Source organism: Streptomyces sp. HmicA12, assembly GCF_000373565.1.
Taxonomy (GTDB): Bacteria; Actinomycetota; Actinomycetes; order Streptomycetales; family Streptomycetaceae; genus Streptomyces.
The window spans coordinates 230,687-287,502 of record NZ_KB891842.1 but is presented as its reverse complement, the minus strand read 5'-3'; the positions used below and the strand labels follow the sequence as shown (position 1 = coordinate 287,502).

Annotated in this window: 49 protein-coding genes, 1 pseudogene and 1 riboswitch (2 of these 51 running past the window's edge); of the genes and pseudogenes, 13 read left to right on the top strand and 37 right to left on the bottom strand. The window is 70.9% G+C overall.

Annotated features, from left to right (window positions below; translation table 11 throughout):
* On the bottom strand, positions 1-108 hold the 5' end (the start) of the coding sequence (locus B072_RS0134200) for a hypothetical protein (RefSeq protein ID WP_234018979.1). 240 nt of this gene lie to the left of the window's left edge; only the first 108 of its 348 coding nucleotides appear in the window; it begins with the start codon at positions 106-108; the stop codon falls past the left edge of the window.
* 71 nt (positions 109-179) lie between these two features.
* The gene (locus B072_RS0134195) at positions 180-1,739 is read right to left on the bottom strand and encodes an APC family permease (RefSeq protein WP_018534484.1); all 1,560 of its coding nucleotides are present in this window, start codon (positions 1,737-1,739) and stop codon (positions 180-182) included.
* A 224-nt stretch (positions 1,740-1,963) separates the two neighbouring features.
* Here B072_RS0134195 and B072_RS0134190 point away from each other — a divergent pair, with 224 nt between their 5' ends.
* A complete protein-coding gene (locus tag B072_RS0134190; RefSeq protein WP_043245256.1) occupies positions 1,964-2,587 on the top strand; it encodes a TetR/AcrR family transcriptional regulator in 624 nt (207 codons plus the stop codon).
* An 83-nt stretch (positions 2,588-2,670) separates the two neighbouring features.
* On the opposite strand, the gene B072_RS0134185 is transcribed toward B072_RS0134190, so the two are convergent.
* The 3 genes from B072_RS0134185 to B072_RS0134175 all read right to left on the bottom strand — a co-directional run bounded on the left by B072_RS0134185 (position 2,671) and on the right by B072_RS0134175 (position 5,331).
* A complete protein-coding gene (locus tag B072_RS0134185) occupies positions 2,671-3,429 on the bottom strand; it encodes an SIMPL domain-containing protein (RefSeq protein ID WP_018534482.1) in 759 nt (252 codons plus the stop codon).
* A gap of 154 nt (positions 3,430-3,583) precedes the next feature.
* Entirely contained in the window at positions 3,584-4,348 is a 765-nt protein-coding gene (locus B072_RS0134180) for a GDSL-type esterase/lipase family protein (RefSeq protein WP_018534481.1), read from the bottom strand.
* Between the two features lie 194 nt (positions 4,349-4,542).
* On the bottom strand, positions 4,543-5,331 hold the full coding sequence (locus tag B072_RS0134175; RefSeq protein WP_018534480.1) for a M23 family metallopeptidase: 789 nt from the start codon (positions 5,329-5,331) through the stop codon (positions 4,543-4,545).
* 5 nt (positions 5,332-5,336) lie between these two features.
* Positions 5,337-5,502, bottom strand: a riboswitch (cyclic di-AMP (ydaO/yuaA leader).
* Positions 5,503-5,886: 384 nt separating this feature from the next.
* On the opposite strand from B072_RS0134175, the gene B072_RS0134170 reads away from it, so the two are divergent.
* Positions 5,887-6,684 carry a tyrosine-protein phosphatase gene (locus tag B072_RS0134170; protein WP_018534479.1) on the top strand — a complete coding sequence of 266 codons (798 nt, stop codon included), beginning with the start codon at positions 5,887-5,889 and terminating at the stop codon, positions 6,682-6,684.
* 191 nt (positions 6,685-6,875) lie between these two features.
* Here B072_RS0134170 and B072_RS48860 read toward each other — a convergent pair whose 3' ends face one another.
* The 19 genes from B072_RS48860 to B072_RS0134075 all read right to left on the bottom strand — a co-directional run bounded on the left by B072_RS48860 (position 6,876) and on the right by B072_RS0134075 (position 28,084).
* The gene (locus B072_RS48860; protein WP_018534478.1) at positions 6,876-7,022 is read right to left on the bottom strand and encodes a DUF6126 family protein; all 147 of its coding nucleotides are present in this window, start codon (positions 7,020-7,022) and stop codon (positions 6,876-6,878) included.
* 1 nt (position 7,023) lies between these two features.
* The gene (locus tag B072_RS0134160) at positions 7,024-7,659 is read right to left on the bottom strand and encodes a helix-turn-helix domain-containing protein (protein WP_018534477.1); all 636 of its coding nucleotides are present in this window, start codon (positions 7,657-7,659) and stop codon (positions 7,024-7,026) included.
* 87 nt (positions 7,660-7,746) lie between these two features.
* On the bottom strand, positions 7,747-9,132 hold the full coding sequence (locus B072_RS0134155) for an aspartate aminotransferase family protein (RefSeq protein ID WP_018534476.1): 1,386 nt from the start codon (positions 9,130-9,132) through the stop codon (positions 7,747-7,749).
* Positions 9,129-11,018 (bottom strand): 1-deoxy-D-xylulose-5-phosphate synthase, encoded by a 1,890-nt coding sequence (gene dxs / locus B072_RS0134150; RefSeq protein ID WP_018534475.1) that lies wholly within the window; start codon positions 11,016-11,018, stop codon positions 9,129-9,131. Before dxs ends, B072_RS0134155 begins: the two co-directional genes overlap by 4 nt.
* Positions 11,019-11,090: 72 nt before the next feature.
* Positions 11,091-12,257, bottom strand: coding sequence for a flavodoxin-dependent (E)-4-hydroxy-3-methylbut-2-enyl-diphosphate synthase (gene ispG, locus B072_RS0134145; RefSeq protein WP_043245329.1), 1,167 nt, complete (start codon positions 12,255-12,257; stop codon positions 11,091-11,093).
* A 7-nt stretch (positions 12,258-12,264) separates the two neighbouring features.
* Complete coding sequence (gene hpnH / locus B072_RS0134140) at positions 12,265-13,287, bottom strand: adenosyl-hopene transferase HpnH (RefSeq protein WP_026246584.1); 1,023 nt, start codon at positions 13,285-13,287, stop codon at positions 12,265-12,267.
* 6 nt (positions 13,288-13,293) lie between these two features.
* Positions 13,294-13,962 (bottom strand): hypothetical protein, encoded by a 669-nt coding sequence (locus tag B072_RS0134135; RefSeq protein WP_018534472.1) that lies wholly within the window; start codon positions 13,960-13,962, stop codon positions 13,294-13,296.
* Positions 13,962-15,953: a squalene--hopene cyclase gene (gene shc, locus B072_RS0134130; protein WP_018534471.1), complete on the bottom strand. Its 1,992-nt coding sequence runs from the start codon at positions 15,951-15,953 to the stop codon at positions 13,962-13,964. Before shc ends, B072_RS0134135 begins: the two co-directional genes overlap by 1 nt.
* A 103-nt stretch (positions 15,954-16,056) precedes the next feature.
* Positions 16,057-17,115 carry a polyprenyl synthetase family protein gene (locus B072_RS0134125; RefSeq protein ID WP_018534470.1) on the bottom strand — a complete coding sequence of 353 codons (1,059 nt, stop codon included), beginning with the start codon at positions 17,113-17,115 and terminating at the stop codon, positions 16,057-16,059.
* A gap of 71 nt (positions 17,116-17,186) precedes the next feature.
* On the bottom strand, positions 17,187-18,614 hold the full coding sequence (gene hpnE, locus B072_RS0134120) for a hydroxysqualene dehydroxylase HpnE (protein ID WP_018534469.1): 1,428 nt from the start codon (positions 18,612-18,614) through the stop codon (positions 17,187-17,189).
* 166 nt (positions 18,615-18,780) lie between these two features.
* Positions 18,781-19,743 (bottom strand): presqualene diphosphate synthase HpnD, encoded by a 963-nt coding sequence (hpnD, locus tag B072_RS0134115; RefSeq protein ID WP_018534468.1) that lies wholly within the window; start codon positions 19,741-19,743, stop codon positions 18,781-18,783.
* The gene (gene hpnC, locus B072_RS0134110; protein ID WP_051127347.1) at positions 19,740-20,642 is read right to left on the bottom strand and encodes a squalene synthase HpnC; all 903 of its coding nucleotides are present in this window, start codon (positions 20,640-20,642) and stop codon (positions 19,740-19,742) included. Before hpnC ends, hpnD begins: the two co-directional genes overlap by 4 nt.
* 424 nt (positions 20,643-21,066) lie before the next feature.
* Entirely contained in the window at positions 21,067-21,852 is a 786-nt protein-coding gene (locus tag B072_RS0134105) for an ABC transporter ATP-binding protein (RefSeq protein WP_018534466.1), read from the bottom strand.
* The gene (locus B072_RS0134100; protein ID WP_026246581.1) at positions 21,845-22,774 is read right to left on the bottom strand and encodes an ABC transporter permease; all 930 of its coding nucleotides are present in this window, start codon (positions 22,772-22,774) and stop codon (positions 21,845-21,847) included. Before B072_RS0134100 ends, B072_RS0134105 begins: the two co-directional genes overlap by 8 nt.
* Before the next feature lie 95 nt (positions 22,775-22,869).
* Positions 22,870-23,715 (bottom strand): glycosyltransferase family 2 protein, encoded by an 846-nt coding sequence (locus B072_RS0134095; RefSeq protein WP_043245327.1) that lies wholly within the window; start codon positions 23,713-23,715, stop codon positions 22,870-22,872.
* Positions 23,716-23,759: 44 nt separating this feature from the next.
* Positions 23,760-24,539, bottom strand: a complete 780-nt coding sequence (locus B072_RS0134090) for a CDP-alcohol phosphatidyltransferase family protein (RefSeq protein ID WP_199791121.1) — start codon at positions 24,537-24,539, stop codon at positions 23,760-23,762.
* Positions 24,517-25,584: an iron-containing alcohol dehydrogenase family protein gene (locus B072_RS0134085; protein WP_018534462.1), complete on the bottom strand. Its 1,068-nt coding sequence runs from the start codon at positions 25,582-25,584 to the stop codon at positions 24,517-24,519. Before B072_RS0134085 ends, B072_RS0134090 begins: the two co-directional genes overlap by 23 nt.
* Positions 25,572-26,324, bottom strand: coding sequence for a sugar phosphate nucleotidyltransferase (locus B072_RS0134080; RefSeq protein WP_018534461.1), 753 nt, complete (start codon positions 26,322-26,324; stop codon positions 25,572-25,574). The genes B072_RS0134085 and B072_RS0134080 overlap by 13 nt, the downstream gene beginning before the upstream one ends.
* Positions 26,321-28,084: a DUF5941 domain-containing protein gene (locus tag B072_RS0134075; RefSeq protein ID WP_026246579.1), complete on the bottom strand. Its 1,764-nt coding sequence runs from the start codon at positions 28,082-28,084 to the stop codon at positions 26,321-26,323. Before B072_RS0134075 ends, B072_RS0134080 begins: the two co-directional genes overlap by 4 nt.
* 259 nt (positions 28,085-28,343) lie before the next feature.
* Here B072_RS0134075 and galE point away from each other — a divergent pair, with 259 nt between their 5' ends.
* The 4 genes from galE to idi all read left to right on the top strand — a co-directional run bounded on the left by galE (position 28,344) and on the right by idi (position 32,617).
* A complete protein-coding gene (galE, locus tag B072_RS0134070) occupies positions 28,344-29,327 on the top strand; it encodes a UDP-glucose 4-epimerase GalE (protein ID WP_018534459.1) in 984 nt (327 codons plus the stop codon).
* 166 nt (positions 29,328-29,493) lie between these two features.
* Entirely contained in the window at positions 29,494-30,429 is a 936-nt protein-coding gene (locus B072_RS0134065) for a cation diffusion facilitator family transporter (RefSeq protein ID WP_018534458.1), read from the top strand.
* Between the two features lie 202 nt (positions 30,430-30,631).
* Positions 30,632-31,888, top strand: a complete 1,257-nt coding sequence (locus B072_RS0134060; RefSeq protein WP_018534457.1) for a bifunctional class I SAM-dependent methyltransferase/N-acetyltransferase — start codon at positions 30,632-30,634, stop codon at positions 31,886-31,888.
* A gap of 135 nt (positions 31,889-32,023) precedes the next feature.
* Positions 32,024-32,617 carry an isopentenyl-diphosphate Delta-isomerase gene (gene idi, locus B072_RS0134055; protein WP_018534456.1) on the top strand — a complete coding sequence of 198 codons (594 nt, stop codon included), beginning with the start codon at positions 32,024-32,026 and terminating at the stop codon, positions 32,615-32,617.
* A gap of 3 nt (positions 32,618-32,620) precedes the next feature.
* Here the strand turns inward: idi and B072_RS0134050 are convergent, their stop codons facing one another.
* Positions 32,621-33,094, bottom strand: coding sequence for an ATP-binding protein (locus B072_RS0134050; RefSeq protein WP_051127362.1), 474 nt, complete (start codon positions 33,092-33,094; stop codon positions 32,621-32,623).
* Positions 33,095-33,342: 248 nt separating this feature from the next.
* On the opposite strand from B072_RS0134050, the gene B072_RS0134045 reads away from it, so the two are divergent.
* From B072_RS0134045 to B072_RS0134030, 4 genes are all read left to right on the top strand, one after another.
* Positions 33,343-34,137, top strand: coding sequence for an enoyl-CoA hydratase/isomerase family protein (locus B072_RS0134045; RefSeq protein ID WP_018534454.1), 795 nt, complete (start codon positions 33,343-33,345; stop codon positions 34,135-34,137).
* Positions 34,138-34,203: 66 nt separating this feature from the next.
* On the top strand, positions 34,204-35,079 hold the full coding sequence (locus B072_RS0134040; protein ID WP_026246578.1) for an SCO6745 family protein: 876 nt from the start codon (positions 34,204-34,206) through the stop codon (positions 35,077-35,079).
* Between the two features lie 83 nt (positions 35,080-35,162).
* Entirely contained in the window at positions 35,163-35,294 is a 132-nt protein-coding gene (locus B072_RS49705; RefSeq protein ID WP_018534452.1) for an LPFR motif small protein, read from the top strand.
* 88 nt (positions 35,295-35,382) lie between these two features.
* Positions 35,383-37,734 (top strand): Tex family protein, encoded by a 2,352-nt coding sequence (locus B072_RS0134030; RefSeq protein WP_026246577.1) that lies wholly within the window; start codon positions 35,383-35,385, stop codon positions 37,732-37,734.
* A 69-nt stretch (positions 37,735-37,803) separates the two neighbouring features.
* Here B072_RS0134030 and B072_RS0134025 read toward each other — a convergent pair whose 3' ends face one another.
* Both B072_RS0134025 and B072_RS0134020 read right to left on the bottom strand, forming a co-directional pair.
* On the bottom strand, positions 37,804-39,441 hold the full coding sequence (locus B072_RS0134025) for an ABC-F family ATP-binding cassette domain-containing protein (protein WP_018534450.1): 1,638 nt from the start codon (positions 39,439-39,441) through the stop codon (positions 37,804-37,806).
* 144 nt (positions 39,442-39,585) lie between these two features.
* Positions 39,586-40,620 (bottom strand): hypothetical protein, encoded by a 1,035-nt coding sequence (locus B072_RS0134020; RefSeq protein WP_018534449.1) that lies wholly within the window; start codon positions 40,618-40,620, stop codon positions 39,586-39,588.
* 66 nt (positions 40,621-40,686) lie between these two features.
* On the opposite strand from B072_RS0134020, the gene B072_RS0134015 reads away from it, so the two are divergent.
* The gene (locus B072_RS0134015) at positions 40,687-41,643 is read left to right on the top strand and encodes an FAD-dependent oxidoreductase (RefSeq protein WP_018534448.1); all 957 of its coding nucleotides are present in this window, start codon (positions 40,687-40,689) and stop codon (positions 41,641-41,643) included.
* A gap of 32 nt (positions 41,644-41,675) precedes the next feature.
* Here B072_RS0134015 and B072_RS44775 read toward each other — a convergent pair whose 3' ends face one another.
* From B072_RS44775 to B072_RS44770, 3 genes are all read right to left on the bottom strand, one after another.
* Positions 41,676-43,307: a BCCT family transporter gene (locus tag B072_RS44775; protein WP_018534447.1), complete on the bottom strand. Its 1,632-nt coding sequence runs from the start codon at positions 43,305-43,307 to the stop codon at positions 41,676-41,678.
* Positions 43,308-43,444: 137 nt separating this feature from the next.
* Positions 43,445-44,728 (bottom strand): M14 family metallopeptidase, encoded by a 1,284-nt coding sequence (locus B072_RS0134005; RefSeq protein ID WP_018534446.1) that lies wholly within the window; start codon positions 44,726-44,728, stop codon positions 43,445-43,447.
* A 3-nt stretch (positions 44,729-44,731) separates the two neighbouring features.
* Complete coding sequence (locus B072_RS44770) at positions 44,732-46,738, bottom strand: Xaa-Pro dipeptidyl-peptidase (RefSeq protein WP_051127345.1); 2,007 nt, start codon at positions 46,736-46,738, stop codon at positions 44,732-44,734.
* Between the two features lie 246 nt (positions 46,739-46,984).
* Here B072_RS44770 and B072_RS0133995 point away from each other — a divergent pair, with 246 nt between their 5' ends.
* Entirely contained in the window at positions 46,985-48,466 is a 1,482-nt protein-coding gene (locus B072_RS0133995) for a M1 family metallopeptidase (RefSeq protein ID WP_018534444.1), read from the top strand.
* 261 nt (positions 48,467-48,727) lie between these two features.
* On the opposite strand, the gene B072_RS0133990 is transcribed toward B072_RS0133995, so the two are convergent.
* From B072_RS0133990 to B072_RS0133970, 5 genes and pseudogenes are all read right to left on the bottom strand, one after another.
* On the bottom strand, positions 48,728-49,567 hold the full coding sequence (locus B072_RS0133990; RefSeq protein ID WP_018534443.1) for an oxygenase MpaB family protein: 840 nt from the start codon (positions 49,565-49,567) through the stop codon (positions 48,728-48,730).
* 203 nt (positions 49,568-49,770) lie between these two features.
* Entirely contained in the window at positions 49,771-50,049 is a 279-nt protein-coding gene (locus B072_RS0133985) for a hypothetical protein (protein ID WP_018534442.1), read from the bottom strand.
* A 54-nt stretch (positions 50,050-50,103) separates the two neighbouring features.
* A pseudogene (locus B072_RS44765) lies at positions 50,104-50,582 on the bottom strand (macro domain-containing protein).
* Between the two features lie 63 nt (positions 50,583-50,645).
* Positions 50,646-52,118 (bottom strand): amino acid permease, encoded by a 1,473-nt coding sequence (locus B072_RS0133975; protein WP_018534440.1) that lies wholly within the window; start codon positions 52,116-52,118, stop codon positions 50,646-50,648.
* Between the two features lie 201 nt (positions 52,119-52,319).
* Complete coding sequence (locus B072_RS0133970) at positions 52,320-54,134, bottom strand: AMP-dependent synthetase/ligase (protein WP_018534439.1); 1,815 nt, start codon at positions 54,132-54,134, stop codon at positions 52,320-52,322.
* Between the two features lie 146 nt (positions 54,135-54,280).
* Between B072_RS0133970 and B072_RS0133965 the strand changes: the two genes are divergently transcribed.
* Positions 54,281-55,039, top strand: coding sequence for a MerR family transcriptional regulator (locus tag B072_RS0133965; protein WP_018534438.1), 759 nt, complete (start codon positions 54,281-54,283; stop codon positions 55,037-55,039).
* On the opposite strand, the gene B072_RS0133960 is transcribed toward B072_RS0133965, so the two are convergent.
* Entirely contained in the window at positions 55,016-55,651 is a 636-nt protein-coding gene (locus B072_RS0133960; protein WP_018534437.1) for an SDR family NAD(P)-dependent oxidoreductase, read from the bottom strand. The two genes, B072_RS0133965 and B072_RS0133960, sit on opposite strands and share 24 nt — an antisense overlap.
* Before the next feature lie 88 nt (positions 55,652-55,739).
* Positions 55,740-56,816 carry the 3' end of a 3-hydroxyacyl-CoA dehydrogenase NAD-binding domain-containing protein gene (locus B072_RS0133955; RefSeq protein ID WP_018534436.1) on the bottom strand. Its footprint extends 1,101 nt past the window's final position, so the window shows 1,077 of its 2,178 coding nt (coding positions 1,102-2,178); the start codon falls outside the window, past its right edge — the gene reads right to left on this strand; it ends in the stop codon at positions 55,740-55,742.

Below are 56,816 nucleotides of genomic sequence, written 5' to 3'. Positions count from 1 at the left end.
CGCCGTCCAGGCGTCCCACTGGGACGGGTGTCCGGAGCACGTCTGCACCACCCGCGCGAGCAGCATCGCGCGCGCCTCATCCCTGTGTACGTCTTCCGTGTCAGCCACCCCTTGACGGTCGCGCGCCCCGAAACACCGGCTCAGTACCGCACACCCGCACAGGGACACGGCCGTGCATTTCACCGCCCGGACCGTCGCCGTCCCCGCGCCCCCACCGCGTAGAAGACGAGCCCGATCGCGACGAACAGCAGGAGCGGCAGCACCTGGCTGAGCGTGTACTGCAGCCGCTCGCCCGCGAACGACGCGGGCAGCGAGTCCGCCGCGTCGCCCGCCGTGCCGAACCAGCCCACGCCGAAGCCCGGCCAGATCAGCACGATCACCGTGAACGCGACGAACCCGGTGGCCAGCAGGCTCACGACCCACGCGCCGACGCGCCCTCCGGGGACGGCGTAGGGGCGCGGCTGGTCGGGGTACTTGCGGCGCAGCACGGCAAGGCTCGGGAACGTGATGACGTACGAGATGAAGGTGGTGCAGATCGTCAGGCCGAGCCCGGCGGCGAAGTACTTCTCGCCGTCGCCGCCGCTGAGGTTGAGCGCGACCACGAACAGGATCGAACCGATCACCGCCGACAGCAGATTGACCCGCACCGGCGTGCCGTGCTTCTCCGAGATGTGCCCGAGCCAGGCGGGCCCCGCCCCGTCCGCGCACGCCACGGCCTGCGCCCGGTGGGCGCCCATCGCCCAGGTGACGCCGGAGGTGAGCAGGCCGATGACGAGCCCGGCCGCGGCGACCCCGCCGAACACCGAGCCGAGTCCGGTCAGGGTGACCGTGCCGTCGGCGGCGATCGACCCTCCGTAGACCGTGAAGACGGCCTTGCAGGCGTCGATGAACCCGCCGAGGCTGCCGATCTCCTGGCTCGGCAGGACGAAGAGGATGCCGAGGATGGGGCCGCCGTACAGCAGCACCGCGGCGAGTCCGGACCGCAGGATCGACAGGGGGATGTCGCGGCGCGGGTTCGCCATCTCCTCGGCGGCCGAGCTGGGCAGTTCGAAGCCGACGTAGTTGAAGATGAGCACCGGCACGAGCGCGACGAATCCGGCGTACGTGGGGGTGAACTCCCCCGCGGGCAGCGCGTGCACCCCGTGCTGCGCCGCGTACACGATCACGGAGACGAGGAAGAAGCCGAGGAGCACGATGCGCGCGACGGCGCCCGCGATGGGCACCCACTTGCCGATGCGCACGGACTGCACGACGGCGAGCGCGCCGCCCCAGATGAAGGCGAGACCGCCGACGTACTTCCAGGCGCCCGGCAGCGGCGTGAAGAACTCCTCCCAGGTGGTCAGCGCGATGATGCACAGGCTGCCGCCCACCCAGACGGGGTTGGATATCCAGTACAGGAGCTGGTTCACCCCGGCGACGAGCCGGCCGAAGGCGAGGCGCGTCCAGACGTACGGCCCGCCCTGCACGGGGAACGCCGAGCCGAGTTCGGCGACGAGCAGCCCGTACGGCAGGAAGAACGCGAGAGCCAGGATCGCCATCCAGGTCAGCCCCTCGGGCCCCTGCGCGGCGACCGAGCCGATGGTGTCGAGGCCGACGAGCGTGCAGATGAGGAAGAAGAGCACGTCGAGCCGGCGCAGATCCTTGCGCAGCCGCGAGCGCTGCTCGCCCCACCCCTCGGAGAGGTCGGGGGCGTCCGTCGCGGGCGGCGGGGTCGGGGGGACGGATGGCGCTTGGGTCACGGGATGCTCCTGGCAGTTCGCGATGAGCGACGAGCGAAGACAGCACTGTTCCGGCGGGGACGAGCCGCTCCGCGCAGACGTGACCTATTGACTGAATGGCCAGTCAGTAGCGGAGTTACGGGACTGTAGTCGCGGGCCTCGAAGGCGTGTCAAGGGTCCTGCACGAAGCGGCACCCGGAACCGCCCTGCTGGGACCCGCCCGCGCGAACAACTAGGGTGAGCCGGTGACCAGAGTCCGGTTGAGCGTGGCCGAGCGACGCGAAGAACTGCTGCGCGCCGCCATCGAGCAGATCGAGGCGCGCGGGGTGGCCGCCGTGCGCATCGCCGACGTGGCGTCCTCGCTCGGGGTGAGCAACGCCCTGGTGCTGTACCACTTCTCGACGAAGGAGAAGCTCGTCGCGGCCGCGTTCACCTACGCCGCCGAGGACGACCTGGCCCACCTGCGCAAACTGCTGGGCCGGCGCACCACGGCACTCAAGCGGCTGCGCGCCGCGGTGCGCTGGTACGCGCCGACGGGCCAGGCCAAGGGCTGGCGGCTGTGGATCGAGGGCTGGGCCGCGTCGCTGCGCGAGCCCGCGCTGCGGGACGTCACCCGCGACCTCGACAAGCAGTGGAAGGCGGCCATCGCCGAGGTGATCGCGGAGGGCGTGGCCGCGGGCGACTTCAGCTGCCCCGACCCGGAGGCGACAGCGTTGCGCCTGACCGCTCTCCTCGACGGCCTCGCCGTCCAGATGACGACGTACGAGGGCGCGGTGTCGCGGGCCCGTACGCAGGAGTGGGTCGACGAGGCGCTCGCACGCGAACTGGGTCTGGAACGGGCCGAGTTGACGTCCCAGCAGGGACGCTAGAACAAGGGCGGAGCACGGCGAGGATCCTGGGAGACGGCGGTCGGCCACCGCGCCGCCACCCGAGCGTCCCTCTCAGCGGAACGTCACCGCAGCTCGTACACCGCCGTCACGCTCACCGAGTCATCGATCTCACCCGGCGCCACCGGCACCTTCCCGGCCGCGTCGCCGAAGGACTCCATCGACATCGCGACGGGCCGGCGACGGCCCGCCCCGGTCTCCTCCAGCGAGACCAGGCGGCCCAGCTTCCGGCCGCTCAACTCGGCGTACTGGACGGCCTTCCGGTGGGCGTCGTCGTGCGCGGCGGCGCGTGCCTCGGAGCGCAGCGCACCGAGGTCGGCGACGTCGAAGACGATCGAGTGGATGCGTGCGGCGTCCCCGGCGGCATCGGTCATGGCCTGGATGACGGCACCGGTCCGCTTCAGGTCACGGACCTTCACGGAGAACGTCTGCGCGGCCTGGTAGCCCGTGACCTTCGGGGCCTCGCCCGGCTGGTCGGCGTTCGCGTGGACGGCGGACAGGAAGAGGCTCTCCGTGCGGACGTCCTTGTCGGCGACACCCTCCTCCCGGGCGGCGGCGAGCAGCGCGTTCGCCGCCTCGCTCTGCGCGGCAAGGGCTTCCTCGGCGGTCGCCCGGGTGACCTCCACGCCCGCGGTGACGATCGCCAGGTCGGGCGCGGCGCTGGCCGTGCCCTCGCCGGTGACGGTCAGGGTCGTCGCCTGCGACGCCCGGGGAGCCGTCGCCGCGCTCGGCGTGTCGGGGGCGGCGACGGCGGGCAGCGCCGCCATTCCGACGGCGAGCAGCGCGGCGGCGACGGCCGCGCAGTGGCGGGTGCGTACGGGCATGGGACGGGTCCTTCCGGTCGGACCCGCCGGACGGCGGGCCGCCGACATCCCAGCACCCGGGCCCGGCGCGCCGGACCACGCCACTCCGCCCGGTCACCTCACCGGCGCACCGCCCGGCCCCCTACGAGTGCGGGGGATCCGTGCGCGCGGGCGTTCAAGAGGCGGACTCCAGCTGCAACTTGATCTCGTGCGGGTCGAGGAACCCCTTCGCCTGCACCCGGTCGCCGGAGGACTCGCCGCGCAGCCTGCGCCCGATCCACGGCACCAGGAACTCCCGCGCCCAGTGGATGTCGTCGCGCCGCACCTCGAACGTGCCGCGCGGCGGCAGCAGCGGCCAGGCCTGCTCCGGGTCGGCGGGCACCTCGATACCGAGGGCCTGAGCGGCGCGCAGCGCGACCCGGGTGTGCCCCTCGGCGGCGAGGTGCAGCCGGTCGCCGTCCCAGGCCCTGCGGTCCTGGATCGACCTGAGGGACCACAGGTCGAGCACCGGGCACCCGTACCGGTCGGCGATGGCCCGGATGTGCATGTTGTACGTGGCGATCTTGCCGCGCAGGTGCTTGAGCACGGCCACGTCGCGGGTGTCGAAGCCGGTGGCCAGCAGAACGGTGCCGGCGGCCCCGGCGAGCGCGGCGACGGCCTTCTCGAAGCGTTCGGCCACGTCGTCCGGGTCGGTGCCGGGCCGGATGATGTCGTTGCCGCCCGCGACGAAGGTCACCAGATCGGGGGCGAGCTCGACGGCCCGCGGGATCTGGTCCTCGACGATCTGGTCGAGGAGCTTGCCGCGCACGGCGAGGTTCGCGTACTGGAAGGTGTCCTCAGGGGCGCGGTCGTCCAGCAGGACGGCGAGCCGGTCGGCCCAGCCGACGAAGGTCCCGTCGGGGCCGGGGTCCCCGACGCCCTCGGTGAAGCTGTCCCCCACCGCGGCGTAGGACCGAATCGTGCGGCTGGCCAGTGCGTCCGTGAGTGCTCTCGATTCATGTGCCACGACCACACATCTTTCACCCATGCTCGTGACCTACGCCACCGTAACCAGGGGTTGACGAGACGTGAGATACCCAACTCGGCGCCCGGGGAATAAGCCGGGCGCCGAGCGGAACGGGCGGGTGGAGCGGGTCAGACGGTGACGCCCTTGCTCTGCAGGTACGCGACCGGGTCGACGTCCGAGCCGTAGCTCGCGGTCGTCCGGATCTCGAAGTGCAGGTGCGGTCCGGTCACGTTGCCGGTGGCGCCGGAGAGCGCGATCTGCTGGCCCGCGGTGACCGTCTGGCCCGCGGAGACGCCGATCGAGGACAGGTGGGCGTACTGGGAGTAGTAGCCGTCGGCGTTCTTGATGACGACCTCGTTGCCGTACGCGCCGTCGTTGCCGGCGGAGACGACGGTGCCGTTGGTGACCGCCTTGACCGAGGTGCCGGTGGACACGATGAAGTCGGTACCGGTGTGCGAGCCACTGGACCACATGGAGCCGGACGAGTGGTACTGCGTGCCGATCGAGCCGACGACGGGCTTCACGTAGCCGGAGCCGCTGGACGAGGTGCTCGCCGGGGTGGCGGTGGTCGACGCCTTGCTCGCGCCGTCGGCGGAGCCGCCGATCGCGAGCTTGGTGCCCGGCTTGATGAAGCCGGCGTCGGAGCCGATGGCCGACTTGTTCGCCTTGTAGAGCTGCTGCCAGCCGCCGTCGACGTCCTGGCTCTTGGCGATCTTCGACAGGGTGTCCCCCGTCTTGACGGTGTACGTCGTGGTGGCGGCGGCCGTGGCGTTGGCCACGGAGTCCGCGGTGGCGGCCTGTGCGCCGGTGGCGCCCATGAGCGGCAGCGCGAGCGCGGCGCCGCCGACGGTGGTGAGGGCGGCCGCGCGGGCGGCGCGCTGGGTCTTCGGACGGCGGTGCTTTCCCTTTGCGGGCATGACGCGTTTCCTCTCCGTCGCCTACGAGGTGAGCTGTCGGGTTCGGACTGGAGATGTCCGGCCGGGCCGCGAGAAGGCGTCCGGCTGCACCCCGAGCCGCTCCGGGAGATCCCGGGGCGGCGTACTGCCTGTGGGTCCCCCGCTCCTGCCGTCACGGGTCGTTGCACGGATTCCGGGCGGCGGCAGGACTAGGCGTTCCGTCCGGTGTGATGGGTGACCGTAGAACAGCGGGAATGGCCGCGACAAATACCGAATTCGTTTCCAGGGCCTCTTTTTGACCGGCTGAGAATTTTCTGTGTGACCCTCTGTCGATCGTCACGCTTTGCCGGCGCCATACCTTGGGGAATTCTGCCGTCCGCCATTCCGGGAAACGACCACGCACCGTCACCTGTATGAGCCCGCTCACGCATACGTCCGTAATCTCCGCTCACATGCCGACAGTTGAGACAGAAAGGTGCAAATCAGACAGATGGTTGCTCAGGGAATCGATGTCGTATCGTCAGGGGGCAGGCCCACCGGCGAGCAACGCCGGCGCACCGACCGGGAGGAGCCCCCGTGACGCAGCACGTCCCGTCCACCGAGCCCGAACTGACCGGAGTGCGCAACTTCCGTGATGTGGGCGGCCTTCCGACCGTGGACGGCCGGCGCGTCAAGCAGGGCGTGCTCTTCCGCAGCGGTCACCTCGCGCACGCCACCGCCGAGGACGCCGCGTTCCTCGCCACGCTCGGCCTGCACACGGTCTTCGACTTCCGCAACGCCGCGGACCAGAAGCTGGAGGGCGCCGACGTCGCGCTGCCGGGCGTGCGCAATGTGAACCTGCCGCTGTCCGACCCGGCCGAGGGCGCCGAGTTCTGGAAGATGGTCCGCGACGGCGACATGCAGCAGCTGCGCTCCCTGCTCTCCGAGGGTCGTGGCGCCGACCGCATGATCGGCTCGTACCGCACCATCATCAGCGGGCGCACCGACGAGCACAGCCGCGTGCTGCACTCGATGGCCGAGGACAGCGTCCCCGCCCTCATGCACTGCGCGGCCGGCAAGGACCGCGCGGGCCTGTCGATCGCGGTGACGCTCCTCGCCGTCGGCGTGGAGCGCGACGCCATCGAGGCGGACTACCTGAAGTCGAACGAGAAGCACCGCCGGTACCGGGTCCGGCGCGCGGGCAGCTCGGCCGACGCCTACTCCCCCGAGGTCATGGAGCTGCTCAGCCCGCTCTTCGACGCCCGCGCCGAGTACCTGCACGCGGCCTTCGACACCATCGAGCAGACCTGGGGCAGCACCGACCGCTACCTCGAAGAGGGCCTGAAGCTCGGCGCGGCCGACCGCGACCGGCTGCGCGAGCGCCTCCTCGACTGACCACTCCCAGGGCCCGTCTTCACACTCCCGTCGCCGCCCGGAGGGCGGCCCCGCGGCGTCAAGGGGAAGCGTGCTCCCGGCGTGCCGGGCGCACGACACCCACGAGGGACCCGACGTACTTGGCCTTGTGCCCGGTGCGGCGAGAGCGCGTGCCAGGCGTCGCGGGGCAGGCGGGAGTGGGAGGACAACCCCTAACGGCCGCCGCCCAGGGTGAAGAGCAGGTACACGAACGCCGCGAAGGCGTGTCCTACGAAGACGTAGATGAGCACGCGCACCCAGATCCCGCGGGGCAGCTTGTCCTCGATGTCGCGGCCGCCCGGCCGCTGTGCGTCACTCATGTCAGGCCTCCCGGATGGGGCCCGCCGCCGGGCCGATGCACAGCGCGGCGGTCGGGCTCTGCAGCAAGGTGTGGACGAAGAGCAGCTCGACCCCGCCGGGGTCGGCGGCCGCGAGGCGGTGCGGGGTGAGCGAGTCGAAGTGGGCGCTGTCCCCCGGTCCCAGCCGGTAGGACGTGTCCCCGAGACGCAGCCGGAGCCGCCCTTCGAGGACGTAGAGCCACTCCTCACCGGGATGCACGCGGACCATGTCGCCCTGTGCCCCGTACGGGACGTGCAGGCGCAGGGCCTGCATCCCGCGGCCCGCGGCGCCGGCCTGGACGTACGTCCAGCCGCCCGCCTCGGTCGGTTCCATCGACCCGGCGCGCACGACGGAGTCACGGTCGGCGGGGGTCTCGCCGAGCAGCTCGGAGACCGTCGTACCGTAGATGCGGGCGAGCGCGAGCAGCATCGGCAGCGAGGGCTGGCGCTGCCCGGTCTCGAGCCGGGAGAGATGGGCCGGCGAGAGGCCGGCCGCACGCGCCGCGACCTCGAGAGTGAGGGCGGCGCGGCGGCGCAGGGCACGCAGCTGGGGCGCGACGGCAGGCAGGTCCGGCGGTGCCGGGGCCTCCTCCGGCTCGTCCGGGAGGGCAGGGCTCATACCGTCGATTCAGCCAGAGCCCTGCCCGAGGGGCAACTTTCTTGCCTCAGAGGCAAAGATCGCGGAGGCCTCGGAGCCTGCGGTCGGTCAGCGGTTGGCGACCGCCTGCTTCACCAGTGTCTTCCCGAAGTCCCACATCAGGCCACCCCCGCCGTGCGCGTCGTCCATCACGGCGGTGAAGGCCTCCACGAACCGGTCGACGTCCCCCTCGTCCACGACGAGCGGCGGGATCAGCTTGATGACCTCGAGATGGTCGCCCGAGACCTGCGTCAGGATCCGGTGCTTCTGCAGCAGCGGCACCACGACCATCTGCGCGAACAGTCCCTTCCGCGCCGCCTGCAGCATCGTCCAACGGCTGCGCAGCTTCAGGGACTTGGGCCTGCCGAACTCGATCCCGATCATCAGCCCGCGCCCGCGCACGTCGCTCAGCAGCTCGTAGCGGTCGATGAGCGCGGCGAGCCGGGACTTCAGCAGCTCGCCCATGGCGCGCGCGTTCGCGACGGTCTCCTCGTCCTCCATGACGGACAGCACGGCGAGACCCGCGGCCATGGCCTGCGCGTTGGCGCCGAAGCTCGCCGAGTGCACGAGCACCCGGTCCATGGACGAGTAGACCTTCTTGAAGATCCAGTCCTTGCCGAGGGTGGCGCCGACCGGCACATAGCCGCCCGACAGCGCCTTCGCCACGCACACCAGGTCCGGCTCGACCCCGTCCTCGTGCTGGTACGCGTAGAAGTCCCCGGTCCGGCCGAGGCCGGTCTGCACCTCGTCGGCGATCAGCAACGCCTTGTGCTGGTGCAGGAGTTCCTGCGCGGCCCGCAGATAACCGGGCGGCGCCTCGTGCACGCCCTTGCCCTGGATCGGCTCGACGATGAGGGCCGCGACATCCCCCTTCTTCAGCTCCTTCGCCAGCGCGTCGAGGTCACCGAGCGGGACGGCGGTGTCGGGCAGCAGCGGGGCGAAGCCGTCCCGGAAGCCGTCCTCGCCGTTGACCGACAGGGACCCCGTCGTCAGCCCGTGGAAGGCGTGCGCGCAGTACAGGACGCGCGGTTTCCCGGTCGCGTACCGGGCGAACTTCAGCGCCGTCTCCACGGCCTCCGTACCGCTGTTGGCGAAGAACACCCGGTCCAGATGCGGGCTGAACGTGAGCAGCTTCTCGGCGAGCAGTCCCGGCAGCGGCTGGCAGTCGAACCGGGTGAGGTCGGCGAGCGAGGCGTCGAGGACGTCGTGCAGGGCCTTGCGGACGACGGGGTGGTGGCGGCCGAGGCCCATGACGCCGAACCCGGCGAGCATGTCCAGGTAGTCGTTGCCGTCCGCGTCCCAGAAGTGCGCGCCCTCGGCCCGCTCGTAGACCTTGTCGAAGCCGATGGTGTGGAGCATCTTCGGGAGCTGGTGGTTGAGGTACTTGGCGTGCAGCTCGTACCGTTCGGCACCGCGTTCGGCGAGCAGCGTGCCGAGGTCGAACTCCTTGGTCATGCGTCGTTCTCCTTGCCGGACTTCAGTGTGAGGGAGGTTCCGATCCGCCCGGCGATCTCCACCGGTGTCAGACCGATGTCGGCGAGCACCTCGCCCCGTTTGGCGTGCGCCAGGAACTGCTCCGGGATCCCGAACCGCCGCACGGGGACGTCGACCTCGCCCTCGCCGAGCGCGAGCGCGACGGCGGAACCGACGCCCGCGGCCTTGCTGTTGTCCTCGACGACGGCGACGAGCTCGTGCTCGGCGGCCAAGGGCGCGAGGTCCGGGTCCACGGGCTTGACCCAGCGCGGGTCCACGACGGTGCAGTTGATGCCGCGCTCCGCGAGCAGTTCGGCGGTCTGCAGGCACACCGAGGCCATCACGCCGACCGAGACGAGCAGCACCCGCGCGTCGTCGGCCCGGTGCAGCACGTCGATGCCGCCCACCCGGTCGACGGCCGGGATCGGAGCGCCCACGGACTCCTTGGGGAACCGCAGCATGGTCGGCGCGTCGTCGACGGCGACGGCCTCCCGCAGCTGCGCGCGGAGCTGGTCGGCGTCGCGCGGCGCGGCGATCCGCAGCCCCGGCACGACCTGGAGCACGGACATGTCCCACATGCCGTTGTGCGAGGCGCCGTCGACGCCGGTGACACCGGCCCGGTCCAGCACGAAGGTGACCCCGCACTTGTGCAGCGCCACGTCCATGAGGAGCTGGTCGAAGGCCCGGTTGAGGAAGGTGGCGTACACCGCGACCACCGGATGCAGCCCGCCGGTGGCGAGCCCGGCCGCCGAGACGGCGGCGTGCTGTTCGGCGATGCCCACGTCCCACACCCGGTGCGGGAACTCGGCCGCGAACTTCGTCAGCCCCACCGGGTGCAGCATGGCCGCGGTGATGGCGACGACGTCCTCCCGCTCGCGCCCGATCGCCGCGATCTCGTCGCCGAACACGGAGGTCCAGGAGGGCCCGTTGGAGGGTGCGAGCGGCTCGCACGTCAGCGGGTCCATCACGCCGACGGTGTGGAACCGGTCGGCCTCGTCCGCGAGCGCCGGCTCGTAGCCACGCCCCTTCTCCGTCAGACAGTGCACGAGCACCGGCCCGTGGAAACGCTTGGCGCGGCGCAGCGCGGACTCCATGGCCCCCACGTCGTGCCCGTCGATGGGTCCTACGTACTTCAGGCCGAGGTCCTCGAACATGCCCTGCGGGGCGAACGCGTCCTTGAAGCCCTTCTTGGCGCCGTGCAGGGACTCGTACACGGTGTGCCCTATGACGGGGGTCCGCAGGAGCACGTCCTTGCCCCAGGCGAGGATCTGCTCGTAGCTGTCGGTCGTCCGCAGCGTCGCCAGGTGGTTGGCGAGGCCGCCGATGGTCGGCGCGTACGACCGTTCGTTGTCGTTGACGACGATGATCAGCGGCCGGTCCTTGGCGGCGGCGATGTTGTTCAGTGCCTCCCAGGCCATGCCGCCGGTCAGCGCCCCGTCGCCGATGACGGCGACGACGTGACCGCGCTCCCCCTGGACCTGCCGCGCCTTGGCGAGCCCGTCGGCCCAGCCGAGCGCGGTCGAGGCGTGGCTGTTCTCGACGATGTCGTGCTCGGACTCCTCGCGCGAGGGATAGCCGGACAGACCGCCCTTGCCGCGCAGCTTGCTGAAGTCCTGACGACCCGTCAAAAGCTTGTGCACATAGCTCTGGTGGCCGGTGTCCCAGACCAGCCGGTCGACCGGCGACTCGAAGACCCGGTGCAGCGCGATGGACAGCTCCACCACGCCGAGGTTCGGTCCGAGATGGCCGCCGGTCCTCGCCACCGCGTGAATCAGGAACTCTCTGATCTCCACGGCCAGTTCATCGAGTTCCTCCTCGCTCAGCGCCTTCAGATCGCGCGGCCCCCGGATGGTTTCCAGAATCGTCACGCTCGAGCCCCCTTCCTGGTCGAACTCAGAACGCAGAACTCAGTTCGTCGGATCTCTCGGATCCCGCGGTACTCAGCTCACGGTGACGTCGGGCGCGCCCGACGCGACGCCGTCCTTCTCCATCTGCTCGGCGATCTTCATCGCCTCCTCGATGAGGGTCTCCACGATCCTCGACTCGGGCACGGTCTTGACGACCTCGCCCTTGACGAAGATCTGCCCCTTGCCGTTCCCGGACGCGACGCCGAGATCCGCCTCGCGCGCCTCCCCCGGGCCGTTCACCACGCAGCCCATGACGGCCACCCGCAGCGGCACCTCCATGCCGTCGAGCCCGGCGGTGACCTCGTCGGCGAGCTTGTACACGTCGACCTGGGCCCGCCCGCACGACGGACAGGACACGATCTCGAGCCTGCGCTGCCTGAGCCCCAGCGACTCCAGGATCTGGATGCCGACCTTGCACTCCTCGGCGGGCGGCGCGGACAGCGAGACCCGGATGGTGTCGCCGATGCCCTCACTGAGCAGCGCCCCGAAGGCGACGGCCGACTTGATGGTCCCCTGGAAGGCGGGGCCCGCCTCCGTCACGCCCAGGTGCAGCGGATAGTCGCAGGCGGCCGCGAGCTGCCGGTACGCGTTGACCATCACCACGGGGTCGTTGTGCTTGACGGAGATCTTGAGGTCGCGGAACCCGTGCTCCTCGAAGAGCGACGCCTCCCACAGCGCCGACTCGACGAGGGCCTCCGGGGTCGCCTTCCCGTACTTGAGCAGCAGCCGCTTGTCGAGCGAGCCGGCGTTGACCCCGATCCGGATCGGGGTACCGGTGTCGGAGGCGGCCCGCGCGATCTGCTTCACCTGGTCGTCGAACTTCTTGATGTTGCCGGGATTCACGCGGACCGCCGCACACCCCGCGTCGATCGCGGCGAACACGTACTTCGGCTGGAAGTGGATGTCCGCGATGACGGGGATCTGCGACTTGCGGGCGATGGTCGCCAGCGCGTCCGCGTCGTCCTGGGTGGGGCACGCCACCCGCACGATCTGACAGCCGGACGCGGTCAGTTCGGCGATCTGCTGCAGCGTGGCCCCGATGTCGGAGGTCCGTGTCGTCGTCATCGACTGCACGGACACCGGCGCGCCGCCTCCCACCGCCACCGGTCCGACCATGATCCGGCGGCTGGCGCGCCGCTCGGCGATCGGTCGGACCGGTACCTCGGGGAGGCCCAGTGAGACGGGCTCTCCGGAATTCATGGCCGTGTCACCCACGGTTCCCGGCGACAGTCTCGGTCATGGCGCGGATCGACTCCTTGAGCGATCCCATGGTGGCGAGGACAGCGGTCGGCTCGTAGCCGCAGTGCGCCATGCAGTTGGCACAGCGCGGGTCCTTGCCGCGGCCGTACGCCTCCCAGTCGGTGTCCTCGATCAGCTGCCGGTAGGACGGCACGTACCCGTCGCTCATCAGGTAGCAGGGCTTCTGCCAGCCGAAGAGCGAGTAGTTCGGGATCGCCCACGCGGTGCACGGGAAGTCGACCTTGCCCTCGAGGAAGTCGAGGAACAGCGGCGAGTGGTTGAGCCGCCAGCGTCGCCGGTTGCCGCCCGCGAAGGCCTTCTTGAACAGCTCGCGGGTCTGCGTGACCCCGAGGAAGTGCTCCTGGTCGGGAGCCTTCTCGTAGGCGTAGGCCGGCGAGATCATCATCTCGTCGACCTTGATGTCGTCGTTGAGGTAGTTGAGCACCTCGATGATGTTCTGCGGAGTGTCCGTGTTGAAGAAGGTGGAGTTCGTCGTGACGCGGAAGCCGCGCCGCTTGGCCTCCTTGATCGCCTCGATCGCCTCGTCGAAGACGCCTTCCTTGGCGACGGACTCGTCGTGGCGCTCCCGCATGCCGTCGATGTGCACGGTGAACGCGAAGAACGGCGACGGCTTGAACTTGTCCATCTTCTTGCGCAGCAGCATCGCGTTGGTGCACAGGAAGACGTACTTCTTCCTCGCCACCAACTGCCGCACGATCTCATCGATCTGAGGGTGCATCAGCGGCTCACCGCCAGCGATGGACACCATCGGCGCGCCCGATTCGAGGACGGCGCCGACGGCCTGGGCGACCGGCATGCGCTGCTTGAGCACCCCGGCCGGGTGCTGGATCTTTCCGCAGCCCTCGCACTTCAGGTTGCAGGCGTACAGCGGTTCCAGTTCGACAATGAGCGGGAACTTGTCCCGCCTGCGGATCTTCTGTTCAGCGAGATACGTCGCAACCTTGATGGACTGACGAAGCGGCATAGCCATCTGGGCTCACCTCCGAGGGAGCAGCAAAGAACGGTGCCATTCGAAAAACGCGGGAAGGACGGCACGAAGGACGCGGAAAGCAGATAGTCCACCGCGCACCGTGCCGATCCGGACGAGTTCATGTTCTGGAGCGTCGACGACCACCCGGACGGCGGCAACGGGTCTGCTGTCGCCCCCCGGGGCCCCGACAGCCGTGCGCAGTGTGGCCGCCGACTCCATGTCGACCGCGATCGCGCCGGTGGCGAGCAGGTCGCCGCGCTCGTGACCGCGGACCACGTGATCGGAACCGATGAGCGGACCGGTGTGCACGGTCTGCCCGGGCACCGCCCTCACCAGCTCCTCGACCAGCAGCTCCGTGCCCGCGCACGGCGTGCTGCCGTGCGCGTCGCGGGTCTCCTGGGCCACCACGAGATCACCGGGGTGCATCCCGGGCGCGAGCCCGGCGCAGAACCCGGTGGCGACCACCGAGGCGCTCCGCAGGACGGTGTCGCCGAGGGCACGCGTCACGGCGCGTTCGGCGGCCTTGGGTCCCATGCCCGTACGCAGCACGGTCACGGGGGTGGTCGCTCCGGCCCGGCTGCCCGTGCGCAGCGCGAGGTGTTCGATGCCCAGCGCGCAAGCGACGAGCAGCGGCGCCGTCTCCGGCGGGCCCGTGGCCGCCGGGTTGCCGGTCATCAGCTGTCCCTGTCGCCGAAGGGCTCGCCGTGGACGTACCGGCCGAGTGCGGTCAGCGGGAAGACCTGCCGGTACAGGTGGTAGTTGATCGAGAAGTCCCAGGGGAAACCGGTGCCGGTGAAGTACGGCTCGTCCCAGGTCCCGTCCGCGGTCTGGGTGTCGGCGAGGAAGGTGATCCCGCGCTCGACGGCCTTGGAGTCGCGCTCGCCCGCCGAGAGCAGCGCCATCAGCGCCCAGGCGGTCTGCGAGGCGGTGGAGACGCCGTGCCCCTTCCAGTCCTCGTAGCGGTACGAGCGCAGGTCCTCGCCCCAGCCGCCGTCCTCGTTCTGCACGGACTCCAGCCAGTCGACGGCACGACGGATCGCGGGGTGCGCCGCGGGCATGCCGGCCGCGACGAGCGCGGGCAGCACCGACCCCGTTCCGTAGACGTAGTTGACGCCCCAGCGGCCGAACCAGGCGCCGTTGTCCTCCTGTTCGGCGAGCAGCCACTCGATGCCGCGCCGGGTGCGCGGGTCACGCGAGCGGCCCTCGACGGCGAGCATCTCGACGACGTGCCCGGTGACGTCGGCGGACGGCGGGTCGATGACCTCGCCGAAGTCGCAGAACGGCAGCAGGTTGGGGAACGGGCTGCTGTTGTCGACGTCGAAGGCGCCCCACGCCCCGTTCTTCGACTGCATTCCGAGGTTCCAGCGCACACCGCGCTCGATGGCCTTCTCCAGGCGCACCTTGTCGGGGTGGTCGACGCGGCGCAGCGCGAGCACGACCTCGGCGGTGTCGTCGATGTCGGGGTAGTTGTCGTTGTGGAACTCGAACGCCCAGCCGCCGGGCTCCAGTTGGGGCTTGCGCACCGACCAGTCGCCGGGCCGGTCGATCTGTTCGTCGATCATCCAGTCGGCGGCCTTGACGAGCGCCGGGTGGTCGCCGGGCAGTCCGGCGTCGGCGAGCGCGATGGTGGCGAGGCAGGTGTCCCACACGGGTGACTGGCAGGCCTCGATCATCCGGGCCCCGTCCTCACGCCACACGGCGAACCGGTCGAGGGACTCCAGCCCGGCCTTCAGGACGGGGTGCTGGAGGTCGTAGCCGAGCAGGTGCAGCGCGATGACGGAGTACACGGCGGGCGGCTGGATACCGCCCCAGCACCCGTCGTTCTCCTGCCGCTCGATGATCCAGCGCCCGGCCGAGTTGATGGCGGCCTTGCGCAGCCGCTTCAGCGCCACCTTCTGGTAGCCGTGCATGATCTTGTCGAGCCGCTGGAAAGCGCCGTCCCAACTCGCCACGGGGGCCAGCGGTTTGGGCGGGTTGGGGTTGCGGGCATCGGTGTGCAGCTCGTCGAGCGGGAACGGTGCGGGCCGCACCGGGCGCTTCGCGGACACGATGGTGAGCGGCACGATGGTCTGCCGCGCCCAGCATCCGAAGTCGTAGATGTTGAGCGGCATCCACTTCGGGAAGTAGATGAGCTCCGGCGGAAGTTCAGGGAGGTCGTCCCACTTCCACCAGCCGAACAGGGCGAGCCAGATCCGGGTGAAGACGCGGCTCGCGGCGATGCCGCCGCGCTCGCGGATCCACGCGGAGGCCGTCGCCATGTGCGGGGCGTCCGGGGCGTCGCCGGCCAGCCGCAGGGCGACGTACGCCTCGATGGTGGTGGAGAGTTCGCCCGGCCCGCCGTAGAAGGTGGCCCAGGTGCCGTCCTCCCGCTGCTCGCCGCGGATGAAGAGCGCGGAGGCGTCGGTGGTGGCCTGGTCCCGGATCCCGAGGAACTGGCGCAGCAGCAGGTCCTCGGCGTCCATCGTCACGTTCGTGTCGAGGTCGCCCTTCCACCACCCCTGGGCGTCCTGCCGGGCGAGCAGGAAGTCCGTGGCGCGCTGTATGGCTCGGGTGGCGGCGCTGTGTGTCCCGGCCGCCTCGGGGGTCGTGTCGGTCGTTCGGGCAGTGGTGGCCGAGGTCGCGTCGGGAGCTGCGGCTCCGGTGCTTCCGTCGGTCGTCGCTGTCATGGCTATCCCTTCGTGCAGTGCTTCATCTCTGCTGGGTAACCGTCGGCCGATGCCCTGGCGGGACATCGGCCGGCGACTGCGAGTCATATGCGGCCTATGGCGATCATCTCTTTCGGACGACGACGAAGTCGGCGAGCGCCGCGAACTGGGCGCGCACCGCAGCTGGCATCTGGACGGTGTCCAGGGCTTCGAGGGCGACCTTGTGCTGGCGCCTGGCCTCGTCGGCGGTCCACTCGCGCCCGCCGGCCTCTTCGATGAGGGCGGCGCGAGCGGCGAACTCCGCCTCGGAGAAGTTGTCGAAGTCGTTGTTCTTGGCGTCGGCGGCGAGCAGCTCGCCGAGCCGCTCGGAGGCCGGGCCGCCCGCGGCGAGCGCGGCGACGACCGGCAGCGACTTCTTGCGCTGGCGCAGGTCGCTCCAGGTCTGCTTGCCCGTCGACTCCGGGTCGCCCCAGATGCCGAGCAGGTCGTCGACGGCCTGGAAGGCGAGGCCCAGGTGGTAGCCGTACTTCTCCAGGGCGTCCGCGGTGGCGTCGTCGGCGCCGCCGAGGACCGCGCCGATGGAGGAGGCGCAGGCGAGCAGGGCGCCGGTCTTGTTGCCCTCCATCTCCAGGCACTCCTCGACGCTGACGCGCTCGCGGTGCTCGTAGGAGATGTCCTGCGCCTGGCCGTCGATCAGGGCACGGGTGGCGGTGGTGAGCCGGCGGGTCGCGCGGCCCGCGTCGACGGAGGCGATCTCGAGAAGCACCTCGTTGGCGAGGGCGAAGAGCGCGTCGCCGACGAGGATCGCCTGCGCGGGGCCGTGCACCTTCCACACGGTGTCGCGGTGGCGGCGCTGCTCGTCGCCGTCCATCAGGTCGTCGTGCAGCAGCGAGAAGTTGTGGACCAGCTCCACCGCGACCGCGCCGGGCACGCCGACCTCGGGGGCGGCGCCCGCGGCCTGCGCGGACAGTACGGCGAGGGCGGGGCGCACGGCCTTGCCGCCGTCGCCGTCGGCGGGGTTGCCTTCGGCGTCGATCCAGCCGAAGTGATAGGCGGCGACGGTGTCCATGGGCGGCGCGAGCCGGTCCACGGCCTTCTTCAGGACGGGCGTGGCCAGGGTTCGGCCGCGCTCCAGAAGCGCGGTCACGTCCACCGCGTCGGCAGCCGTTTCGGCCGAGGGCACAGGTGGCACAGTTTCTCCTTGTTGTCGCGTTCCCGCCGTTGTCGGCGTTCCTACCGTGGGAAGTTCGAGGGTCACGCCGCCTCCCGAAACAGATGGCCGCGCGGGCGGCCGAGTGTGGCGAGGGCCGCGTCCGCGGCGCTGACACCGCTGCGAACCGCGCTTTCCATGGTCGCGGGCCATCCGGTGGCGGTCCATGCGCCGGCCACGTACAGGCCGGGCGCACCGGTGCGCGCGGCGGGCCGCAGGGCGCCCACGCCGGGGGTCGGGGCGAACGTAGCCGTGCGCTCCCGGGTCACGAAGAAGTCGTGCACCTTCGCGCCGCGCGCCGCGGGGAGCAGCCTCTCCAGTTCGGGGAGGTAGCGCTCCCGCAGAGCGGCGACGGGCTCGTCGATCTCGTCCTGCGCGGCGGACTGGGAGACGGCGAGGTACTGGCCACCGGCCGGTCCCGACGCGTGCAGTCCCGAGGCCTCGGTGCGGTCGAAGACCCACTGGACCGGGGAGCCGAGCGCGGTGAAGAACGGCTGCTTGAGCACCTTGCGGTCGTACACGACGTGCAGGTTCAGGATCGGCGCGGTGTCGATGTCGAGCAGCCGTGCCTTGTCGTCGAGCGCGCCGTCCGGCAGCAGATCGTGCGTCTCGCGCTGCGGCACGGCGAGCACGACGGTGTCGGCGGCGAGGATCTGACCGGAACTGTCCGGCCCTTCGGGAACCTCGACGGCCCAACGCCCGTTGTCCGTACGGGAGATGGAGGTGACCCGTGTACGGAGTTCGGTGCGTACGCCCGCGGAGTCGAGCGCCTTGCGTGCGAGAGTGTCGTGGAGTTCACCGAGGGGCACCCGGGCCCAGCCGATGTCGGCGGCACCGGGATCGGACAGCAGCCCGGTCTTGAACACCATGGCGGCAAGGCCGAGCGAGGCCTCGCCCGCCACCGCGTTCAGGGTCGCGATCCCGACCAGGTCCCACAGCGCCTCGATGGCCCGCTGCGACTGACCGTGCTCGGCCAGCCAGGAACCGAAGTCCCGCTCGTCCAGCGCCGGATCGGCGAGGTCGAGGCCCTTGAGGGCGAGGGCGGCACGTCCTACGTTGACCCGCTCGGCCAGCGACAGATGCGGGTAGGTCGCCAGGCTCCTGGCCAGATGCAGCGGCACGGGCAGTGCCGTGCGCCGCAGCCGCCCGAGCCGGTTCTTCTCGGCGTCGAGCACCGGCACGTCAAGACGTTCCTGCACAGGTGCAAGCGAGGTGCCGTCGATGCGGTCCAGGAACCAGCGGTAGGCGGTGCAGCAGCGCAGGTACACGTGCTGGCCGTTGTCGACGGTCAGGTCGCCGCGCTTGAAGGAGAAGGCGAGCCCGCCGAGCCGGGGGCGGCCTTCGAGCAGGGTGACGTCCATGCCGCCGTCGGCGAGCGCGAGCGCGGCCGTGATGCCCGCGAGCCCGCCGCCGACGACCACCGCGACGGGCCGCTCCCGCTCATCGGGCGATGCGTCCCCGGTGCTGCTCATGCGCCCTCCCCCTGGGCCGTTCTTTCGGTGCGTACGACCAGCGTGTGGCGGGGTTCGACGGGTGTGACGAACGCGCTGCCGGTCGTTGCATGCAGGGACGCCGCGCCACCCCGGAGGGTTGCCCGCCGCTTCTGATTCGCCCCGACACCGAGCCCCACAATGCCCATCAGGAGCGCCTCCTGGGCACCGTGCGGGACGACGTGCGGGAGACGGTGCGCGCGTCGAGGCCCGACAGGCCGCGCACGGCGACGTACGCCTTCTCGTGGCCGGGCAGCGAGACCCGGCCGCGCAGCACGGCCTCCGGCTCGCGCTCGATCCGGTCGAGCAGCCGCCGGTAGATTCCGGCCATCGCGGCGACGCAGGCCCCGGACCTGCGGTCGAGCAGGGGCAGCAGCCGGTATCCCTCGGCGAACAGGGCGCGGGCGCGCCGCACCTCGAAGTGCACGAGCCCGGCGAAGTCCGATCCGGCGGGCGGCACGGGCGAGTCGAACCCGGCCGAACAGCCGAACTTGGCGAGATCGTCGGCGGGCAGATAGGTGCGCCCGTCGGCCGCGTCCTCGCGCACGTCTCTGAGGATGTTGGTCAGTTGGAGCGCGAGCCCGAGCGTGTCGGCATACTCGGGCGCGCGCTCGGCGCCACGCGCCCCCGGCTCGGTGCCGAACACGCCGAGCGAGACGCGCCCGATGGCACCGGCGACACACCGGCAGTACACCTTCAGGTCGTCCCAGGTCTCGTACGTCTCGCCGCGCAAGTCCATGAGGACGCCGTCGATGAGCTCGTCGAGCCCGCCGAGCGGGATCGGGAACCGGTCGGCGGCGTGCGCGAGGGCGACGGCCACCGGGTCGGTGTCGTCCTCCTCGACCTTGCCGGACTGCACCCGCGCGAGCAGTGCCCGCGTCTCGTCGAGCCGTTCGGCCTTGACGTCGGGCGGCAGTGTGCCGTCACCGATGTCGTCGACGCGGCGCGAGAACGCGTACACCGCCGACATGGCGCGCCGCTTTCCGGTCGGCAGCAGCCTGATGCCGTAGGCGAAGTTGCGTGCCTGTTGTCCGGTGACGGTCTCGCAGTAGCTGTATGCGGCGAGCACCGGTGCCGACACGTGCTGATCAGACTCCACGGCCTTGCTCACCCCTCTCCTCGCAGAGTCGCTCCCACCTCGCGCAGCAGCCGGAGCTTGGTGGGCTTCGGTGGTCCAGGAAGGACGTCGTACTTGACGGCGGAGATCGCGTGGACCGCCGCCTTCCCCCCTGCCACGAAGCCGGCCAGCAGCAGCTTCAACCTGCCGTGGACGCTACCCACGAGGGGGGTGCCTTCATTCAAGAGCCGCAGGGCGCGTTCCGCTTCGAATGCGACCAGGGCGCGCACTGATGCGCCCGTGGTCGATGCGGCGAGATCGGACTCCTGGACGTGGAACTGTTTCATGTCCTCAGCAGGCAGGTAGATGCGGTCGCGGCCGAGATCCTCGGCCACGTCCTGGAGGTGTTCCACGATCTGCAGCCCGGTGCAGACCGCGTCCGAACGGCGGATCCGCTCGGGGGTGGCCGTACCGGTGATAGCGAGGACGAGGCGTCCGACCGGGTTGGCGGAGAGCTCGCAGTAGGCGAGCAGGTCGTCGAAGGTCTCGTAGCGCGTGACGAGCTGATCCTGGCGGTTCGCAGCAACGAGGCCGAGGAACGGCTCCGGGGTCAGCGAACGGCGGCGGACGGTGGGCTGCAGGGCGCTCAGCAGGGGGTGCTTGGGTTCCCCGTCGAAGACCCGTCGCAGGTCCGCCTCGAAGGCGTCGAGGAGCACCAGCCGGTCGTTGGCCTGTTCGGGTGAGACGCCCAGGTGGCGGGCGTCGGCGCCGCCGGGGGCGAGGTCGCCGTCGCCGATGTCGTCGACGAGGCGCGCGAACCCGTACACGGCCATCAGGTCGTCGCGCCAGGCGCGCGGCAGGAAAGCGGGGGCCACCGGAAAGTTCTCGTCGGCGGCCTTGTCGAGGGTGGCGCCCGTCGTGGAATCCGGGCGCACACGAGAGGATGCGCTCACCGCGTGCGGTCCGCTTCCGGAACGACGGCGAAAGCCTCGTGGACCTGGAGAGTTTCCGTAGCCATTGCCGTCACATCTCCCGTTCTACACTGCGGACCCAAGACATCCCATTTCGGACACGCCGCCCGGCAGTCCGCACGGTCAACCCCTCCCCACCGGGCCGGTAGGCCGTGCATTATCGCCCCACTTGCAGCGATTCGGCACCGGTACAGCTTACGTTGTACAACGACGGCCGCCACGGCGGGGTGTTCTGCACATCACAACAACACACCGATTGACGCCAAGATTCCCTGCATGCAAGGAAGTTGACCTCTCCTTGACCGTGATCGAGAAGTAGTTGTCACATGCAGGCATATCAAAGGCCCCACCGCCGTGAGCCGGTGGGGCCTTAAGACGTCGAGGGCGGGGCCTCAGGTTGCCGGATTCACTTACCGGTGAACTTCTCGTACTCCTTGAGTACCTCGGCCGTCGGACCGTCCATACGCAGTTCCCCGCGCTCGAGCCACAGGACGCGGTCGCAGGTGTCGCGGATGGACTTGTTGTTGTGGCTGACGAGGAAGACCGTGCCGGCCTCCTTGCGCAGCTCACGGATGCGGGCCTCGGAGCGCTTCTGGAACTTGCGGTCACCCGTGGCCAGGGCCTCGTCGATCATGAGGACGTCGTGGTCCTTGGCGGCCGCGATGGAGAAGCGCAGGCGCGCGGCCATGCCGGACGAGTAGGTCCGCATGGGCAGCGTGATGAAGTCGCCCTTCTCGTTGATGCCCGAGAAGTCGACGATCTCCTGGTAGCGCGCCTTGATCTCCTCGCGGGACATGCCCATCGCGAGGCCGCCGAGTATGACGTTGCGTTCGCCCGTCAGGTCGTTCATCAGCGCCGCGTTCACGCCGAGCAGCGACGGCTGGCCGTCGGTGTAGACCTTGCCCTTCTCGGCGGGCAGCAGGCCGGCGATGGCGCGCAGCAGCGTCGACTTGCCGGAGCCGTTCGAGCCGATCAGGCCGATGGCCTCGCCGCGGTAGGACGTGAAGGAGACGCCGCGCACGGCGTGCACCTTGCGCACCCCGCGCTCCTCGCCGCGCTTGACGATGCGGCTGAGCGCCGAGGTGGCACTGCCCTTGCCCGTCTTGGCGCCGTTGACGCGGTAGACGATGTGCAGCTCGTCGGCGATGACCGTGGGAATGCGGGCATCGGAGGTCTTGTCGAGATCAGCCACGGCCGTACCGCTCCTCGGACTTCCAGAAGTAGATGAAGCCGCCGGCGGCGACGAGCACGGCCCAGCCGAGCGCGACCGCCCAGACGTGCGGCGGCAGCCATTCCTTGGGGTAGCCGTCGACCAGTGCGTAGCGCATCAGGTCCATGTAGATGGCCGCCGGGTTCCACTGGAGGACGTCCGCGATCCACTGCGGCTTGTCCTTGAGCATGATCGGGATGGCGAACATGACGCCGGACGCGTACATCCACGTACGCATCACGAACGGCATGAGCTGCGCCAGGTCCGGGGTCTTGGAACCGGCCCTGGCCATGATCAGCGCGAGGCCCACGTTGAACAGGAACTGGAGCACCAGGGTCGGGATGATCAGCAGCCAGCGCAGGCCCGGGTAGCTGCCGAAGGCGCACGCCACGATGAAGAGCACGATCATCGAGAACAGCAGCTGCTGGAGCTGCTGGAGCGCGAAGGAGACCGGCAGCGACGCGCGCGGGAAGTGCAGCGCGCGCACCAGGCCGAGGTTGCCGGAGATGGCCCGCACGCCCGCCATGACGGAGGACTGCGTGAACGTGAACACGAAGACACCCGTCACCAGGAACGGGATGTAGACCTCCTTGTCCATGCCCCGGTTGGCGCCCAGGATCAGGCCGAAGATCAAGTAGTAGACGAGGGCGTTCAGCAGCGGCGTCGCCACCTGCCAGACCTGGCCGAGCTTGGCCTGGCTGTACTGAGCCGTCAGCTTCGCCTGGGAGAAGGCGAGGATGAAGTGCCGCCGGCCCCAGAGCTGGCGTACGTACTCGAGCAGACCGGGGCGGGCACCGCTGACGGACAAGCCGTACTTGGCGGCGAGCTCGGCCGGGGAGAGTCCGTCGTCGGGCGACGGGGACGCGTTCACCGCGACTCCGGCGTCGTGCGTTGTCTCACTCACAAAAGGGAACTTTCGTCTTCAAAAGCGCAGCCTGGTCGGGCATCGGCACAAGCAGGGGACAAGGTTTGGCCCGCATGCTCTCAGAGAAGAGCTTGTCAGATCACAGGAGGTCGGCCCAGTCGGGTCAGCCGCCACACCGTACGCCACTTCATCGGACGCCTGGGGCCGCAGGGGCTCGTCCAGCCTTCCTTGAAGCCGCCGAGCCAGGCCTTGAGGGCCGGGCCGGAGGGTCGGCGTGCCAGCGTCAGGAGCAGCCAGACACCGAGGTAGACCGGGACCAGCGGTGCGGGCAGGTTGCGGCGCGCGAGCCAGACGCGGTTGCGGGCCACCATGCGGTGGTAGACCGCGTGCCGGGACGGGGCCGTGGTCGGGTGGTGCAGCACCATGTCGGCGCGGTAGTCGATCATCCAGCCCGCGTCGAGGGCACGCCAGGCGAGGTCGGTCTCCTCGTGGGCGTAGAAGAACTCGTCGGGCAGTCCGCCGACCTCGGCGATGACCTGGGTGCGGCAGGCGTTGGCGCCGCCGAGGAAGGTCGTCACCCGGGAGGAGCGCATCGGGTCGGCGGCGCGCAGCCGCGGGACGTGCCTGCGCTGGGTCTCGCCGGTCTCCGGGTCCGCGATGCGGAAGCTGATGATGCCGAGCTTCGGGTCGGCGGCGAACGCCTCGCGGCACAGCTGGGCCGTGTCGGTGAGCGGCAGCAGGCCGTCGTCGTCGAGGAACAGCAGGATGTCGACGTCGGAGCCGGAGGGCCCGAACGCCTCGATGCCGACGTTCCTGCCGCCCGGGATACCGAGGTTCTCGGGCAGCTCGACGGTGCGTACGCCTTCGGGGACCTCGGGGACGGGCGAGCCGTTGCCGACCACGACCACCTCGACCGGGTCGCCGTCCTGCTTGGCGACCGAGTCGAGGAGGGCGCGCAGCTCGGCCGGGCGGTTGCCCATGGTGATGACCACCGCGCCGACCTTCGCCCCTCGTATCGGGCTGCTCACTTCAGCCTGCTCGAAGCGAGGATGGACACGAGGTGGAGCAGGGTCTGCAGCAGGGCGATGCCCGCGAGCACCGCCACACCGAGGCGCGTGAAGAACAGGTCGCCGCGGATCTGGTCGACGATCGCGAGGACCAGGATCAGCAGCGTCGCCTCGATGCCGAGGATGAGGCGGTGGAACTTGAACGCGGCGGCGGCCCGGCGGGCCAGCGCCATGCCGGAGGAGCGCATCTCGGACGCGGTCTCCTTGACCTGCTCCTTGCCGTTCTGCGCGCGGGCCACGCCGACCAGGTCCGTCTCGGCCTTGATCATGATGGCGCCGAGCGCGGCGAGCGCGCCCAGGAAGGCCCACAGCCAGTCGATCCGGCCCGAGCCCCACAGGTCGGCGGCGCGCAGGCCGAAGCCGACGAGGACGGCCGCGTCGGTGAGGTACGCGCCGACGCGGTCCATCCAGACACCGGCCAGCGAGTACTGCTTGCGCCAGCGGGCGATCTCGCCGTCGACGCAGTCGAGCAGCAGGTAGAGCTGCACGGCGACGACGCCGAGGACCGCGCCCCAGATGCCCGGCACGAGCAGCGCGGGGGCGGCCAGGACACCGCAGACGGTCATCAGGTAGGTCAGCTGGTTGGGCGTGACCTTGGTGTTCACCAGGTGGCGGTCGACACGCAGCGAGACCTCGCGCATGTAGAGCCGGCCCATCCAGTGCTCACCGCTCCGGCGGTCCTTCACCCCGGCGGGGTGCACGACCGGGCGGAGCTCAGCTACCGATGGCTTTTGCATAGTCGGCGTAGGCGTCCCTGATCTGGTCGGTGGAGAGGTCGAGGTGTTCGAGGATCGTGTAGCGGCCCGGGCGGGTCTGCGGAGCGAACTCCACGACCTTCACGAACTCGTCCACGGTGAAGCCGATCTCCTCGGGCGTTACGGGCAGCCCGTGGCGGCGCAGCACCTCGACCATGTACGCGGACTCGTCGCGGGCACCGCGCAGGTGCATCGCGAAGGCCGCGCCCAGGCCGCACTGCTCGCCGTGGCTGGCGGCGCGCTTGGGGTAGAGGAGGTCGAAGGCGTGGTTGATCTCGTGGCAGGCCCCCGAGGCCGGCCGCGAGTCGCCGGAGACCGACATGGCGATGCCGGTGAGGACCAGGCCCTCGGCGAGCACCTGGAGGAAGCCGTCGTCGCCGACGCCTCCGGGGTGCCGCATGACCGCCTCGCCTGCCTGGCGGGCCATTGCGGCCGCGAGACCGTCGATGTCCTCGCCGCGCTCGCGGGCGGCGAGCTCCCAGTCCGCGACCGCGGAGATGTTGGACAGGGCGTCACCGATGCCGGAGCGCACGAAACGGACCGGGGCCTCACGGATGATGTCGAGGTCGATGACGACGGCGATCGGGTTCGGCACACCGTAGGAGCCGCGGCCCGCGTCGTTGTCGAGGGTCGCGACGGGCGAGCACAGGCCGTCGTGCGACAGGTTCGTCGCGACGGCGACCAGCGGCAGGCCCACACGGGCGGCGGCGAACTTGCCGCAGTCGATGATCTTGCCGCCACCGAGACCGACGATGGCGTCGAAACGCCCCGCCTTCTTGATGTCGTCGGCGAGCTTGATCGCGTCGTCGAGGGTGCCGCCACCGACCTCGAACCACTCGGCGGTGGGCAGCGAGGGCTCCAGGCGGGCCCGCAGGGCGGCGCCCGAGCCACCGCTGATCGCGATGGCCAGGCACCCCTGTGACGACGAGATCCTCTGGTCGGCGAGGACCTTGGCCAGGTCGTCGAGCGCCCCCGGCCGGATGTCGACGACGACCGGCGAGGGAATCAGCCTCGTCAGTACTGGCACGCGATCTCCCTGGCCTTCGCGAGGTCGTCGTGGTTGTCGATCTCGACCCACGGCACGTCACCGATCGGGGCGACGTCGACCTTGAAGCCGCGGTTCACGAGCTCCTGGTAGCCGTCCTCGTAGTACAGCTGCGGGTCACGCTCGTACGTGGCCTTCAGGGCGTCGGCCAGCTCGTCGGCGGCCTCGCCCTCGATGAGGGTGACGCCGATGTACTCGCCGGTGGCCTCGGACGGGTCCATCAGCTTCGTGATCTTCCGGACGCCCGTCTCGGGGTCCACGACGACCTTCATCTCCTCGTCGCCGAGGTTCTTCACCGTGTCCAGGGCGAGGATGATCTTCTTGCCGTCGCCGCGGGCGGCGAGCAGCGTCTTCTCGACGGAGACCGGGTGGACGGTGTCGCCGTTGGCGAGGATCACCGTGTGCTTGATGGCGTCACGGCCGCACCACAGGGAGTAGGCGTTGTTCCACTTCTCGGCGACGTCGTTCTCGATCAGCGTCAGCTTCAGGCCGTACTTCGCCTCGAGCGCCGCCTTGCGCTCGTAGACGACCTCCTTGCGGTAGCCGACGATGATGCCGACCTCGGTGAGGCCGATCTCGGCGAAGTTCTTCAGGGTGAGGTCGAGGACGGAGAGCTCGTTCTCGGTTCCCTCGCCCACGACGGGCACGAGCGCCTTGGGGAGCGTCTCGGTGTAGGGGCGGAGCCGGCTGCCGGCGCCGGCGGCCAGGACGAGGCCGATCATGCGGGTTCTCCTTCATCGTGTACGGCGGGTGCTCCAGCAGAGACCCAGAAGCGGATGCTCTCGGCGAGCACCACGAGTGCCACGAGCACGGCGAGCGCCGTGAGCGCGACGGTGAAATCTGTGGCGGTGAGCAGCGCGGCCAGCACGGTGACCACCAGTGTTCGGGTCTCGTGTCCGCCGATCGCCTGCACCAGCCACCGCGGGGGTGCACCGGTGCCGCCGCGGATGCGGTACACCGTGTCGTAGTGATGGTAGGCGACTGCCGCCACCAGGCCGAATGCCGCGGGCAGCGCTCCCTGCACGTCGGCCTTGGCCGCGAGCAGCAGGATCGTGCCGTACTCGGCGGCCCGGAAGATCGGCGGCACGAGCCAGTCGAGGGGCCCGGTGAGGGGGCCGCTGACGGCCACGTCGGAAAGGATCACGTAGGCCCCGGCACCGGCGACGACGGTCCAGGACCCGAAGTCCGAGGTGGCGGCGTCGCTGACGAGGATCAGCGCGCCGAAGAGCGCCGTCAGCGGTGCGGCGTAGCCCCGGCCGCGCAGCTTGCGCACGGTGGCGTTGCGCAGGAGGCCCGCGTCGGCCAGGTCGTCCAGTGCCTGCGCGGCGCGCGGGGTGCGCTGCGCCTTGCGGGTCAGCGAGCGCAGGACGCGGCCCGCGGTCGTGTAGCAGGCGGCGAGCGCGCAGCCCACGAGGAGTACGTAGAAGGTGATGCGCGGCGTGGTGAGCGCCGTGAAGATCGCGATCAGCGCCCAGCGCTCGCCGATCGGCAGCACTATCATCCGGCGCACCCAGACCGTCCAGCCGACGCTGTCGAGCTTGTCGGAGAGGGCGGCGGTCGGGCTCGTGTTGCCGCTCGCGTCGTGGTTCGCCTCGTTGAAGGAGAAGTCGACGACGTGGCGGCAGGTCTGGAGGACCATCGCGCCGAGCGCGAGGGCCCATACGTCGTCGCCGGTCGAGTTGGCCGCGCCGAGCGCGAGGCCCGCGTAGTAGGCGTACTCCTTGGCGCGGTCGAAGGTCGCGTCCAGCCAGGCGCCGAGCGTCGAGTACTGCAGCGAGTAGCGGGCGAGCTGCCCGTCGGTGCAGTCGAGGACGAAGGAGAAGAGCAGGAGCAGACCGGCGGCGACGAAGCCGGGGCGGGTGCCGGTGGCCGCGCAGCCCGCCGCGATCAGGGCGGTGAGCAGCGACGCGGTGGTGACCTGGTTCGGGGTCAGGCCTCGGCGGGCGCACCAGCGCGCGATGTAGCGGGAGTAGGGGCTGATGCAGTACGTGGTGAAGAAGCCGTCCCGCGCCTTGACCGCCGTGCGCAGGCGGATCGCCTCGTCGTCGACGGCGGCGACGCGCTGGCGGGCCTCGTTGCGGGCCTGCGGGTCGTGCGGCACGGCGGCGACGAGTTCGCCGAGCTCGGGGCGGTGCACGTCGGTGCCGGCCGCCTCGATGCTCTTCGCGACGGTGTCGGGGGCGATGCCCGTCTCCCCGACCGCCCGGTTCAGCGCCTGACGGGCCGAGGGCTGCGCGGTGACCGCGCCGGGGATCGCCGAGGCGGGGAAGCGGGGGTCGGTGAGGCCGAGGCGCAGGGCGTGGGCGTGGCCCACGAACCCCGCGTCGACGACCGCGACCCGCTGGTCGCCCGGGACGGCCGCGAGCGCGGCTTCGGCGTCGGCCGCGTCCGGGGCGAGTCGCACGTCGAAGCCGAGTGCCCGCAGATCGCCCTCCAGGGACGACCCGGGAACCGGCTGACCGGTGACGATGGCGGTCGACAGACGAACTCACTCCTTGGGTGCCGACGCGAGCGCGCCGGGCTCATGCACGATGGGGGCGCCCTGTGCCTAGGGGGAGGCCGGGCGGCATGTCGGCAGAGGCTATCGGATGATCTGAAGCGGACGTTCACCGCCCGTTTACGGCCCGATTGGCCCCTGTCTCACGCGGTCTGTGGTTCCGGGACCGCCCTTTCATCATTGTCGATCAAGGCCTCGGCCCACAAACCAGGGGCGGTCGGCGCCCCGCTTAGGGTGGTGCGTCATGACATGGCTGATCACCGGCGGAGCCGGATACATCGGGGCACACGTGGCACGGGCGATGGCGGGCGCGGGCGAGCGCGTCGTCGTCCTCGACAACGTGACGTCGGGGGTGCCCGAGCGGCTGCCGGCCGAGATCCCGCTGGTGCGCGGGTCGGCCACGGACGCGGAGCTGGTGGCCCGGGTGTGCGCCGAGCACGAAGTGACCGGTGTCGTGCACCTGGCCGCCCAGAAGCAGGTCGGCGAGTCGGTCGAGCGGCCCGAGCTCTACTACCGGGAGAACGTCGGCGGGCTCGCCACGCTCCTGGAGACGGTCGCCGGGGCGGGCGTGCGCCGCTTCGTCTTCTCGTCGTCCGCGGCCGTCTACGGCAACCCGGACACCGGCCTCATCACCGAGTCGACGCCGTGCGCGCCCGTGAACCCGTACGGCGAGACGAAGCTCGCGGGCGAGTGGCTGGTGCGGGCGGCGGGCCACGCGCACGGGATGGCGACGGTCTGCCTGCGCTACTTCAACGTGGCGGGCGCCGCCGAGCCCGCCCTCGCGGACATCGGCGTCTTCAACGTGATCCCGATGGTCTTCGACCGGCTCACGCGCGGCGAGGCCCCGCGGATCTTCGGCGACGACTACCCGACGCCGGACGGCACGTGTGTCCGTGACTACGTCCATGTCATGGACCTCGCGGAGGCGCATCTGGCGGCGGCGCGCAGGCTGGCGCGGCCGGACGCGAGCGGCGATCTGACGCTCAACATCGGCACCGGCCTGGGTGTCTCGGTCCGCGAGCTGGTGGACGTGATCGCCGAGGTGTCCGGGGACCGCAGGCCCGCGCTCGTCGAACCGCGCCGACCCGGTGACGCGCCGCGCGCCGTCGGCTCGTCCGCGCTCGCGGAGAAGGAGCTCGGGTGGACGGCGTCACGCGGGGTACGCGAGATGGTCGAATCGGCCTGGGCCGGATGGTGTCTTCGACACCCCGAGGCGACCTCGAAGTGATCTTGCCACCGCCCTGACCTGCGTACTTGCGGACGAGCATTTACGCAGGTCAGGGCACATGACAACGGTGTTCAGTGCAGTGTTTGCAGATACCCCCTACCCGTAGTTCACTGTGATCGCCGCCCGGTTCCGGGCGGTGCGGCGAACCGATGCGGAGGACGGTTTCATGGGGGCCGGACACGACCACGGGCACAGCCACGGACCCACGACGGGGACGGCCGCCGCCGCCCACAAGGGACGGCTGCGCATCGCCCTCGCGATCACGCTGACCGTGATGGTGGTGGAGATCGTCGGTGGCCTCGTGGCCGACTCGCTCGCCCTGATCGCGGACGCGGCCCACATGGCGACGGACGCGCTCGGCCTGGTGATGGCGCTGCTCGCGATCCACTTCGCGAACCGCCCGGCGAGCGATCAGCGCACCTTCGGGTACGCGCGCGCCGAGATCCTGGCCGCGCTCGCCAACTGCCTGCTCCTGCTGGGCGTCGGGGGCTACGTCCTGTACGAGGCCGTTCAGCGCTTCATGGAGCCGGCCGAGACGGCGGGCGGCCTGACGATCGTCTACGGCCTGATCGGCCTGGTCGCGAACATGATCTCGCTCTCCCTCCTGGTGAAGGGGCAGCAGGACAGCCTGAATGTACGGGGCGCCTTTCTGGAGGTGGCCGCGGACGCCCTCGGTTCCGTCGCGGTGCTCATCTCGGCCGCGATCATCCTCACCACCGGCTGGCAGGCCGCCGACCCGATCGCGTCCATCGTCATCGGCCTCATGATCGTCCCGCGCACGGTCAAGCTGTTGCGCGAGACCCTGAACGTGCTCCTGGAGTCCGCCCCCAAGGGCGTCGACATGGCCCAGGTCCGGGCGCACATACTCGCTCTCCCCGGCGTCGAGGACGTCCACGACCTCCACGCCTGGACCATCACCTCGGGCATGCCGGTCCTCTCCGCGCACGTGGTCGTCGCCGCCGACGTGCTCAGCGGCATAGGGAACGAGAAGATGCTCCACGAGTTGCAGGGCTGCCTGGGCGATCACTTCGACGTCGAGCACTGCACGTTCCAGCTGGAGCCGACCGGTCACGCGGAGCACGAGGCGAAGCTCTGCCACTGATCACGGCCCGGTTGTCCCGTTCCGATGATCACGTTCGGTGGTATTCTGGCCATCGCTCTTTGAGGAGGTGGGTTGATGACTGTCGTCGCGGTGACCGCTGCCGTGCGCAGCGACAGGCGCATCCCCACTTCCCGGGCCCTCTTCGGCTGAGCCACCCCTTCTCGCGTGGTCGGCCGGGCCCCTTCACTCAAAGGCTCTTACGTTGACCGACGACAACGTCGTACGCGATTCCTTCTTCGCCCTGCACCACGGACTGCCCCGACAGGGCCCCGGCTCCGACGCCACGACCCGGCGTCTCCTCTCCTTCGTGGGGGAACTGCCCTCCCGTCCGCGCATCCTCGACCCGGGCTGCGGTCCGGGCCGCTCCGCGCTGCTGCTCGCCGCCGAGACCGGTGGCGAGGTGACGGCCGTGGACCTGCACGAGACGTTCCTCGACGAGCTGCGGGCCGCCGCAGCCGAGCGGGGGCTCACCGACCGTGTCCACTGCGTCAATGCGGACATGGGTGAACTCCCCTATCAGGATGGTTCGTTCGACCTGATCTGGGCCGAGAGCTCGGCCTACAGCATCGGGTTCGACACCGCGCTCGCCCGCTGGAGGCGACTCCTCGCCCCCGGCGGGGCGCTCGTGCTCACCGAGTGCGAGTGGACGACCGAGGACCCGTCACCGCAGGCGCGTGCCTTCTGGGATGCGGAGTACGCGCTGCGCACGAACGACGAGAACCTGCGGGCGTGCACGGCCGCCGGGTACTCCGTGCTCGGCGTGCACCGGCAGCCCGAGTCCGACTGGGACGAGTACTACGGGCCGCTCGCCGAGCGTACCGACGAGGCCGATCCCGGGCGTCCCGGCATGGCCGAGGCGCTCGCGGGCACGCGCGCGGAGCTGGCCATGCGCCGCGAGCACGGCGCCGAGTACGGCTACACGGGCTACGCGCTGCGGCCCGCCGACCGGTGGCCCACGCGCCCCGAGACCGACGCCGACCGGGCGGCCGTGCACGCCGTCAACGCCGCCGCGTTCCCCACCGAGGCCGAGGCCGGTCTCGTGGACGCGCTGCGGCGGGACACCGGTGCGTGGCTGGAGGGTCTGTCGTACGTCGCCGAGGCGCCGGACGGCACGGTCGTCGCGCACGCGCTGATCACCCGCTGCACGGTGGACGGCGAGCCGGCGGCGGCGCTCGCGCCCTGTGCCGTGCTGCCCGGGCACCAGCGCACGGGGGCCGGTTCCGCCGTCGTGCGCGCGGTGCTGGACGCGGCCCGCGCGCGCGGGGAGCGGCTCGTGCTGGTTCTCGGGCATCCCGAGTACTACCCGAGGTTCGGCTTCGCGCCCGCGTCGGGGTACGGCATCAGGCCCGGCTTCGAGGTGCCGGACGAGGCGATGATGGCGCTCGTCCTGACCGATGACGAAGGATCCCCGCAGGTCCCGGCGGGCACCATCGTCTACCCGGCCGCGTTCGGCGTCTGACCGGCGCCTACCGTGGTCCCGCCCGGCCCTCGCGGCCGGGCGGGACACCCGGGGCGCGGCACGGACCGTGACTGTCCGTCCCATACCGTCCCGTACGGCAGACTTGGGGTTCGAGGACCGAAGCGAAGGATGGGTATGCCGACCACACCTGCCACCGCGGCGAACAGTTCGTCGAACGGCACCGGAGAAGCGATCTTGCTGGAACTCGTCGACGAGGACGGCAGGACGATCGGCACCGCGGAGAAGCTCGCCGCTCACCAGGCGCCGGGGCAGCTGCACAGAGCGTTCTCGGTCTTTCTCTTCGACGAGCAGGGCCGACTGCTGCTCCAGCAGCGGGCGCTGGGCAAGTACCACTCCCCCGGTGTGTGGTCGAACACCTGCTGCGGACACCCGTACCCGGGCGAGGCCCCGTTCGCGGCCGCGGCCCGGCGCACCTTCGAGGAGCTGGGGGTCTCGCCGTCGCTGATGGCGGAGGCCGGCACCGTGCGCTACAACCACCCGGACCCGGACTCGGGCCTGGTGGAGCAGGAGTTCAACCACCTCTTCGTGGGCATGGTGCAGGCGCCGCTGAACCCGGACCCGGAGGAGATCGGGGCGACGGCGTTCGTGACGGCCGACGAGCTGGCCGAGCGGCATGCCGAGGACCCGTTCTCCTCGTGGTTCATGACCGTGCTCGACGCGGCGCGGCCCGCCGTCAAGGAGCTGACGGGCCCGTCGGCCGGCTGGTGACGCTCAGGCGAGCGCGGATTTGAGGGGCAGGGCGGCCCAGATCACCTTGCCCCCGCTCGCCGTGTGGTCGACCTGGCAGACGCCGCCCGCCTCCGCGGTGATCTCGCGGACGAGGAGCAGGCCGCGGCCGCCCGTCTGACCGCTGGTCGCCTCCAGTGCCGTGGGGCGGTAGGGGTGCTCGTCCTCCACGGAGACCCGCACCCACTCCGCGCCCACGGCGACCTCCACGGCGAGCATGGGCGAGAGCAGTGCGGCGTGTTTGACCGCATTGGTGACCAGCTCGGAGACGATCACCAGCAGCCCGTGCACCAGGTCGTCCGACGCGGGAACGCCCTGCCGGGACAGCAGTTCGCGCACCGCCCGGCGGGCCTGCGGCACGGAGGCGTCGACCGCCTGCGCCGTGAACCGCCAGACCCCCTCGTACGGCAGCGGCCCGCCCGCGGCATGCTCGGGGGGCGCGCTCCCGTGGTCGCTCATCGTCCCGTCCCCGCCCTTGCGCTCGATTGTCACCACGCTCCGAGTGTTGGGAATCCGCTGGTCCGGACCGCATGACTGACCAGAAGTCAGCGAGTATCGACGGAATTTGACCATTGCCGTATGGCACCGTCGGATGTGCGATCGATCCTGTCCCGGTTGTTCCGCTTTCGGGTGCTCTTCAGCTTGTTGTACGAGCCTTGCGACCCCTTCTTGATCGACCGCGGGTCGCGCTGGATAGCATCCGGCCCATGTCCCCTGCTCCCGCCGCCGATCCCGCTCTGACGCACTCCGTGACCGACGGGGTCGCCACCGTCGTCATCGACCACCCGGCCAAGCGCAACGCCATGACCGACACCATGTGGGCCGCGCTGCCACCGCTGCTCGACGCGCTCGCGACGGACCCCGCCGTGCGGGTCCTCGTCCTCACCGGCGCCGGTGACAGCTTCTGTGCCGGGGCCGACATCTCCACCCTCGGCGGGGACGCGGGCGCCGCGCAGAAACTGGCGGTCTCGGCGGAGGACGCGCTGGCCGCCTTCCCGAAGCCGACGCTGGCCGCGATCCGCGGCTTCTGCGTGGGCGGCGGCTGTCAGCTGGCGGCGGCCTGCGATCTGCGGTTCGCGGCCGAGGGCAGCCGGTTCGGCGTGACGCCGGCGAAGCTCGGCATCGTGTACCCGGCCTCCTCGACGCGCCGGCTCGCCGCACTGGTGGGGCCGGCGACCGCCAAGTACCTGCTGTTCTCGGGCGAGTTGATCGGCGCGGAGCGGGCCCTGCGCACCGGGCTCGTCGACGAGGTGCTGGGCGAGGCCGAACTGGACGCGCGGGCAACCGAGTTCACACGGGTGCTCGTGAGCCGCTCGCAGCTGACGCAGGCGGCGGCCAAGGAGTTCACCACGGGCCGCACGGACCGGGACGCGTACTGGGCCGAGCAGGCGCGCGGCAGCGGCGACACGGCGGAGGGCGTCACCGCGTTCATGGAGCGCCGGGCGCCGCGCTTCAGCTGGACCGTGGGACCCGCGAGCCCGGTGCGGCCCGCGGAGTCCTGAACATCTCCACAAGATGGTCCGGCCCCCGTACTCCCGTACGTACCGACCGGTCAGTAACGTGCAGGTATGACTCCTGACCCGCGCCTGCGCGCCGCCCGCCGCTGTCACAACGTGCTCAATCCGTTCCACTCGACGCACTACTTCTCGCCGGACCTGGGCCGGCAAATGGCCGCCATCGGTGTCACGGACCGCAGCGCCGCCTACTTCGCGGCGCGTTCCGCGCCCATGGGAGCCGTCGGCGCCGGGACCGTGACGGCCACCTTCTACAACTTCAAGCACGAGCTGGTGGCCCGGCACGTGCCCCAGGTGTGGCAGACCGCTTCGCCCCAGGATGCCCTCGCTGCACGCGCGCGTGCCGTCGACGCGACACTGCGCCGGCTGCTCGGCGCGGAGGCGCTCGCCTCCAAGGAGATGGCCGAGGCCGCCGAGCTCGCCCTGCGCGCGGCGGAGGCGTGCGCCCGCCAGGCCCGCCCCCTGTACGCCGCGCACGCGGACCTCCCCGTTCCCGAGGAGGCGCACATGGCGTACTGGCACGCGGCCACGCTGCTGCGCGAGCACCGCGGCGACGGCCACCTCACCGCGCTGCTCGGCGCCGGTCTCGACCCCGTGGAGGCCCTCGTCAGCCATGTCGCGACCGGCAAGGGCATGGCCCCCAGGTTCCTGCTCGCCACGCGCGGCTGGAGCACGGACGACTACGACGCGGCGGCGCAGCGGCTGCGGGCGCGGGGACTGCTCACCGCGGACGAGGAGCTGACGCTCACCGAGGAGGGCGTGCGGCTGCGGGCCGAGATCGAGGAGCGGACCGACGTCATGGACCGCGCGCCGTACGACCACCTCGGCGACGCGGGCGTGTCCCGCCTGACCGAGCTCGCGACAGCGTTCATCGGCACTGCGCTCGGCAACGGTGCTTTCCCCGACGATCTGATCGGCAAGGCCGCCTGAGGTCTCGGCCCGGCGGGGCGTGGGTACTCGGCGATCTCGAACGGTCCCGGACACCGTGTCCGGGAGAGACGAGAGGAGCCCTCATGTTCCGTGCCATCGCCGACGTCCTGCGCCAGATCGCGGGCGCGATCGCCACGGTGGTGACGCTGCCGTTCCGCGCGCTCGCCCGGCTCTTCGGCGGCGCCTCGCGCTCCGGCCGTACACGCCGGGTATGACCGGCGGTGCGGTGCCCTGATCCCCCGTTGTCGGTGCCACCTGCCACAATTGCCGCGCAACCTCATTCGACTTAGGCGGTACGGGATCGTGGCGACACCCACTCTTGGGTCCATCGAAGGCAGGATTGCCGAGGAACTCGGCGTACGGGAGCGGCAGGTGAAGGCCGCCGTCGAGCTGCTGGACGGCGGCTCGACGGTGCCCTTCATCGCCCGCTACCGCAAGGAGGCGACGGAGTCGCTGGACGATGCCCAGCTGCGCACCCTCGAGGAGCGGCTGCGGTATCTGCGCGAGCTGGAGGAGCGGCGCACCTCCGTCCTCGACTCGATTCGCGAGCAGGGCAAGCTCACCGAGGAGCTGGAGGCACAGATCCTCGCCGCCGACACCAAGGCGCGCCTGGAGGACATCTACCTCCCCTACAAGCCGAAGCGGCGCACCAAGGCGCAGATCGCGCGCGAGGCAGGGCTCGAACCGCTCGCGGAGGGCCTGCTCGGCGACCCGACGGTGGACCCGCAGGCCGCCGCGGCCGCGTTCGTGGACGCCGACAAGGGCGTCGCGGACCCGCAGGCCGCGCTCGACGGGGCCCGCGCGATCCTCACGGAGCGCTTCTCCGAGGACGCGGACCTCATCGGCGAACTGCGCGAGCGCATGTGGGTGCGCGGCCGGCTCGCGGCGAAGGTGAAGTCCGGCAAGGAGGAGGCGGGCGCCAAGTTCGCCGACTACTTCGACTTCGCGGAGCCCTTCAAGCAGCTTCCCTCGCACCGCATCCTGGCGATGCTGCGCGGCGAGAAGGAGGACGTCCTCGAGCTGGTCCTGGAGCCGGAGGAGCCGGTCGAGGAGGGCCCTTCCTCCTACGAGCCCATCGTGGCCGACCGGTTCGGGATCAGGAACCAGGGGCGCCCGGGCGACAAGTGGCTGCAGGACACGGTCCGTTGGGCCTGGCGCACCCGCATCCTCGTCCACCTCGGCATCGACCTGCGGCTCCGGCTGCGGACGGCCGCCGAGGACGAGGCGGTCAAGGTCTTCGCGGCGAACCTGCGGGACCTGCTGCTCGCCGCCCCCGCGGGCACGCGCGCGACGCTGGGCCTCGACCCCGGCTTCCGTACGGGCGTGAAGGTCGCGGTCGTCGACGCGACGGGCAAGGTCGTGGCGACGGACGTGATCCACCCGCACGTCCCGGCGAACCGCTGGGACGAGGCGATCGCCAAGCTGGCGAAGCTCTCCAAGGAGCACGCGGTCGACCTGATCGCGATCGGCAACGGCACGGCGTCGCGCGAGACCGACAAGCTCGCCGGTGAACTCATCACCAAGCACCCGGAGTTGAAGCTCACCAAGGTGATGGTGAGCGAGGCGGGCGCCTCCGTGTACTCGGCCTCCGCCTTCGCCTCGCAGGAACTGCCCGACATGGACGTGTCGCTGCGCGGCGCCGTCTCCATCGCGCGTCGTCTGCAGGACCCGCTCGCCGAGCTGGTGAAGATCGACCCGAAGTCGATCGGTGTCGGCCAGTACCAGCACGACCTGAGCGAAGTGAAGCTGTCGCGTTCGCTGGACGCCGTGGTCGAGGACTGTGTGAACGGGGTGGGGGTGGACGTGAACACCGCGTCCGCACCGCTCCTCGCGCGCGTGTCCGGCATCGGCGCAGGTCTCGCGGAGAACATCGTGGCGCACCGCGACGCCAACGGCCCGTTCGGCAACCGCAAGGGCCTCAAGGACGTCGCCCGGCTCGGCCCGAAGGCGTACGAGCAGTGCGCGGGCTTCCTGCGCATCCGGGGCGGCGACGACCCGCTGGACGCGTCGTCCGTGCACCCCGAGGCGTACCCGGTGGTGCGGCGCATGGCCAAGTCGACCGGTGGCGAGGTCGGTTCGCTCATGGGCGACACCGGGACGCTGCGCTCGCTCAAGGCGGCCGACTACGTGGACGACACGTTCGGTCTGCCGACCGTGACCGACATCCTGAAGGAGCTGGAGAAGCCGGGACGCGACCCGCGGCCCGCGTTCAAGACGGCCACCTTCAAGGAGGGCGTGGAGAAGCTCTCCGACCTGGAGCCGGGGATGATCCTGGAGGGCGTCGTCACGAACGTCGCCGCCTTCGGGGCGTTCATCGACATCGGTGTGCACCAGGACGGGCTCGCGCATGTCTCGGCCCTGTCCCGTACGTTCGTCAAGGACCCGCGCGATGTCGTGAAGCCCGGCGACATCGTGAAGGTGAAGGTCCTGGAGGTCGACGTGCCGCGCAAGCGGATCTCGTTGACCTTGCGCCTGGACGACGAGAAGCCGAGTGCCTCCGGTGGTGATCGCGGAGGTCGTCAGCGTCCGCCGCAGCAGAAGTCCCGGCAGCAGGGTGGCCGGGGGAACTCCGGTGGCGGGGGCGGTAAGCGGCCCGCGCCCGCGCCGGCCAATTCCGCCATGGCCGACGCGTTGAAGAAGGCCGGGTTGGCGTAGCGCCGTCGGAGTGATGAGCGGGGGGAACCGCGGGCTCGTCGTGGCTGAGCGCGCAGTTCCCCGCCCCCCTTACGGGGCGCTCACCTTCCCTGCGCTCATTTCGAAGCGCCTGGTGGTGTGCACCGCGTCGAGCATCCGCCTGTCGTGGGTGACCAGGAGCAACGTGCCCGCGTAGGACTCCAGGGCCGATTCGAGTTGCTCGATCGCCGGGAGGTCAAGGTGGTTCGTCGGCTCGTCCAGGACCAGGAGGTTGACGCCCCTGCCCTGGAGGAGGGCGAGGGCGGCGCGGGTGCGCTCGCCCGGTGACAGGGTCGCGGCCGGGCGCAGCACGTGGTCCGCCCTGAGGCCGAACTTGGCCAGCAGGGTGCGGACCTCGGCCGGTTCGGTGTCGGGGACCGCCGCGCCGAACGCGTCGAGCAGCTTCTCCGTGCCGTGGAAGAGGGCGCGGGCCTGGTCGACCTCGCCGACCACGACGCCCGAGCCGAGCGTCGCGTGCCCCGAGTCGAGGGGGACACGGCCGAGGAGCGCGGCGAGCAGGGTCGACTTGCCGGAGCCGTTCGCACCGGTGATGGCGACGCGGTCCGCCCAGTCGATCTGGAGCGTGACGGGGCCGAAGTGGAAGTCCCCGCGGCGCAGCTCGGCGTCGCGCAGTGAGGCCACCACCGCGCCCGAGCGGGGCGCGGCCGCGATCTCCATCCGCAGCTCCCACTCCTTGCGGGGCTCGTCGACGACGTCCAGGCGCTCGATCATGCGCTGGGTCTGGCGCGCCTTCGCGGCCTGCTTCTCGCTGGACTCGCTGCGGAACTTGCGGCCGAGCTTGTCGTTGTCGGTGGCCTTGCGGCGGGCGTTCTTGACGCCCTTGTCCATCCAGGAGCGCTGCATCTGGGCGCGGCCTTCGAGGGCCGCCTTCTTGTCGGCGTACTCGTCGTACTCCTCGCGCGCGTGGCGGCGGGCGACGTCGCGCTCCTCCAGGTAGGCGTCGTAGCCGCCTCCGTAGAGGTTGATCTGCTGCTGGGCGAGGTCGAGCTCCAGCACCTTGGTCACGGTGCGGGTGAGGAACTCGCGGTCGTGGCTGACGACGACGGTGCCCGCGCGCAGGCCGCGCACGAACGTCTCCAGGCGCTCCAGGCCGTCCAGGTCGAGGTCGTTGGTCGGCTCGTCGAGGAGGAAGATGTCGTAGCGGGACAGGAGCAGGGAGGCGAGGCCCGCGCGGGCCGCCTGGCCGCCCGACAGGGACGTCATCGTCTGGTCGAGGCCGACGCTCAGGCCGAGCTGGTCCGCGACCTCCTCGGCACGCTCGTCGAGGTCGGCGCCGCCGAGGTCCAGCCAGCGCTCCAGGCTCGTCGCGTACGCGTCGTCGGCGCCGGGCGCCCCGTCGACGAGGGCCTGGGTGGCCTCGTCCATCACGCGCTGGGCCTCGGCGACGCCGGTACGGCGAGCCAGGAATTCACGGATCGTCTCGCCGGGGCGGCGCTCCGGCTCCTGCGGGAGGTGGCCGACGGTCGCGGTCGGCGGGGAGAGGCTCAGGTCGCCCTCCTCCGGCACGGCGAGACCGGCGAGGAGGCGGAGCAGGGTCGACTTCCCGGCCCCGTTGGCTCCGACGAGGCCGATCACGTCGCCGGGGGCGACGACGAGGTCCAGGCCGGCGAAGAGCGAGCGGTCGCCGTGCCCCGCGGCGAGGTTCTTGGCTACGAGAGTGGCAGTCATCAGGGCGTTGATCCTAATCGGACACCGGAGCGCATGAGTCCGGCGAGCTCGTACAGGGCGAGGGAGCCCGCGACGGCGGCATGCGGGTTCATCGTCGTACGGCGATCAGCGGCTCGCCGGGGCCGGTGAGGACCGAACGGGTGGTCAGCGCGCCATCGGCGCCACCAGCACGCTCCCGGTGGTGCGTGCCACGAGGAAGGATTCTCCCTTGGTCGCCTTGTTGTCGAGCGAAATCCGGTGCCGGCCCGGGTCGAGCACGTCGTCGAAGACGTCGTAGGTGTGGGTGCGGTAGAGGCGGTCGAGGCGGTAGGCGGTGAGCCGGACGCGGCAGGTGGAGGTGACTTCGAGGCCGGCCTCGCCGTCGGCGGCGACGAGGCGGGTGAGGCGGCGCTGTTCCTGGGCGCTGCGGTCGAGGGCCGCCTCTATCTGGGCGACCAGGAGCGGGATGATCGGGGCGAGTCCGTCGACGTAGGCGACGTCGGCTCCGGCGCGTTCGAACTCCCTTCGGACGGCGGCCCGTTGAGCGTCGTCGACGGCGCGGCCGAAGGCGACGGCTCCGTAGGCGCGCAGCTCCTCGGGGGGAACGCCGGTCGCGTCGTGAGTGATGTCGGCGCCGATCCCGATGGTGCGCAGGGCGGCGGCGAGCTTGGCGAGGACCGCGACGCGGGCTCCGATGAGCAACACCCTTCTGCGGGACGTGGGTTGAGCCGGATGGTGCAGCAACTGGCCCAGTGCGGTGCGGTATTCGTCGCCGTGGAAGCGGAACGGACCGATGCCGTGGTAGCCGTTGAGCTCCAGGTCGGCGTGTTCGTCGGTCTGCCACGCGAAGTCGCGCCACACGTAGTCGTCGCTGCCGTCGCCGGCCTTCTCGATGACGGCGGTGACGGCCCCGCACTCCAGGCCCTCGCACTCGGGGCAGCCGTATATGACGTAGCGCCCCTCGGCGAGCGGGGCGTCGGCCTCCAGGAGCAGGCTTCTGACGTGGTCGGTGAAGATGGCGGGCGGGATGTCGGCGGCCAACGGGGACACGGCGTCGAGGTCGGAGAGCTGGAACAGCAGCGGGCGTCCGTCGACGATGAAGTCCACGAAGTCCCGGTGGACTTGGTAGTCACCGTTGGCCAGAACACCCCCGGCGCGCATCGCCGGGGCCAGGCCGAAGGTCGCGTACTCGGCAGACATGGTGTGAGTATCCCCACCCCGCACCCGCGTTGAGCACGGCATGACACATTCCGCTACCGTCCGGGCGTGGACAGTGAGGCGAGCGGTGACGTGATCGTGGTCGGCGGCGGGGTCATGGGGATGGCCACCGCCCTGGTTCTGGCGCGGAGCGGGCGGCGCGTGCGGGTGTGGTCGCGCGAGCCCGCCGAGCGCACCACCTCGGCGGTTGCGGGGGCGCTGTGGTGGCCGTACCGGATCGATCCGGTGGAGCGGGTGGGTCCGTGGTCGCTACAGTCGTTGCGGCGGTACGCGGAGTGGGCGCGGCGGCCGGAGGAGACCGGCGTACGCATGGTCGAGGGCGTACACGCGGGCACGCGGCTTGCCGGGCTCGGGGAGTGGGCCGGTGAGGTGGCGGGCCTGCGGGACACGGCGGAAGGGCTCGCGGCGCGGCTGCCGTTGATCGACATGCCGGTTCATCTGGCCTGGCTGCGTGGGGAGTTGGCGGCGGCGGGGGTCGAGGTGGAGCTGCGTGAGGTGCGGTCGCTGGACGAGGCGGTGCGGGTCGCTCCGGTGGTCGTGAACTGTTCCGGGCTCGGGGCGCGGGAGTTGGTGCCGGACGCCGCCGTGCGGCCGGTGCGGGGGCAGCTGGTGATCGTGGAGAACCCGGGCGTGCGCACGTGGTACACGGCTGCCGACGAGGCGTCGGACGCGACCACGTACTTCTTTCCGCAGCCGGGAGGCCGGCTGTTGCTCGGCGGCACCGCGGAGGTCGACGCCTGGTCGCTGGAGCCTGATCCCGGGGTGGCGGAGGCGATCGTGAAGCGGTGTGCGGCGGTGCGGCCGGAGATCGCGGGGGCGCGGGTGGTGGGGCATCGGGTGGGGTTGCGGCCGGCGCGGCCGGGCGTGCGGGTCGAGCGTGAAGTCGTCGGCGGTGGACGGGTGTTGGTGCACAACTATGGGCACGGTGGGGCCGGCGTGACGGTGGCGTGGGGGTGTGCGGAGGAGGCCGCGGGGTTGGTGGTGGGGCCGGCGGGGCCGCGGTAGGCGAACCGCCGCGGCCCCGCCGGGATCGGAGCTCACTCCTCGTGGTGATGCAGTCCGATGGGGTCGCCCTCCGTCTCCAGACTGTCGCCGGGGCCGATGCGGATCTCGAACTCGCCGCCGTACTTCTCGTGCCCGGCGACGACCGCCGCCTCGACGACCTCGGTGCCCATGTCGCCGCGGACGATGAGCGGGTCCTGGCGCAGGTCGCGCATGAGGGCCACGCACATGCCGATCATCACCAGGGTGAAGGGCGCGGCGACGAGGATCGTGAGGTTCTGCAGTCCGGTGAGCGCGTTGTCGGAGCCGTCGCCGATCAGGAGCATGACCGCGGCCACGGCACCGGTCACCACGCCCCAGAAGATGACGACGAAGCGGCCGGGTTCCAGCGCGCCCTTCTGGGACAGCGTGCCCATCACGATCGACGCGGCGTCCGCGCCCGACACGAAGAAGATGCCGACGAGGATCATGACCAGCAGGCTCATCACCGTGGCGAGGGGGAACTGGTCCAGAACGCCGAAGAGCTGGGCCTCCGGAGTGGTCGCGTCACCCAGTTGCCCGCTCTCCTGCATCTTCATCGCCGTACCGCCGAAGATCGCGAACCAGATCAGGCTGACCGTGGAGGGGACGAGGATGACGCCGCCCACGAACTGCCGGATCGTGCGGCCGCGGCTGATGCGCGCGATGAACATGCCGACGAAGGGCGTCCAGGAGATCCACCAGGCCCAGTAGAAGACCGTCCAGCTGCCGAGCCAGTCGGCGACGCCCTTGCCGCTGGACGCCTCGGTGCGGCCGATGAGCTGCGGCAGGTCGCCGAGGTAGGCGCCGAGCGAGGTGGGCAGCAGGTCGAGCACGATGATGGTCGGGCCCGCGATGAAGACGAAGATCGCCAGGATCAGTGCGAGCACCATATTGGTGTTCGACAGCCACTGGATGCCCTTCTCGACGCCCGAGACGGCGGACGCGACGAACGCGACCGTCAGCACCGCGATGATCGCGACGAGCAGGCCGGTGCTCGCGTTGTCCATCCAGTTCAGGACCTCGAAGCCGGAGCCGATCTGCAGGGCACCGAGACCGAGCGAGGCCGCGGAGCCGAACAGGGTCGCGAAGATGGCGATGATGTCGATGACTCGGCCCCACGCGCCGTGCGCGCGCTGCTCGCCGATGAGCGGCACGAAGACGGAGGAGATGGTCTGGCGGCGCCGCTTGCGGAAGGTGGAGTAGGCGATGGCGAGGCCGACCACCGCGTAGATCGCCCAGGGGTGCAGCGTCCAGTGGAAGAGGGTGGTCGCCATGGCGGTCTCCATGGCTTCGGCGTCGTCCACCGGGTCGGTGCCGGGCGGTGGTGTCGTGAAGTGCGCGAGGGGTTCGCTGACCCCGTAGAACATGAGGCCGATGCCCATGCCCGCGCTGAACATCATGGCGACCCAGGAGACCGTGCGGAACTCCGGCTCCTCGCCCTCCTTGCCGAGGGTGATCTTCCCGTACCGGCTCACGGCCAGCCAGAGCGCGAAGACGACGAAGCCGGAGGCGGCGAGCATGAAGGCCCAACCACCGTTGTGGATCAGGCCGTTGAGGGCCTTCGTGGAGACGCTTTCGAGGTTGTCGGTGGCGACGGAGCCCCAGATCACGAAGGCCAGGGTGAGCGCGGCGGTCACGCCGAACACGATCCGGTCGGTGGCGGGGCTCCGGCCGCCGGTCGCCGCCTCGTCCGCGACGGGAGCGTCGGGTGGTGGTTGCTGAGGGTTTGTCACCCTTCAGGGCCTACCACACCCGACGCTCCCTCCACCTCGTTCACCGGCTTTCAGCAGCTGGTGTCGGGCTCCCCTTCCGTCACGTGGTACTGCGCGCGGGCGTCGAGAAGCAGCGCGACCAGGGCCCGCTCGGACTGCCGCAGCGGGACGTAGGCCCCGTCACGTGTCGTGCGTACGGTGATGCCGTGCAGCGCCAACTCGTCCTTGTACTCGGCGTATTGGGCGGCGGTGAGGCGGTAGCCGCAGGGTGGGTCCTGGATGATGTCGGCGGGTTCGGCGGGGTCGTTGTCGGCGCCACCGACGTAGACCGGACCGCTGTCCCGGTACCCGGCGGCCCGGGCCGCTGCCGTGGCGGCCTCGATCCGGCCGAGCCGCTCGCCGGTGAAGGTGAACAAGCCGCCGAGCGCCGCCAGTTGGGAGTCGCGGCGGCGCCGGTTGTTCAGCGACTCGTCGGCCGCCTCCTGCGGTGTGCCGGGGTCGACGCGGCTCTCGATGAGCAGGCCGAGGGCGTGCTTGACGCCGGACATGTTGCGCAGGATGCGTTCCTGGCCGTCGCCCGCGGTCTGCTTGATCGGGTCGCCGGTGACGGGGTCGGTCCAGATGCCGTACGTGCCCGTGGAGTGCCCGGCGGCGTTGGCGGCCGGGCGGACGTACTCCTCGGACAGTTTCTCGGCCTCGTCGTGCACGGCGGTCGCGGTGTTGAGGTTGCGCGGCCAGAGGTCGAAGAGGTCCTTGTCGTAGTACTCGGGGGTGGCCCCGTACTCGTGCAGGTCGTAGATGATGTCGGGCTTCCGGTCGCGGATGACGGCGGCCGTCGCGCGGGCCTCCGCCGTCTGCAGGGCGAGGTGGTCGCGGTTGATGTCGATGCCGTCGGAGTTGCCGCGGGTGTCGGCGGCGCGGCCGTCGGGGTTGGCGGTGGGCACGACGAGGAGGGTCGTGCGGGACACGAAGCGCCGGGTCTCCTTGTCCTTGGCGTAGGCGAGGTCGCGGATCTCGGTGAGACAGGCCTCGCGGCCGGACGGTTCGTCGCCGTGCTGGCTGCAGATCAGCAGCACGGTGTTCGCCGTGCGGTGCTGCCCGATGCGGACGAGCTGGAGCGGGCGGCCCTGCTTCGTCGTGCCGATGCGGGAGACGGAGACGCGGTCGGACGCCTTGTCGACGGCGGCGAGCAGGTCCTGCTCCTCGGACTGCGACGTCCAGCGGGCGCCGTTCGTCCGCTCGAAGCCGGTGCGCGGGGCGGTGGACGTGGCCTGGGCCGGGGAGGTCACCACGAGGGGCGCGGCGAGGGTGACCGTGGTGGCGGCCAGGGCGAGGGCGCGTTTGCGGGGATTCATCGGTTACTTGCCTCCCGGGACGGGGCGGCTCGGGCGCAGCGTGCTCAGGCCGTCGGCCGCGGTCGAGTGGGGCGTGCCGGTGGTGGATCCGGAGGTGGTGGACCCGGAGGTGGTGGACCCGGAGGTGGCGGCCGCGAACGCCTTGGCGCCGCCGACGACGGGGACGCGGGCCTCGGTGCGCGACAGGTCGAGGCCGAGCGTCGGGGCGGTGGACGGCGGGTCGATGAGGTCCTTGTCGGTGCCCGCGACGATCAGGGCGAGCCGGTGCCCCTTCGGTACGACGTGGTCGCTCGCGGCGAGGGAGAGCGTGAGGGTGTAGGGCCTGCCCGGGGTGAGCGGGCGTCCCCGGTCCGGGTCCGCGTACGTGCCGAGGTCGGCCCAGCCGCGGCTGAACACGGTCGCGTCGACGTCCGCCGTCGTGGCCCGCGTGGTCCTGAAGCAGGAGCTGTCGCCCGTGGTGCTCGGGCCCCAGCAGCTGCGCTCGGCGAGCGTCGCGATGCCCTCGCCGGCGCCCGCGTAGTCACGGATGGTGGCGGGGCCCAGGTCGACGAGGACGGCGGAGAGGTGGGCCGTGGCCGTCGTCGGGGTCGCGGTGACCGTCACCTTCGAGGAGCCGGACAGGCGCAGGTCCTTGCCGAGCGGGCGGCTGATGAATCCGGCCTTGCCGGGCGTGGAGGTGTCGATGTCCGCGGCCCAGTCGGTCTCGCTGAGGGCCGGGTCGTCGGTGAACCGTTCCGTGCCGGAGCCGGGCTCGAGGCCGAGCGTGCCGACGCCGGGGGTGGCGCCCTTGCCGGGGCGCAGCGCGGTGGCGGCCGTCGTGCGCGGCGGCCACACGGTGTCGGTGGTCCAGTGGTCGGGACTGCGCTCGATGTCGGCCATCGGCTCGCGGTCGATGCCGTTGCGGTAGCCGAGGAGTTCGTGGTCGAACCAGCGGTGCAGGGTGTCGACCCAGTCGGCGCGCCGGAAGTCGAACGGGTCGACGTGACCGGTCTGCGCCAGCCAGATCTTGCGCTCGACGCCGTTCTTCGCGAGCGCCTCCCACCACTGGCCGAAGTGCTTGGCGCGGACGTTGAGGTCCTGCATGCCGTGCACGACGAAGACGCTGGCCTTCACCTTGTGGGCGTCCTTGACGTAGTCGCGCTCCTGCCACAGCGAGGTCCAGTCGCCGCTGCGGGGCGCTTCGTCGACAAGTCGCTTCTGGACAGCGGCGCAGCGGGCGCGGGCCTCGGGGCTCTCGACGTAGTCGGACAGCCACTCGGGGCCCGAGTCGTAGAGCGGGGCGCCCTGCTGGAAGTAGTAGTCGTACCAGGAGGAGATGCCGCCGATGGGGACGATGGTCTCCAGGCCCTCGACGCCGGTCGCGGCGACGCCGTTCGCGACGGTGGCGTCGTAGCTCTTGCCGATCATTCCGGTCCGGCCGTTGGTCCATGAGGTGGCCTGGGCGCGCGTGTCGCCCGTCCGCGAGGTGTAGCCCTCGGCGCGGCCGTTCAGCCAGTCGACGACGGCCTTGGCGGACTGGATGTCGGAGCGTCCGCCGACGTCGACGCAGCCGTCGGAGCGGTTGGTGCCGGCGAGGTCGACGCCGACGAAGGCGTAGCCGCGGGGCACGAAGTAGTTGTCGTAGAAGAGCGGCATCTGCACGACGTTCCCGTCCGCGTCGTACGTCTTCTTCTGGTTCTCGTTGCCGCGGCCGCAGCAGGAGTAGTACGGGCTGGCGTCCATGATCACGGGTATCCGGCGGCCCTGCGCGGCGGGTTCGCGCGGGCGGACGATGTCGACGGCGACCCGGTCGGTCCGCCCGTCGCCGTCTCCGTCGAGCCTGGTGTCGACCCAGACGGATTCGCGGATCGCGTTCGCGTACGAGTAGACGGGCCGCGACTCGGTGGGGGCCGCCGCGTGGGCCGCGGGGCCGGGGCCACCGAGAACACTGAGAACGGCGAGCAGGCCGGCGGTCGCCACGCCCACGAGGGTTCTCCCGAGGCGGTGCGTGCGTCTGGCAGGTATCGGCATGGGCGGAAGCTACACGGGTCAACTGCTGTGCGACAGAGGGCAATAGCGTGGCATGACAGGCGCGTGGGACGGAATGGCCCATGTCGGCCGAATGGCGATCGTGTGACAGATGCGGCCATGGACATGACCGGGGTGCCGGGTGCTGAATAGGCTCGCGACAGCGATCAAGCACGGCGGCCGCGGCGTCCTCGCGGGTCCGTCCACGCTCGGTCGGCACCCAGCCTGTCCCTACGACTTGGAGCTCTCGTGTACCGCAGACTCATCGCTCCCGGCGCGCTCGCCGCGGCCCTGATGCTGGCGATCCCGGCGTCGGCCGCGGACTTCTCTCCGGGGGCCTCGGGCATCGGCGACCCCTACTACCCGACGTACGGGAACGGCGGCTACGACGTCTCCCACTACGACCTGCGTCTGAAGTACCAGCCGAAGACGGACCTGCTGGAGGGCACGGCGACGATCCTCGCCTCCTCCACGCAGGACCTGTCCCGCTTCAACCTCGACTTCGGGCTCACCGCGAGCGAGGTCCGGGTGAACGGGAAGAAGGCGGCGTTCGCCAGGTCCGGTGTGCAGGAGCTGGAGGTGACGCCCGCGGCCGGGCTTCCGAAGGGCACCCCCTTCACGGTCGTGGTGAAGTACGCGGGCAAGCCGTCCGAGGTGAAGCTGTGGGGATTCACGTCCCCGCAGCGCACCCCGGACGGTGCCGTCTTCGCCAACGAGCCGGAGTCGGCGGCCTGGTGGTTCCCGTCGAACGACCACCCCCTCGACAAGGCCACGTACGACGTGTCGGTCGCCGTGCCCGACGGCACCCAGGCGATCTCCAACGGCACGCTGCAGTCGCAGAGTTCGAAGCTGGGCTGGACCCGCTTCAACTGGCGCTCCAGCAAGCCGCAGGCCACGTACCTGACGACGCTGGCGGTCGGCAAGTTCGACATCACGACGGACACGACGGCGGACGGGCTGCCCGTCGTCAACGCCTACAGCAAGGATCTCGGCGCGAACGAGGGCGCCGCGAAGGCGAGCGTGGAGCGCACCACCGAGGTCGCCGAGTGGCTGGAGTCGGTGTTCGGGCCGTATCCCTTCGACGCGCTCGGCGGGTACGTGCCGAACGTGCCGTCGTCGTTCGCGCTGGAGACGCAGACCCGGCCGTTCTACTCGCCGAAGCAGTTCGCGAACGGCTCCAACGTGTCCGTCGTCGTCCATGAGCTGGCGCACCAGTGGTACGGGGACAGCGTCTCCGTCGACGGCTGGAAGGACATCTGGATCAACGAGGGCTTCGCCCGGTACAGCCAGTGGCTGTGGTCCGAGAAGGAGGGCGAGGGCACGGCGCAGGAGCTCGCGGACTACGCGTACGCGCAGCACCCGGCGGACGACGCGTTCTGGACGGTGAAGCCGGGCGATCCCGGCGCGGAGAACCAGTTCGACGCCGCCGTCTACGACCGGGGCGCCATGGCCATCCAGGCGTTGCGCAACGCCGTCGGCGAGAAGAAGTTCTTCAAGATCCTCAAGGGCTGGCCGGGGCAGCACGCGTACGGCAACGCGAAGGTCTCCGACTTCGTGTCGTACGCGGAGAAGGTGTCCGGCAAGCCGCTGGCTGGGCTGTTCGACACGTGGCTGTACCAGCCGTCGAAGCCGAGCGCGCCTGCGCTGCGCTCCGCTTCCGTCGCCGGGCCCGAGCAGCCCCGGTCGTGGAAGCAGATCGCGGCGACGAATGGGGTGCACGCCGGGCACTGATCCGTCTGCGGGGCAGTGGGTGGCTGGTCGCGCCGTTCCCCGCGCCCCTCAAAGATCCGCGTCTGCCCACGGACGCTTCGTCGCTGCCTGACGGCCCGGTGGGGCTTCTCGCGCCGTTCCCCGCGCCCCTGAGATGCGCTCTCCGTGCGCCATCTCAGGGGCGCGTCCGCAGGGGAGGCAGCGGCGAAGCCGCATGCCTCAGGGGCGCGGGGAACTGCGCGACCGGCCATCCACCGGACTCGCACCCGGCAACGAACCCGCTCAAGGCAGACGCGAGGCCGCCCGCGCCCGACGGGCGAGCGGCAGATACCGGAGCCGCTCCGGCAGGCGCGGCCCGGCCCACCGGACCAGCACCGCCCAGCGCCGCAACCGCCGTTCCTGCCGCGCGGTCCACGGCAGGCCGATCGCCGCGCGGGCCTCGGGCGGGAGCAGCCCGATCGACAGGAACCGGAGAACCCGGGTGAGCGCGGGACGCAGCAGCGGCCAGAGCACCCTCAGCACCCGGGACCCGGGCGGCGGAGGAACGTCCCGGTGCACGGCCGTGAGCTCGGCGACGACCGGGTTCGACCCGATCTCCTGCGCGAGCACCTTCTCGTAGTACGGCCAGAACTCCTCGACCGTCTGTGGCATGTCCCGGTCATGGATGCCGAGGATCCGGCCGACCATCAGCCACTCCGCGTAGAACCGTTCGTCCTCCTCGGGCGTGAACGGCCGGGAGAAGTAGCGGCGGGCGTAGCGGGCCACGGGGTAGCCGGTGGCGTGGACCCATGCGTAGTGGGCCGGGGTCAGCGCGTGGTAGCGGCGGCCGTGCGGGTCGGTGCCCTGGATGTCGCGGTGGATCCGGCGCAGGCGCCGGCCCTCCTCGGCGGCGGCCTCTCCCCCGTAGACCCAGAGCAGGACCGAGGTGAGCGAGCGTTCGCCGCGCCCCCACGGGTCGGTACGGAACACCGAGTGGTCGTCGACGCCGGCGCCGACCGCGGGGTGGGCGACCTGGAGGATGAACGCGGCGGGCAGCGCGAGGAGGGAGCGGATGTCGCCCGCGGTGTCCCAGAGGATGCCGCCGGGCGGGGGCGGCGGCGGATCGGGGTCGTGCTGCTTCATGCCGCTTCCTGGGACTGGTCCGGACAGACGCGCGGGGCGCCTGGGGTCTGTGTTCCAGTATGCGACGTAGCGGGTGAGGGGCGCCGGAGGGACCCCAGGTGTATTGACCCGCAGGGTTGTTGACGCGGGTGATGGGTGGGTGCCCGGTGCGGCGAGAGCAGGTGCCAGGCGTCGCGCGGCAGACGGGAGTGTGAAGACAGGCCCTAGACCTCGCCCCCATAGCGCTTGGCCAGGTCGGAGGCGAGTTCCGCGACGCAGGTGTGCAGGTCGGTGACGGCCGCGCCGTGGGTGGGGTCGATCGGGAGGGGGTGGGACGGTACGACGGGCACCCGGTAGGACGTGGGCGGGGGCGGGGCGGGGGCCTGCGCCGTCGCGGTGCGGGGCCGCCGCCGCACGGAGGTGACCAGCAGCGTCGTCAACAGGCCCGCGAACGCGGCCAGTTGTCCCGCCTTGAGGTGAATGTCCCAGGGAACCAAGGCCATGCCTGTGTCCTACCCGCGCGTCACGCGTCGCCAACTCCCGCCACGCCCGGGGGCTCAGCCGTCGTGGTCGTACACCGTCACCGGTATCCCCCGGGCGACGACACGCTCGGCGATCAGCGGCTCGACGCGCGACCACTGTCCGCCGGCGAGGCCGCAGCCGATGCGCGGCATGTGGACGGACGCGCCCAGCCCGGCGGCTTTGGCGGCCACTGCCGTCAGTCCCTCGGCGATGGCCTCGTAGCGCACCGGAACACCCTTGACTCCGGTACGGATACCGCGCTGGCCGACCACGTTCGCCACCCACACGTACGGCTCGACCCGCACGAACTGGGCGGCGCCGAGCCCGAAGTCGTTCTTCGCGCGCTCCCGGTGCCAGCGGCGGTAGGCCTGTTCCGGCTCCGGCCGGCGCCGCGACAGCGCCAGGACGAAGCCCTTCCCCAGCCCCCGATGTCGTTGCAGACGTGGACGATCAGCCGTGGGCCCTCGGCCGACGGGGCGGTGGCGTCACCTCGGACATAGGTGATCTCCGACATGACGCCACCGTAGGCGCGGCCACTGACAACGGGCCGTTCACGGGCGGGCGGCCCGGAGGAGGGTTACTCGTTCCGGGACGCGTTCGTCAGCTGCTCCGCGGCCTTGCGCGCGATGTTCTTGCGGGCGCGGAACCAGCCGACGAAGAGCAGCAGCGCGATCACCGGGATCAGGCTGAGGGTCTTGCGGCCGGTCTCCGCGTCGTTCCACATGAGGCCGAGCACGAGGAGCAGGAAGACGATCGTGACGATCTCGGTGACCGGGGATCCGGGCAGCCGGAAGGACGGCCGCTCGACCACGCCCTGCTTGGCCTTACGGACGAACGCCAGGTGCGCCACCATGATCATGACCCAGGTGCCGATGATGCCGATGGACGAGACCTCGATGACGATCTCGAAGGCGTCGGCGGGCAGCAGGTAGTTCAGGCCGACGCCGAGGACGCCGACGCCCGCGGTGAGCAGGATGCCGCCGTAGGGGACCTGGCTCTTGTTCATCCGGGCGGTGAACTGCGGGGCGGAGCCCGACATCGCCATGGAGCGCAGGATGCGGCCCGTGGAGTACAGGCCCGAGTTCAGCGACGACATGGCGGCCGTGAGGACGACCAGGTTCATGATGTCGCCGATGCCGCCGACGCCCAGCTTCGAGAACAGGGTGACGAAGGGGCTCTCGCCCGCCTTGTACGTCGACGCCGGCAGCAGCAGCGCGAGCAGCAGCACCGAGCCGCAGTAGAAGAGGCCGACGCGCCACATGATCGAGTTCACCGCGCGCGGGACGACCTTCTGCGGGTCGGCGGTCTCGCCCGCCGCGACGCCGACCAGCTCCAGGGCCGCGTACGCGAAGACGACGCCCTGCATCACGAGGATCACCGACATGGTGCCGCTGGGCATCCAGCCGCCGTTGTCCGTGATCATGTGCAGGCCCGGTGTCTGGCCGTCGACCGGGTGCTGCGTGGCGATCAGGAAGATGCCGACGAACAGGAAGGCGACGAGCGTGGCCACCTTCACGATCGAGAACCAGAACTCCATCTCGCCGAAGTACTTGACCGAGACGAGGTTGACCGAGAGCACGACCGCGAGGGCGATCAGTGCGAGCACCCACTGCGGGATGGTGGTGAAGGCGCTCCAGTACTGGGTGTAGAGCGCGATCGCGGTGATGTCCGCGATGCCCGTCATCGACCAGTTGAGGAAGTACATCCAACCGGCGACGTAGGCGCCCTTCTCGCCGAGGAACTCGCGCGCGTACGACACGAAGGAACCGGACGAGGGCCGGTAGACGACCATCTCGCCCAGGGCGCGCACGACCAGGTACGCGAAGATTCCGCAGACCAGGTACGCGAAGACGAGCGCGGGGCCCGCGTCGTGCAGGCGGCCGCCGGCGCCGAGGAAGAGCCCCGTGCCGATCGCGCCGCCGATCGCGATCATGTTGACGTGGCGGCTCTTGAGGTCCTTGCTGTAACCGGCGTCGCCCGCATCGGCGGGCGCCTGGGACGCATCTGTGCGCGATGCGTCCACGGCCGTGTTGACGGCGTCCTTGCTCACGTGGGGGTGTCCACTCTGTGGTGCCCGGGGACGTGGGGTCCCCGGGGTCCGGATGTGCTGCGGCCCGCGACACCCCTGACAGTGCGCGGACCGACTGTGCACCTTCCCCCAGAGATCACCGGGAATGCGGTGGCGGACATCACATAGCGGCTTATCTCACATGGCGAGAAGACCTCTTGTGAACTGCTCCGACCAGGCGTATTAGGCGTACAGCGCGTCGAGCTCGGCCGCGTAGCGCTCCCTGATCACCGCTCGGCGCAGTTTCAGCGACGGGGTCAACTCGCCCGTCTCCGGGCCCCATTCGCCGGTGAGGACCCGGTACCGCTTGATCTGTTCGGTGCGGTTGAGGCGGGCGTTGGCGGCTGCCACCGCGCGGGCGAGCTCCTCCTGGAGGGCCGGGTGGTCGGCGATCGCGCCGTCGTACTCGACACCGTGCTCGGCCGCCCAGGCCGGGGCGGTCTCCGGGTCGAGGACGAGCAGGGCCACCAGGTAGGAGTGGCCGTCGCCGTGCGCGAAGGCCTGGCCGACGAGGGGGTGTTCCTTCAGCGCGTTCTCGACGAGCGCGGGCGAGACGTTCTTGCCCGTCGACGTCACGATCATTTCCTTCTTGCGGTCGGTCAGCCAGAGGTAGCCGTCCGGGTCGAGGCGCCCGATGTCGCCGGTCGGGAACCAGCCGTCCGCGTCGCGGGCCGGGTCCACTCCCCCGTCGGCCCGCAGATAGCCGTCGAAGACGGTCGCGCCGCGCACGAGGATCTCCCCGTCGGCGGCCACCCGCACCTCGACCCCTTCTATGGGACGCCCCACCGAGCCGAGCCGGAACGCCGCCGGATGGTTCGTGGTGACCACCCCGGTCGTCTCCGACAGCCCCCAGGCGTCCATGATCGCGAGGCCGAATCCGGCCCAGAACCGTACGACGTCCAGGGGCATGGGCGCCGAGGCGCTCGCGGTCCAGACGAGACGTTCGAAGCCGGCGAGGGTCAGGATCGGGTCGAGGACGGTCTGCTTCGCCTTCTTGTACGCCGATGAGAGCGCGGCGTCCGGTTCCTCGCCCCGCTCGCGGCACTCCACCCACGCGCGGGCGGTGTCGTTGGCGTCCGCGATCGCCCGCCGCTGCTCGTCCGGCAGTCGGGAGATCGCCGCCTTCACGGCCGTGGCCAGCTTCTCCCACACGCGGGGGACGCCGAAGAACTGCACCGGGTGGAGCTCGCCCACGGTCGCCGCGACCGCCGCCGGGTCGGGGCACAGCCGCACGTGCGAGGCGCGGAACACGGACAGGTAGATGCCGAGCATCCGCTCCGCGATGTGCGCGAAGGGGAGGTAACAGATGTGCTCGACGTGCTCGGGCAGGTCGACGACGGCGTCGAGCGCGACCGCGTTGAGCACCACGTTGCGGTGCGTGATGCGCACGCCCTTGGGGTCGCCGGTCGTGCCGGACGTGTAGACGACGGTGAGCGGGTCGCCGGACGCGCTCTCCCGCCAGGTCTTCTCGAAAGCGTCGGGGTCGTAGAGGCGGGCGCCGGACGCGTGGAGCGAGCCGTAGGTGCGGTGTTCGCCCGCGGCCGCCGCCTCGACGACGACCAGCCGCTCCAGCGGGACGTCCGGGTCCGCCGCCAGGGGCTCCCAGAGGGCCACTTCGCGTGCGCCGCCGACGAGCGCGAAGCGGGCGCGGCTGTGCCGGGCGATGTGCGCGACCTGCTCCGGGGACGCGGTGCCGTAGACGCTGACCGGGACCGCGCCTAGGTGTACGAGGGCGAGATCGCTGAGCCAGTGCTCGGGCCGGTTGCCCAGCATCAGCAGGACGTGTTCGCCGCGCCGGACGCCGAGCGCCTCGTATCCGGCGGCGAGGACACCCACCGTGCGGCGCACCTCGCGCCAGCTCCGGGTGGTCCACGGGGCCTCGGGTCCGGTGCGCCAGGACAGCGCGGGCAGCTCCGGGTGGTCCTCGGCGTTGCGCAGCAGCAGAGCGGGGAGAGTGAGCTCGGCGGGCTCCCCGGGGAGTCGCAGGATCGTGGTCATGACCGCCTCCTGTCGCCGTGGGCTGCGCCGGAGACTTTCACAACATCGGTGTGTCAGCAATACTGTTGAACCCGATTGGTACGGGGACGGGGACCGGCACGCGTACAGGTGAGGGCTGCGAGGCGGAGATGACGACGGACGCTGACATGACGACGGACATCGGGGACGCAGGTCCGGCGCACTCCCCCACGCTGACCGTCGACGAACTCGCGGCCCGCGCCGGGGTGACCGTCCGCACGATCCGCTTCTACAGCACCCGGGGCCTGCTGCCGCCGCCGGTGATCGGGCCGCGCCGGGTCGGCCGGTACGGGCAGGACCATCTGTCGCGGCTCGCGCTGATCGAGGAGTTGCAGCACCAGGGCATGACGCTGGCCGCGATCGAGCGGTATCTGGAGCAGCTCCCGGCGGAGCTGGGCGCGCACGAACTGGCCATCCACCGTGCGGTGGTGGCGAGTTGGGCGCCGGACACGGTGGAGAGGCTCACCCGGCGGGAGCTGGAGCAGCGTGCCGGGCGGCCCCTCGACGACGATGACGTGGCGCGGCTCGCGGCGATGAGCGCCGTCGACCGGGACGGCGACGACGCGTTCCGCTGCGACGCGGCGCTGCTGCGGCTCGGGGTCCAACTCCTCGACGTGCCGCTGTCGTTGGACGCGATCCTCGCGGCGCGCGGGGTCCTCGTCGAGCATTCGCGGGCCGCGGCCCATGAGTTGGCGCGGCTGTTCCAGGACGAGGTGGCGGAGCGGGCGGAGCGGGACGTGAAGTCGCTGTCGGCGCACATGCATCCGCTGGTGGTGCAGGCGCTGCTCACCACGTTCCAGCGCTCCCTGAAGGAGGCCATCAGCGAGTGGCTGCCGCCGTCGCAGGAGCCGTCGAGGGAGCCGTCACAGGGGCGGGCCCCCTCCTGACAGGTCGAGCGTCCGGCCGGTCACTGCCGCGCTCCCTTCGTCCAGCACGTACAGGAGTGTCGAGACGAGTTCGCCGGGCGGCTGTCCGGTGCCCGGCACGATCGCGTTGACGGTGACGGCGTACGGCTCCAGCTCCGCGGCCAGGGCGTGCGTGAAGCCGATCAGGCCCGCCTGCGAGGTGACGTACGGGACCGCCCCGGGCGGCGCGGCGGCCGGGGCGAGGGTGACGATGCGGCCCCAGCCCGCCGCCTTCAGGTACGGGAGTGCGGCCCGCGTCACCACGAACGGTGCCTCCAGGTTGACCCGCAGGGTGCGCCGCCACTCCTCGGGGGTCGTCTTCTCGAAGGGTCTCGCCGGCTGGATCCCCGTGGCGTGGACGACGACGTGCAGGGTGCCGAAATGGCCGATCAGGCAGGCGAGTCGGGCCTCGACGACGGACTCGTCGGTGATGTCGCCGACGAGTTCGACGTAGTCGAGGATCCGCGCCGCGGTCGCCGGCTGCGGGAGCGGGTCGAGCCCCGCGACCCGGTATCCGCGCCGGGCGAGCGCGACGGCGAACTCCTGCCCCGGGCCCTGTGCCGCTCCGGTCACCAGCGCGGTACGCGTCTCCATGGGGCGAGTCTCATGAGGCGTGTGTGCGTCCGCAAGGCTGCGCCGAGCCCACTTCCGTGCGGGCCCGGCGCACACTGCTGGACGCGTGTCAGGCCGCGTCGGTGAACGTCTCGCCCTTCTCGGCCTTCGTCACGAGCAGCTCCGGCGGCAGGAACCGGTCGCCGTAACGCTCGGCCAACTCCCGTGCGCGGGCGACGAATCCCGGCAGCCCGCCCTCGTAGCCGTTGATGTACTGGAGCACACCGCCGGTCCAGCCGGGGAAGCCGATCCCGAGGATGGACCCGATGTTGGCGTCGGCGACGGACGTCAGAACGCCCTCCTCGATCAGCCGCACCGTGTCGAGCGCCTCGGAGAAGAGCATGCGCTCCTGCATGTCCTCGAAGGGGATCTCCGTGCCCGGCTTGGTGAAGTGCTCGCGCAGGCCCGGCCACAGGGCGCCGCGCTTGCCGTCCTCCCCGTACTCGTAGAAGCCCGCGCCGCCGCTGCGGCCGGGGCGCCCGAACTCGTCGACCATGCGGTCGATGACGGCCTCCGACGGGTGCTCGGTCCAGGTGCCGCCCTCCGCCTCGACCGCCGCCCGCGTCTCCTGGCGGATCTTGCGGGGCAGCGTGAGGGTGAGCTCGTCCATCAGGGAGAGGACCTTGGCCGGGTAGCCGGCCTGGCCCGCCGCCTGCTCGACCGACGCGGGCTCGACGCCCTCGCCGACCATGGCGACGCCCTCGTTGATGAAGTGGCCGATGACGCGCGAGGTGAAGAAGCCGCGCGAGTCGTTGACGACGATCGGCGTCTTGTTGATCTGCCGTACGAGGTCGAAGGCGCGGGCCAGGGCCTCGTCACCGGTCTGCTCGCCCTTGATGATCTCCACCAGCGGCATCTTGTCGACCGGCGAGAAGAAGTGCAGACCGATGAAGTCGGCCTGCCGCTCGACGCCCTCGGCGAGGACCGTGATGGGCAGGGTCGAGGTGTTGGAGCACAGCAGCGCGTCGGGGGCGACGACGTCCTGGATCTCCTGGAACACCTTGTGCTTGAGCGACGGGTCCTCGAAGACGGCCTCGATGACGGCGTCGCAGCCGGCCACGTCCTGCGGGTCGGCGGTCGGCGTGATGCGGGCGAGCAGCGCGTCCGCCTTCTCCTGGGTGGTGCGGCCGCGCGACACGGCCTTGGC

What these genes read in the sequence shown, in the direction of transcription:
- B072_RS0133970 (WP_018534439.1), bottom strand. Translation starts at nt 54,134, where the DNA reads ATGACCACGATCCTGCGACTCCCCGGGGAGCCCGCCGAGCTCACTCTC.
- B072_RS0134155 (WP_018534476.1), bottom strand. Translation starts at nt 9,132, where the DNA reads ATGACCAAGGAGTTCGACCTCGGCACGCTGCTCGCCGAACGCGGTGCC.
- B072_RS0134090 (WP_199791121.1), bottom strand. Translation starts at nt 24,539, where the DNA reads ATGCAAAAGCCATCGGTAGCTGAGCTCCGCCCGGTCGTGCACCCCGCC.
- B072_RS0134020 (WP_018534449.1), bottom strand. Translation starts at nt 40,620, where the DNA reads ATGTCTGCCGAGTACGCGACCTTCGGCCTGGCCCCGGCGATGCGCGCC.
- galE (WP_018534459.1), top strand. Translation starts at nt 28,344, where the DNA reads ATGACATGGCTGATCACCGGCGGAGCCGGATACATCGGGGCACACGTG.
- B072_RS0134185 (WP_018534482.1), bottom strand. Translation starts at nt 3,429, where the DNA reads ATGCCCGTACGCACCCGCCACTGCGCGGCCGTCGCCGCCGCGCTGCTC.
- B072_RS49705 (WP_018534452.1), top strand. Translation starts at nt 35,163, where the DNA reads ATGTTCCGTGCCATCGCCGACGTCCTGCGCCAGATCGCGGGCGCGATC.
- B072_RS0134040 (WP_026246578.1), top strand. Translation starts at nt 34,204, where the DNA reads ATGACTCCTGACCCGCGCCTGCGCGCCGCCCGCCGCTGTCACAACGTG.
- B072_RS48860 (WP_018534478.1), bottom strand. Translation starts at nt 7,022, where the DNA reads ATGAGTGACGCACAGCGGCCGGGCGGCCGCGACATCGAGGACAAGCTG.
- B072_RS0134045 (WP_018534454.1), top strand. Translation starts at nt 33,343, where the DNA reads ATGTCCCCTGCTCCCGCCGCCGATCCCGCTCTGACGCACTCCGTGACC.
- hpnE (WP_018534469.1), bottom strand. Translation starts at nt 18,614, where the DNA reads ATGAGCAGCACCGGGGACGCATCGCCCGATGAGCGGGAGCGGCCCGTC.
- B072_RS0134005 (WP_018534446.1), bottom strand. Translation starts at nt 44,728, where the DNA reads ATGAATCCCCGCAAACGCGCCCTCGCCCTGGCCGCCACCACGGTCACC.
- B072_RS0133965 (WP_018534438.1), top strand. Translation starts at nt 54,281, where the DNA reads ATGACGACGGACATCGGGGACGCAGGTCCGGCGCACTCCCCCACGCTG.
- B072_RS0134160 (WP_018534477.1), bottom strand. Translation starts at nt 7,659, where the DNA reads ATGAGCCCTGCCCTCCCGGACGAGCCGGAGGAGGCCCCGGCACCGCCG.
- shc (WP_018534471.1), bottom strand. Translation starts at nt 15,953, where the DNA reads ATGACAGCGACGACCGACGGAAGCACCGGAGCCGCAGCTCCCGACGCG.
- B072_RS0134095 (WP_043245327.1), bottom strand. Translation starts at nt 23,715, where the DNA reads ATGGGCAACCGCCCGGCCGAGCTGCGCGCCCTCCTCGACTCGGTCGCC.
- idi (WP_018534456.1), top strand. Translation starts at nt 32,024, where the DNA reads ATGCCGACCACACCTGCCACCGCGGCGAACAGTTCGTCGAACGGCACC.
- B072_RS0134135 (WP_018534472.1), bottom strand. Translation starts at nt 13,962, where the DNA reads ATGACCGGCAACCCGGCGGCCACGGGCCCGCCGGAGACGGCGCCGCTG.
- ispG (WP_043245329.1), bottom strand. Translation starts at nt 12,257, where the DNA reads ATGAATTCCGGAGAGCCCGTCTCACTGGGCCTCCCCGAGGTACCGGTC.
- B072_RS0133990 (WP_018534443.1), bottom strand. Translation starts at nt 49,567, where the DNA reads ATGAAGCAGCACGACCCCGATCCGCCGCCGCCCCCGCCCGGCGGCATC.
- B072_RS0134025 (WP_018534450.1), bottom strand. Translation starts at nt 39,441, where the DNA reads ATGACTGCCACTCTCGTAGCCAAGAACCTCGCCGCGGGGCACGGCGAC.
- B072_RS0134080 (WP_018534461.1), bottom strand. Translation starts at nt 26,324, where the DNA reads ATGATCGGCCTCGTCCTGGCCGCCGGCGCCGGCAGCCGGCTCCGCCCC.
- B072_RS0134050 (WP_051127362.1), bottom strand. Translation starts at nt 33,094, where the DNA reads ATGAGCGACCACGGGAGCGCGCCCCCCGAGCATGCCGCGGGCGGGCCG.
- B072_RS0133960 (WP_018534437.1), bottom strand. Translation starts at nt 55,651, where the DNA reads ATGGAGACGCGTACCGCGCTGGTGACCGGAGCGGCACAGGGCCCGGGG.
- B072_RS0134065 (WP_018534458.1), top strand. Translation starts at nt 29,494, where the DNA reads ATGGGGGCCGGACACGACCACGGGCACAGCCACGGACCCACGACGGGG.
- B072_RS0133985 (WP_018534442.1), bottom strand. Translation starts at nt 50,049, where the DNA reads ATGGCCTTGGTTCCCTGGGACATTCACCTCAAGGCGGGACAACTGGCC.
- hpnH (WP_026246584.1), bottom strand. Translation starts at nt 13,287, where the DNA reads ATGGCTATGCCGCTTCGTCAGTCCATCAAGGTTGCGACGTATCTCGCT.
- B072_RS0134175 (WP_018534480.1), bottom strand. Translation starts at nt 5,331, where the DNA reads ATGCCCGCAAAGGGAAAGCACCGCCGTCCGAAGACCCAGCGCGCCGCC.
- B072_RS44770 (WP_051127345.1), bottom strand. Translation starts at nt 46,738, where the DNA reads ATGCCGATACCTGCCAGACGCACGCACCGCCTCGGGAGAACCCTCGTG.